The organism is Pedobacter jamesrossensis (genome assembly GCF_042650905.1).
Lineage (GTDB): Bacteria > Bacteroidota > Bacteroidia > Sphingobacteriales > Sphingobacteriaceae > Pedobacter > Pedobacter jamesrossensis.
Genome location: NZ_JBHSBY010000133.1, coordinates 1 through 57,671 on the forward strand (window position 1 = coordinate 1; position 57,671 = coordinate 57,671).

Annotated in this window: 51 protein-coding genes and 1 tRNA gene (1 of these 52 running past the window's edge); 22 read left to right on the forward strand and 30 right to left on the reverse strand. The window is 34.4% G+C overall.

What is annotated here, in order from left to right; all coding sequences use genetic code 11:
- The first annotated feature begins 886 nt into the window (after positions 1 to 886).
- The 3 genes from pta to ACFOUY_RS15105 all read left to right on the forward strand — a co-directional run bounded on the left by pta (position 887) and on the right by ACFOUY_RS15105 (position 6,915).
- The gene (gene pta / locus ACFOUY_RS15095) at positions 887 to 2,977 is read left to right on the forward strand and encodes a phosphate acetyltransferase (RefSeq protein WP_378961774.1); all 2,091 of its coding nucleotides are present in this window, start codon (positions 887 to 889) and stop codon (positions 2,975 to 2,977) included.
- Positions 2,978 to 2,980: 3 nt separating this feature from the next.
- On the forward strand, positions 2,981 to 4,177 hold the full coding sequence (locus ACFOUY_RS15100) for an acetate/propionate family kinase (protein WP_378961776.1): 1,197 nt from the start codon (positions 2,981 to 2,983) through the stop codon (positions 4,175 to 4,177).
- Positions 4,178 to 4,308: 131 nt separating this feature from the next.
- A complete protein-coding gene (locus tag ACFOUY_RS15105) occupies positions 4,309 to 6,915 on the forward strand; it encodes a DUF7133 domain-containing protein (RefSeq protein WP_378961779.1) in 2,607 nt (868 codons plus the stop codon).
- Positions 6,916 to 6,982: 67 nt separating this feature from the next.
- On the opposite strand, the gene ACFOUY_RS15110 is transcribed toward ACFOUY_RS15105, so the two are convergent.
- On the reverse strand, positions 6,983 to 7,375 hold the full coding sequence (locus tag ACFOUY_RS15110; RefSeq protein ID WP_378961781.1) for a response regulator transcription factor: 393 nt from the start codon (positions 7,373 to 7,375) through the stop codon (positions 6,983 to 6,985).
- 40 nt (positions 7,376 to 7,415) lie between these two features.
- On the reverse strand, positions 7,416 to 8,180 hold the full coding sequence (locus ACFOUY_RS15115) for a DeoR/GlpR family DNA-binding transcription regulator (RefSeq protein ID WP_378961783.1): 765 nt from the start codon (positions 8,178 to 8,180) through the stop codon (positions 7,416 to 7,418).
- Between the two features lie 155 nt (positions 8,181 to 8,335).
- Here ACFOUY_RS15115 and ACFOUY_RS15120 point away from each other — a divergent pair, with 155 nt between their 5' ends.
- The 5 genes from ACFOUY_RS15120 to ACFOUY_RS15140 all read left to right on the forward strand — a co-directional run bounded on the left by ACFOUY_RS15120 (position 8,336) and on the right by ACFOUY_RS15140 (position 14,201).
- The gene (locus tag ACFOUY_RS15120) at positions 8,336 to 9,925 is read left to right on the forward strand and encodes a glycerol-3-phosphate dehydrogenase/oxidase (RefSeq protein ID WP_378961784.1); all 1,590 of its coding nucleotides are present in this window, start codon (positions 8,336 to 8,338) and stop codon (positions 9,923 to 9,925) included.
- Positions 9,926 to 9,948: 23 nt separating this feature from the next.
- Positions 9,949 to 11,439, forward strand: coding sequence for a glycerol kinase GlpK (gene glpK, locus ACFOUY_RS15125; RefSeq protein WP_378961786.1), 1,491 nt, complete (start codon positions 9,949 to 9,951; stop codon positions 11,437 to 11,439).
- A 16-nt stretch (positions 11,440 to 11,455) separates the two neighbouring features.
- Positions 11,456 to 12,193, forward strand: a complete 738-nt coding sequence (locus ACFOUY_RS15130) for an MIP/aquaporin family protein (RefSeq protein ID WP_378961787.1) — start codon at positions 11,456 to 11,458, stop codon at positions 12,191 to 12,193.
- A gap of 543 nt (positions 12,194 to 12,736) precedes the next feature.
- Entirely contained in the window at positions 12,737 to 13,387 is a 651-nt protein-coding gene (locus ACFOUY_RS15135; RefSeq protein WP_378961788.1) for a response regulator, read from the forward strand.
- A 610-nt stretch (positions 13,388 to 13,997) separates the two neighbouring features.
- Positions 13,998 to 14,201 carry a hypothetical protein gene (locus tag ACFOUY_RS15140; protein WP_378961790.1) on the forward strand — a complete coding sequence of 68 codons (204 nt, stop codon included), beginning with the start codon at positions 13,998 to 14,000 and terminating at the stop codon, positions 14,199 to 14,201.
- 9 nt (positions 14,202 to 14,210) lie between these two features.
- On the opposite strand, the gene ACFOUY_RS15145 is transcribed toward ACFOUY_RS15140, so the two are convergent.
- From ACFOUY_RS15145 to ACFOUY_RS15165, 5 genes are all read right to left on the reverse strand, one after another.
- Positions 14,211 to 14,570: a hypothetical protein gene (locus ACFOUY_RS15145; RefSeq protein ID WP_378961792.1), complete on the reverse strand. Its 360-nt coding sequence runs from the start codon at positions 14,568 to 14,570 to the stop codon at positions 14,211 to 14,213.
- A 98-nt stretch (positions 14,571 to 14,668) separates the two neighbouring features.
- Positions 14,669 to 16,201 (reverse strand): SulP family inorganic anion transporter, encoded by a 1,533-nt coding sequence (locus tag ACFOUY_RS15150; protein WP_378961794.1) that lies wholly within the window; start codon positions 16,199 to 16,201, stop codon positions 14,669 to 14,671.
- Positions 16,202 to 16,265: 64 nt separating this feature from the next.
- A complete protein-coding gene (locus tag ACFOUY_RS15155; RefSeq protein WP_378961795.1) occupies positions 16,266 to 17,270 on the reverse strand; it encodes an LLM class flavin-dependent oxidoreductase in 1,005 nt (334 codons plus the stop codon).
- 104 nt (positions 17,271 to 17,374) lie between these two features.
- On the reverse strand, positions 17,375 to 17,878 hold the full coding sequence (locus ACFOUY_RS15160; protein ID WP_378961798.1) for a competence protein CoiA family protein: 504 nt from the start codon (positions 17,876 to 17,878) through the stop codon (positions 17,375 to 17,377).
- A gap of 169 nt (positions 17,879 to 18,047) precedes the next feature.
- Entirely contained in the window at positions 18,048 to 18,362 is a 315-nt protein-coding gene (locus ACFOUY_RS15165; protein WP_378961800.1) for a hypothetical protein, read from the reverse strand.
- A gap of 279 nt (positions 18,363 to 18,641) precedes the next feature.
- Here ACFOUY_RS15165 and bla point away from each other — a divergent pair, with 279 nt between their 5' ends.
- Positions 18,642 to 19,508 (forward strand): subclass B3 metallo-beta-lactamase, encoded by an 867-nt coding sequence (gene bla, locus ACFOUY_RS15170; protein ID WP_452431754.1) that lies wholly within the window; start codon positions 18,642 to 18,644, stop codon positions 19,506 to 19,508.
- Between the two features lie 78 nt (positions 19,509 to 19,586).
- Positions 19,587 to 21,422 (forward strand): ABC transporter ATP-binding protein, encoded by a 1,836-nt coding sequence (locus ACFOUY_RS15175; RefSeq protein ID WP_378961804.1) that lies wholly within the window; start codon positions 19,587 to 19,589, stop codon positions 21,420 to 21,422.
- 85 nt (positions 21,423 to 21,507) lie between these two features.
- Here ACFOUY_RS15175 and ACFOUY_RS15180 read toward each other — a convergent pair whose 3' ends face one another.
- The 5 genes from ACFOUY_RS15180 to ACFOUY_RS15200 form a co-directional block, all read right to left on the reverse strand.
- Complete coding sequence (locus tag ACFOUY_RS15180) at positions 21,508 to 22,692, reverse strand: NRAMP family divalent metal transporter (protein WP_378961805.1); 1,185 nt, start codon at positions 22,690 to 22,692, stop codon at positions 21,508 to 21,510.
- Positions 22,693 to 22,701: 9 nt separating this feature from the next.
- On the reverse strand, positions 22,702 to 23,457 hold the full coding sequence (locus ACFOUY_RS15185) for a LamB/YcsF family protein (protein ID WP_378961806.1): 756 nt from the start codon (positions 23,455 to 23,457) through the stop codon (positions 22,702 to 22,704).
- The gene (locus tag ACFOUY_RS15190; protein WP_378961808.1) at positions 23,454 to 24,446 is read right to left on the reverse strand and encodes a 5-oxoprolinase subunit C family protein; all 993 of its coding nucleotides are present in this window, start codon (positions 24,444 to 24,446) and stop codon (positions 23,454 to 23,456) included. The genes ACFOUY_RS15185 and ACFOUY_RS15190 overlap by 4 nt, the downstream gene beginning before the upstream one ends.
- Positions 24,443 to 25,174, reverse strand: coding sequence for a 5-oxoprolinase subunit PxpB (gene pxpB / locus ACFOUY_RS15195; RefSeq protein ID WP_378961810.1), 732 nt, complete (start codon positions 25,172 to 25,174; stop codon positions 24,443 to 24,445). Before pxpB ends, ACFOUY_RS15190 begins: the two co-directional genes overlap by 4 nt.
- A gap of 107 nt (positions 25,175 to 25,281) precedes the next feature.
- Positions 25,282 to 26,280 (reverse strand): LacI family DNA-binding transcriptional regulator, encoded by a 999-nt coding sequence (locus ACFOUY_RS15200; protein ID WP_378961813.1) that lies wholly within the window; start codon positions 26,278 to 26,280, stop codon positions 25,282 to 25,284.
- Positions 26,281 to 26,734: 454 nt separating this feature from the next.
- Here ACFOUY_RS15200 and ACFOUY_RS15205 point away from each other — a divergent pair, with 454 nt between their 5' ends.
- The 6 genes from ACFOUY_RS15205 (at position 26,735) to ACFOUY_RS15230 (ending at position 36,995) form a co-directional block, all read left to right on the forward strand.
- Positions 26,735 to 28,081 carry an MFS transporter gene (locus ACFOUY_RS15205; protein ID WP_378961814.1) on the forward strand — a complete coding sequence of 449 codons (1,347 nt, stop codon included), beginning with the start codon at positions 26,735 to 26,737 and terminating at the stop codon, positions 28,079 to 28,081.
- A complete protein-coding gene (locus ACFOUY_RS15210) occupies positions 28,078 to 29,259 on the forward strand; it encodes a glycoside hydrolase 100 family protein (RefSeq protein WP_378961816.1) in 1,182 nt (393 codons plus the stop codon). The genes ACFOUY_RS15205 and ACFOUY_RS15210 overlap by 4 nt, the downstream gene beginning before the upstream one ends.
- 12 nt (positions 29,260 to 29,271) lie before the next feature.
- Complete coding sequence (locus ACFOUY_RS15215; RefSeq protein ID WP_378961818.1) at positions 29,272 to 30,195, forward strand: carbohydrate kinase family protein; 924 nt, start codon at positions 29,272 to 29,274, stop codon at positions 30,193 to 30,195.
- A 129-nt stretch (positions 30,196 to 30,324) separates the two neighbouring features.
- Positions 30,325 to 33,351: a SusC/RagA family TonB-linked outer membrane protein gene (locus ACFOUY_RS15220; RefSeq protein ID WP_378961821.1), complete on the forward strand. Its 3,027-nt coding sequence runs from the start codon at positions 30,325 to 30,327 to the stop codon at positions 33,349 to 33,351.
- 18 nt (positions 33,352 to 33,369) lie between these two features.
- Positions 33,370 to 34,878: a RagB/SusD family nutrient uptake outer membrane protein gene (locus tag ACFOUY_RS15225; protein ID WP_378961823.1), complete on the forward strand. Its 1,509-nt coding sequence runs from the start codon at positions 33,370 to 33,372 to the stop codon at positions 34,876 to 34,878.
- A gap of 77 nt (positions 34,879 to 34,955) precedes the next feature.
- Positions 34,956 to 36,995, forward strand: a complete 2,040-nt coding sequence (locus tag ACFOUY_RS15230; RefSeq protein WP_378961825.1) for a glycoside hydrolase family 65 protein — start codon at positions 34,956 to 34,958, stop codon at positions 36,993 to 36,995.
- Positions 36,996 to 37,052: 57 nt separating this feature from the next.
- On the opposite strand, the gene treF is transcribed toward ACFOUY_RS15230, so the two are convergent.
- Entirely contained in the window at positions 37,053 to 38,603 is a 1,551-nt protein-coding gene (gene treF, locus ACFOUY_RS15235) for an alpha,alpha-trehalase TreF (RefSeq protein WP_378961826.1), read from the reverse strand.
- A 153-nt stretch (positions 38,604 to 38,756) separates the two neighbouring features.
- On the opposite strand from treF, the gene ACFOUY_RS15240 reads away from it, so the two are divergent.
- Both ACFOUY_RS15240 and ACFOUY_RS15245 read left to right on the forward strand, forming a co-directional pair.
- A complete protein-coding gene (locus tag ACFOUY_RS15240) occupies positions 38,757 to 39,926 on the forward strand; it encodes a DUF3095 domain-containing protein (RefSeq protein ID WP_378961828.1) in 1,170 nt (389 codons plus the stop codon).
- A 267-nt stretch (positions 39,927 to 40,193) separates the two neighbouring features.
- Positions 40,194 to 40,712 carry a protease gene (locus tag ACFOUY_RS15245; RefSeq protein WP_378961831.1) on the forward strand — a complete coding sequence of 173 codons (519 nt, stop codon included), beginning with the start codon at positions 40,194 to 40,196 and terminating at the stop codon, positions 40,710 to 40,712.
- A 42-nt stretch (positions 40,713 to 40,754) separates the two neighbouring features.
- On the opposite strand, the gene ACFOUY_RS15250 is transcribed toward ACFOUY_RS15245, so the two are convergent.
- The 3 genes from ACFOUY_RS15250 to ACFOUY_RS15260 all read right to left on the reverse strand — a co-directional run bounded on the left by ACFOUY_RS15250 (position 40,755) and on the right by ACFOUY_RS15260 (position 42,791).
- Complete coding sequence (locus ACFOUY_RS15250) at positions 40,755 to 41,549, reverse strand: SDR family NAD(P)-dependent oxidoreductase (protein ID WP_378961833.1); 795 nt, start codon at positions 41,547 to 41,549, stop codon at positions 40,755 to 40,757.
- Positions 41,550 to 41,598: 49 nt separating this feature from the next.
- The gene (msrA, locus tag ACFOUY_RS15255) at positions 41,599 to 42,090 is read right to left on the reverse strand and encodes a peptide-methionine (S)-S-oxide reductase MsrA (protein ID WP_378961835.1); all 492 of its coding nucleotides are present in this window, start codon (positions 42,088 to 42,090) and stop codon (positions 41,599 to 41,601) included.
- Between the two features lie 392 nt (positions 42,091 to 42,482).
- Positions 42,483 to 42,791, reverse strand: coding sequence for a hypothetical protein (locus ACFOUY_RS15260; RefSeq protein ID WP_378961837.1), 309 nt, complete (start codon positions 42,789 to 42,791; stop codon positions 42,483 to 42,485).
- A gap of 395 nt (positions 42,792 to 43,186) precedes the next feature.
- On the opposite strand from ACFOUY_RS15260, the gene ACFOUY_RS15265 reads away from it, so the two are divergent.
- Entirely contained in the window at positions 43,187 to 43,900 is a 714-nt protein-coding gene (locus ACFOUY_RS15265; RefSeq protein ID WP_378961839.1) for a LytR/AlgR family response regulator transcription factor, read from the forward strand.
- Between the two features lie 63 nt (positions 43,901 to 43,963).
- Here ACFOUY_RS15265 and ACFOUY_RS15270 read toward each other — a convergent pair.
- The 5 genes from ACFOUY_RS15270 to ACFOUY_RS15290 form a co-directional block, all read right to left on the reverse strand.
- Positions 43,964 to 44,048: transfer RNA gene (locus ACFOUY_RS15270), tRNA-Ser, on the reverse strand.
- A gap of 186 nt (positions 44,049 to 44,234) precedes the next feature.
- The gene (locus ACFOUY_RS15275; protein WP_378961840.1) at positions 44,235 to 44,417 is read right to left on the reverse strand and encodes a hypothetical protein; all 183 of its coding nucleotides are present in this window, start codon (positions 44,415 to 44,417) and stop codon (positions 44,235 to 44,237) included.
- Between the two features lie 177 nt (positions 44,418 to 44,594).
- A complete protein-coding gene (locus ACFOUY_RS15280) occupies positions 44,595 to 44,795 on the reverse strand; it encodes a hypothetical protein (RefSeq protein WP_378961842.1) in 201 nt (66 codons plus the stop codon).
- Positions 44,796 to 45,006: 211 nt separating this feature from the next.
- Positions 45,007 to 45,222 carry a hypothetical protein gene (locus ACFOUY_RS15285; RefSeq protein ID WP_378961844.1) on the reverse strand — a complete coding sequence of 72 codons (216 nt, stop codon included), beginning with the start codon at positions 45,220 to 45,222 and terminating at the stop codon, positions 45,007 to 45,009.
- Positions 45,223 to 45,311: 89 nt separating this feature from the next.
- Positions 45,312 to 45,698 (reverse strand): response regulator, encoded by a 387-nt coding sequence (locus ACFOUY_RS15290; RefSeq protein WP_378961846.1) that lies wholly within the window; start codon positions 45,696 to 45,698, stop codon positions 45,312 to 45,314.
- A 372-nt stretch (positions 45,699 to 46,070) separates the two neighbouring features.
- Between ACFOUY_RS15290 and ACFOUY_RS15295 the strand changes: the two genes are divergently transcribed.
- Both ACFOUY_RS15295 and ACFOUY_RS15300 read left to right on the forward strand, forming a co-directional pair.
- Complete coding sequence (locus tag ACFOUY_RS15295) at positions 46,071 to 47,858, forward strand: PAS domain-containing protein (protein WP_378961847.1); 1,788 nt, start codon at positions 46,071 to 46,073, stop codon at positions 47,856 to 47,858.
- A 104-nt stretch (positions 47,859 to 47,962) separates the two neighbouring features.
- Positions 47,963 to 48,823 (forward strand): hypothetical protein, encoded by an 861-nt coding sequence (locus tag ACFOUY_RS15300; RefSeq protein WP_378961849.1) that lies wholly within the window; start codon positions 47,963 to 47,965, stop codon positions 48,821 to 48,823.
- 30 nt (positions 48,824 to 48,853) lie between these two features.
- Here ACFOUY_RS15300 and ACFOUY_RS15305 read toward each other — a convergent pair whose 3' ends face one another.
- Positions 48,854 to 49,234, reverse strand: coding sequence for a VOC family protein (locus tag ACFOUY_RS15305; protein WP_378961850.1), 381 nt, complete (start codon positions 49,232 to 49,234; stop codon positions 48,854 to 48,856).
- Between the two features lie 24 nt (positions 49,235 to 49,258).
- Positions 49,259 to 49,732, reverse strand: coding sequence for a DinB family protein (locus ACFOUY_RS15310; protein WP_378961852.1), 474 nt, complete (start codon positions 49,730 to 49,732; stop codon positions 49,259 to 49,261).
- 96 nt (positions 49,733 to 49,828) lie between these two features.
- Here ACFOUY_RS15310 and ACFOUY_RS15315 point away from each other — a divergent pair, with 96 nt between their 5' ends.
- Positions 49,829 to 50,899 carry an aminotransferase class V-fold PLP-dependent enzyme gene (locus tag ACFOUY_RS15315; RefSeq protein WP_378961853.1) on the forward strand — a complete coding sequence of 357 codons (1,071 nt, stop codon included), beginning with the start codon at positions 49,829 to 49,831 and terminating at the stop codon, positions 50,897 to 50,899.
- 1 nt (position 50,900) lies between these two features.
- Here the strand turns inward: ACFOUY_RS15315 and ACFOUY_RS15320 are convergent, their stop codons facing one another.
- The 7 genes in view from ACFOUY_RS15320 to ACFOUY_RS15350 are tightly spaced (at most 56 nt apart) and all read right to left on the reverse strand, a layout consistent with a single transcriptional unit that may run on beyond the window.
- Complete coding sequence (locus ACFOUY_RS15320; protein WP_378961854.1) at positions 50,901 to 51,872, reverse strand: L-histidine N(alpha)-methyltransferase; 972 nt, start codon at positions 51,870 to 51,872, stop codon at positions 50,901 to 50,903.
- A gap of 6 nt (positions 51,873 to 51,878) precedes the next feature.
- Entirely contained in the window at positions 51,879 to 53,030 is a 1,152-nt protein-coding gene (gene egtB / locus ACFOUY_RS15325; RefSeq protein ID WP_378961856.1) for an ergothioneine biosynthesis protein EgtB, read from the reverse strand.
- Positions 53,030 to 54,598, reverse strand: a complete 1,569-nt coding sequence (locus ACFOUY_RS15330; RefSeq protein WP_378961858.1) for an ABC transporter permease/substrate-binding protein — start codon at positions 54,596 to 54,598, stop codon at positions 53,030 to 53,032. Before ACFOUY_RS15330 ends, egtB begins: the two co-directional genes overlap by 1 nt.
- Positions 54,591 to 55,550 (reverse strand): ABC transporter ATP-binding protein, encoded by a 960-nt coding sequence (locus tag ACFOUY_RS15335; RefSeq protein ID WP_378961860.1) that lies wholly within the window; start codon positions 55,548 to 55,550, stop codon positions 54,591 to 54,593. Before ACFOUY_RS15335 ends, ACFOUY_RS15330 begins: the two co-directional genes overlap by 8 nt.
- Positions 55,551 to 55,553: 3 nt before the next feature.
- On the reverse strand, positions 55,554 to 56,939 hold the full coding sequence (locus ACFOUY_RS15340; protein WP_378961861.1) for a mercuric reductase: 1,386 nt from the start codon (positions 56,937 to 56,939) through the stop codon (positions 55,554 to 55,556).
- Positions 56,940 to 56,995: 56 nt separating this feature from the next.
- A complete protein-coding gene (locus ACFOUY_RS15345) occupies positions 56,996 to 57,268 on the reverse strand; it encodes a UBP-type zinc finger domain-containing protein (protein ID WP_378961863.1) in 273 nt (90 codons plus the stop codon).
- Between the two features lie 2 nt (positions 57,269 to 57,270).
- Positions 57,271 to 57,671, reverse strand: the final stretch of a protein-coding gene (locus tag ACFOUY_RS15350; protein ID WP_378961866.1) for an FAD-dependent oxidoreductase. The gene runs 844 nt beyond the window's last position; only the last 401 of its 1,245 coding nucleotides appear in the window; its start codon lies off the right edge, out of view; its stop codon occupies positions 57,271 to 57,273.

The following is a 57,671-nucleotide window of genomic DNA, read 5'->3' on the forward strand; positions in this document are numbered from 1 at the left end:
GAAAAAGCAGCTTAATATCCATTTTTTAGCGGAATCTAAAGTAATGCTTCTCAAAAAAAATAATCTGACAATAAAAAAACCTCTAGTATACTATTGCAATTCCAGACTACCCGGGTTTGCAAAACACTTTTCAGAAATTTCTTGGCAGGTATTACGGTCATCCTCATGCATAGTGATATAATAAGGCTGGCCAATAAAGTTTTGATGAATATAAGAGAAGTAATTCGCGTAGTGGGGATTTACGTAGGTGTAGTTTCCATTCATTCCACAAGTAATAATGTAGAAATACTCAGAGGATTCAAGAAGTTTCTTAGTGTTTTCTATCTGTTGCATACGAAATATGGCCGTAAATGACAATTGACACTGAGCAGCCGATAGACCTATATTTGTACAACATTGTTCCTGGCAAATATAAATTTAAAAGAGCTAATGAAATAATTGTCAAAATTAAAAATATTATTTAGAGTTTTACCGATGCCGTAAGACCAAAGTATGTCTTCTGCCTTGTTTATTTAACATATACGACCAGTAATTGTTTAATTTAATTCAAAGAACTTGGATTAAATTAAAAAGATTTGTTTATCAATTTCCATCTTAGGTCGTTAGCAACAAACCCGCTCACACATCCCCAAATTTTGTTTAAACTTCAAATTCCCCCTTCAAACGTTGCCGTATCAAAAAAGATATCCGGGCTGTATTATTGATAACAAATTAGTTGCTTAGTTAACCAGGTTTGGGTTCTAAACAAGGAAAATCTATCAGTGAAATACCTTAAAAGGCGTATTTAGAATAATTACAAATAAAATAAATCTATCATTTTTAATTCAAAATTTTCCAACTATATTGGCCACAATTGTTTTAACAATACAAAATATCAACCCTTCGTATGACTAAGAATATATTTATAGCTTCAGCAGAACCCTACACCGGAAAGTCGGTAATTGCTTTCGGAATGATCAATATGTTACTGACAAAAACAAAAAAAGTTGGTTATTTCAAACCAATTATTGCACAAGACGATCCGAATGAAAAGGATCAACACGTTGAAGCTATGCTCGATTATTTCTCTCTTCCTGTTAAGTATGAAGATGCTTTTGCATTTACAAGGCAAGATATGCTTCATCAAGCAGAAAATAGCGGCGAGATAATTAATACAATTATCAGTAAATACAAAAAACTAGAGGACAACTACGATTTTACAGTTATCGAAGGAAGCGATTTTTTAGGTGAAGGCATGGCGTTTGAATTCGAATCAAACGCTTTAATGGCAAAAAACCTCGGGGCACCTGTTTTAATCGTTGTTTCTGGTAAAAATAAATCAGCAAGTCAGCTTTTTAAAACGGCCATTAATATCTATCGCAACTTTTTATTAAGGGATGTACAGGTTTTAGGTGTTGTGGCCAATATGGTAAATCCTGAAGAGGCAGACCGCATTAAACAAGCTTTAACGAACCAACTCCCACCTGAATTACTGATTTCAGTAATACCGATAGAAAACGGTCTTCAAAGCCCTACAATGAAAGAAATTACTGCGGCACTTGATGCAGAAGTTCTTTTTGGAGCAGACTTAATGGATAACCAGGTAGATAATTTTGTAACCGGAGCTATGATGCTGCCTAATTTTCTACGTCATATTAAAGATAATCTTCTTATTGTTACACCTGGCGACCGTGGCGATATCATAATAGGTTCTCTACAGGCAAATCTCTCTGCAAACTACCCAAAAGTGGCGGGAATTGTGTTAACGGCAGGTAGCTTACCCGACGAACCTATGATTAGGCTTATTGAAGGTCTTCAAACTATTATTCCAATTGTTTCAGTTCAGAAAGGAACTTTCGAAACAACCACTGCAATTGGAGCTATCCATTCAAAAATAACCATTGATAATAAAAAGAAAATTGCATTAGCAATTGAGTTATTTGAAAAGTATGTCGATTTAAAAGCTTTGGATGATAAAATCATCACCTTTAGTTACCAAGGCATAACACCTCACATGTTTCAATATCAATTAGTTAAATGGGCAAAAAGTGAGAAAAAGCATATTGTTTTACCAGAAGGTAACGACGAGCGAATTTTAAAGGCTGTAGAAAAATTAATAACTCAAGATATTGTAAATATCACTTTGCTGGGCGACCCAATCGAAATCGGAACATCAATAAAACGTTTGGGGCTGAATTTAGATGTAAATTCCATAAATATCCATAACCCGGCACTTTCAGAAAAATATGATAATTATGTTGAAACTTTATACGAGTTACGCAAGGCTAAAAATGTAAATATGGAAATGGCAAGAGATATGATGACTGATGTATCTTATTTCGGAACTATGATGGTTTATAAAGGTGATGCAGACGGAATGGTTTCTGGAGCCGTTCATACTACCCAGCATACCATCAGACCTGCTTTACAATTCGTAAAAACCAAACCTGGAGTTTCAGTTGTATCTTCTATATTTTTTATGTGTTTGCCAGAGCGAGTTGCCATATTTGGCGATTGTGCTGTCAATCCAAACCCAACGGCTCAACAACTTGCAGAAATTGCAATTTCATCGGCTGAAAGCAGTTCAAAGTTTGGCATAGAACCTAGAATAGCAATGTTATCTTACTCTTCAGGTACATCGGGCGAGGGTGAAGATGTAGAGCGAGTTAGAGAAGCGACTGCAATTGTAAAAGCCAGGCATCCTGAACTTAAAATCGAAGGTCCAATTCAATATGATGCAGCGGTTGATCCTTTAGTTGGGAAACAAAAACTACCCGGTTCGGAAGTTGCAGGAAGAGCGAGTGTATTAATTTTCCCGGATTTAAACACTGGAAACAATACGTACAAAGCAGTGCAAAGAGAAACTGGTGCACTTGCCATAGGCCCAATGCTTCAAGGGTTAAATAAACCGATTAACGATTTAAGTAGAGGCTGTACTGTCGACGATATTTTCAATACAGTAGTCATAACCGCAATTCAATGTCAAGATATTAAATAATTTATGAATATTTTAGTTATCAATTCAGGAAGCAGTTCAATTAAATATCAACTCTTTAAAATGCCTTTACAGCAACCTGTTTGTAGTGGATTAGTTGAAAGAATAGGTATTGAAGGATCATTTATCAAGCATACAGTATACCCAAATGGAGAAAAATATACTTTAGAAAAAGATGCTTTTATTTCTAATCATGGCGAAGGATTAAAACAAGTTTTAGCGCTTCTTTCTGAAGGCGAACATGCCATTATTGCAAAACCTGAAGATATTGTTGCAGTTGGGCATCGCGTTGTGCATGGAGGCGAACATTTTGCTGGGGCAACTTTGATTAATGATGAAGTTAAACAGCAGATTAAAAAGTTGTTTTCTTTAGCGCCTCTTCATAATCCAGTTAATTATAAATGTATTGAAGTAGCAGAACAAACATTCTTTGCTGCAAAACAAGTCGCGGTTTTTGATACTGCTTTCCATCAATCCATCCCACAGCAAGCCTATAGATATGCAATTCCGGAATGGTATTACAAAGAACACGGAATCAGAGTTTATGGTTTCCACGGAACAAGCCATAAATATGTTAGCGAGCAAGCTATTAAATGGCTCGGCAAATCAGAATCTAAAATAATTAGTGTTCATCTAGGAAATGGTTGCAGTATTACGGCTATAAAAAATGGCAAATCGATAGATACAAGCATGGGTTTTGGTCCTTTAAGTGGTTTAATGATGGGCACACGTTCAGGCGACATAGATCCATCGGTTATTTTTCATTTAATGGAACATTCGGGTTATACTTTAGAGCAGCTTAGCACTTTACTAAACAAACAATCTGGTTTACTTGGCGTTGGTGGTTCAAGCGACATGCGGGATATTAGAAAATTAGTAAATGAAGGCAATGAAGCTGCTAAACTCGCTTTAGAACTTTACGCCTACAGAATTAAAAAATTTATAGGTTCTTACGCTGCAGTTTTAAATGGAATAGATGCTGTTATTTTTACAGCAGGTGTTGGTGAAAACGATTTAGATATGAGGGCTGCTGTTTGCGATGAATTAAGTTACTTAGGAATACAATTAGACCTCAATAAAAACAGAAATTACAAGAGTCAGTTAACAGAAATTAGTCAAACGAATTCTAAAGTCAAGGTATTAGTTGTTCCAACTAATGAAGAATACGAAATTGCAAACCAATGCTTTAACTTACTTAATTAAAATTTTTAGTTTAAGTAATTCTTTTGAGAAAGAAAATGTGTAACATTTAAATGGAAATCCGTGACATATTTTTTTTTTACATATTATTGGGTTAATTAAACCCTCATTTAGAAAAACACTATTAACCTAAAATGCTAAAACTTTCACTAAGCGTTATTTATTCAATCATTATAATTTCAGGCTTAACAAGCCTTTTTAGTAATAAAAAAAGAATTAATCCTCCAGCTTCCGAACTAACAATTTCAACCTTTTCGGGGCCTGATGTTACTCCAAGCCCTGCGTGTTTAGCGGTTGCTCCAACTGGTGAGGTATTTGTCGGCGTAGATATGATAGGCTCATTAGGAAAAGACCCTGGCAAAGGTCGTATCCTTAAGCTTATTGATGAAAACAATGATGGCAAAATGGATAAACATATCGAATTTGCAATGGTCGATAATCCACGAGGCATCATTGTTCAAGAAAATAAAGTATTTGTTCTTCATACAACATTTTCAAAACAAAGCGGTCTTGCAACAGGAATGGATTTAGTTCTTTTTGAAGATAATGATGGTGATGGCAAAGCAGACGGTCCATCAAAACCATTAATAGAAAACTTAAGCAACGCAAAATATATTAGAGAACGTGGAACAGACCACGCAACTAATGGCATAAGAATGGGCATTGATGGTTGGATTTATATATCTGTTGGTGATTTTGGCTTTCATGATGCTGTAGATCGTTCTGGTAAAAAACTAACCATGTTAGGTGGAGGCATATTACGTGTACGCCCTGATGGAACCGAAATGGAAGTGTTTACACACGGAACACGAAATGTTTATGATGTTGCTATCGATCCTTACATGAATGTTTTCACCAGGGAAAATACAAATGATGGGGGTGGCTGGAATGTTCGATTCTCACATCATATTCAAACCGGAGAATACGGCTATCCTGTTTTATTTCAACATTTTACTGATGAAATCATTCCCGCACTTGCAGATTTAGGTGGCGGTTCTGGCACCGGAGCTTTATTTATGAATGAACCAACTTGGCCAGAAAAATACAACAATGTACCAATGATGGCTGATTGGGGAAGAAGTATGCTTTACATTCATAGAGTTAATCCTGATGGTGCAACATTTACTCAAAAAGATGAAGAATTTCTTAAAATAGCTCAAATTACAGATTTAGATGTTGATGGTTCTGGAAGATTATATTTATCTGCCTGGGATGGAGCAGGGTATTCTGGTAGTCCAAATAAAGGCTATGTAATTAGAGCTGTACCCAATAACTGGACATATAAGTCTTTTCCAAATATAAAAAAGGAATCGATTAAGGAATTAGCAATTATGCTAGAATCAAATAGTGCGGTTGCTCGTTTAAGCGCTTCCCAAGAATTATTACTTCGTGGAAGCAGACAGGCTATTTCTACAACACTAAAAATAGCAAACGATACAACTTCACCGCTTTACGCAAGAGTTGCTGCCATATTTACTTATGCACAATTAACCAAAGAGAATGGAATAGCCGAATTAGTAAAACTCACAAAAGATAAAGCTGTTCAGGAATTTGCGTTAAAAGCTTTGGTAGATCGTAAATCACAAATAGATAAAGTTCCATTAGAACCGTTTTTAGAAGGCTTGAACAATGGTGATTCACGAGTTCAATCGGCCGCTATTATTGGTTTAAATAGATTAGAAAGAAGAGAAGCTATTTCTACACTGCTGCGAATTAAGGTATCGTCAAATTTTGCTGAGCCAGCAAAAAACACAGAAGGTGCACATGCTACACCAAACGCTGCAATTATTTTACCACACTTAGCTGTAAAAGCTTTAGTAAGCCTGCAAGCTACTGATGCTTGCCTGGCCGCAATAGAAACAGAAAATTCTGATTTGGCTTTATGGGCATTACGATATATGCATAACGAAAAAGCCGTTAATGGTTTAATGGCGCATTATTCTAAAACGAAAAGTGAGAAACTGAAAAAACAAATATTAACAACTTTAGCTCGTCTTTACAAAAAGGAGGCTGCTTATGATGCTTCTTGGTGGTGGGGAACCAGACCAGATTCTCACGGTCCTTATTTTAAAGCAATTAGCTGGGAATCCTCTCCTATTATTGAGAAATTTTTAGTTTCAGAATCAGTTAAACCTAAAGGATTTGGAAAGCAGTTTTTTGCCGATTTAAGTGAAAGAAACAGATTAGATATTCCCTCATTTGCCATTGAAGAAAAACTTTCAGCTAGCGAAGAACCAAAAATTGATTTGGAAAAAATAAAAAACACCAAAGGTCAGGTTGGAAAATCATCAATAGAAGATGTTCTGCTGGCCATAAATAAATTACCTGGCGATGCTTTGAAGGGAAGAAATATATTTAATAATCAAGGCTGTATTGCTTGTCATAGTTTAAACAGAAGTGAGAAAATGAAAGGTCCGTTTATGGGGCAAATTGGGTCTATTATGAATCGTGAACAAATTGCAGAATCTATCCTTAAACCAGATGCCTCAATTTCTCAAGGATTTGCTTCTGTAATGATAACTGCAAAGGGAGATAAAACTTATATGGGTTTTATAACCGAAGAAACGGCTGTCAAAATAGTTATCAGAAATATTGCAGGTGAAGTATTTACAATTAAAACCAGCGATATTTTGTCTCGAAAAGAAATGGAAAATTCTATGATGCCAGCAGGTTTGGCTAATTCATTATCTTACGAAGAATTGGCTTCACTAGTCACTTTCCTATCTCAACAGAAAAAATAAGTAAAACCCAATTTTAAACAAAAAGGAGGCAATAAATTACCTCCTTTTTGTTTAAAATACTCGAATGTTAAGCATTTTCAGGTTTCCCTGCTCTGCTTTTATCTATCTGAGCATTTATCCTTTTTAGTACATTATCAATATCAAATGGCTTGCTGATATAATCATCTGCGAAGGCATCGATTGCTTTTTGCTCGCTATTATTTTGTGCTGACATTACAATAATTGGAATGTGTTTAGTAAACATATCCGTTTTCAAATCCTGGCAAATTTCAGCACCGTTCCCATCAGGTAGCATTACGTCAAGCAAAAATAAGTCTGGCATTGCATCCTTAATATTTTTTTTTAATTCCGAAAATGATGATGATAATTGAAGCTCAAATCCTTCTTCTTTCAGTAGAATTTCAATCACGTTTCTTATTTCCTGATCGTCTTCTAAAATGTGTATTCGTTTTTTAGACATTTCAAATTATAGTTTTGGTTTAATTATAAAGATATTCTCACTATACAATAGTAACACTAACACCTAAACCTTCTAAATGTTTTACAATTTGCTCAGAAATTCCTTTATCCGTTATAATGTGATCAATTTCTTCTAAACCACATATTTTACCAAAGCCTCGTTTACCGAATTTAGTAGAATCTGCTAGCACGATTATTTTCTGAGAAGCACTAATCATTTTACGATTTAATTGAGCTTCCATAGCATTAGTTGTAGTTAAACCGAAGTCTAAATCAATTCCATCAACACCTAAAAATAACTTGTTAAAATAAAAGTCCTGCAGAACTTGTTCTGCATAATTACCCATAACAGATGAAGAACTTTTTCTTAATAAACCGCCGAGTTGAATAACCTCTATACTCGGCTCCCTCATTAACTCTAACGCTACATTTAAAGCAGATGTTACAACAGTTAAGTTAATTGCAGACTGAATATTTTTAGCAAAATACAACACAGTTGTTCCCGATGCAATTACAATCGAATCGTTATCGTTTAATAATTCTACTGCTGCTGCACCTATTTTATTTTTTTCTGATGATTGAATTTTTTCTTTTTCATTCACAGGCCTATCAACCGTGTAAGGATTATTCATTGTAGCACCACCATGTGTTCTAAAAAGCAGGCTTTTATCTTCGAGCAGTTTTAAATCCTTTCTAATAGTAACAGATGAAACTTTCAATTCCTTACATAGATCAACAACATTTATGTATTGATCCCTTTGTAAACGGCTTAAAATTAACTGGTGTCTTTCGGCTAGATTCATCATAATATGTGCACATGTTTTTGCAGAGCGACAAAATAAGCAATTTGCTAAATCATTTGGAGAAATTAAATAATAATTTTTTAACGCTGATATTATATTATTTCGATTACTATTAACTATACTTGCGTATTGTTTCGTTTTATTGTTTTTTGTTTTAAATGAAGAGAAATCACAACCCTATAATTTCTGAAAATATAATTTGGGATATCATCATTATTGGTGGTGGCGCTACTGGCTTAGGTACAGCGCTAGATGCTGCCAGTCGCGGCTTTAAAACTTTATTGGTAGAACAGTCTGATTTTGCAAAAGGAACATCGAGCAGAAGTACAAAACTAGTTCATGGAGGTGTTCGTTATTTAGCACAAGGTGATATTGGATTGGTTAAACATGCCTTACAAGAACGCGGACTTCTACAGCAAAATGCCGCTCACTTAGTTAATAAAGAAGAATTTATTATACCTTGCTATAGTTGGTTTTCAGTAATTAAATACTTAACAGGTTTAACATTATACGATTGGCTTGCAGGCAAATATAGCTTCGGAAAATCTAAGTTTTTATCAAAAGACGAAACGCTTTCGGTAATACCCGAAATTAAAGCTAAAGGATTAAAAGGTTCGATTAGATATTTTGATGGAAAATTTGATGATGCAAGACTTGCAATTAATATTGCTCAAACTGCTATTGAAAATGGAGCCACGCTACTAAACTATACAAAAGTTATTTCTTTAAAAAAAAATGGGCAAACCATTACAGGAATTGAAACAGAAGATATATTAACAGCTAAAAAATCAATCTTTAAGGGAAAAGTTGTGATTAACGCTACCGGAGTTTTTGTTGATGATATTTTGAAAATGAACAACCCCAACTCTAAGAATATGGTTCGTCCTAGTCAGGGTGTGCATTTAGTTTTAGATAGAAAATTTCTAAATAGTGAATCGGCATTAATGATTCCAAAAACGTCTGACGGAAGGGTTTTATTTGCAGTTCCATGGCATAAACATTTATTAGTTGGTACAACTGATACGCCTTTAAACGAGCATAGTTTAGAACCAAGAGCTTTAAAAGAAGAGGTTGATTTTATTTTAGCAACAGCCTCAGCTTATTTTAATCATAAACCTACCGAGAAAGATATTTTAAGTGTATTTTCTGGATTGAGGCCACTCGCCGCTCCTACCAAAACGGGTAGTAATAGTACGAAAGAAATAAGTCGCGACCATAAATTAATTGTATCGGCAAAAGGGTTAATTACAATTACAGGTGGCAAGTGGACAACTTATCGCCGAATGGCTGAAGAAACAGTTGATTTAGCCATTATTGAAGCAAACCTTCCGAATAAAAACTGTGTAACCAAAAACCTAAAAATACACGGCTGCAGCGATTTCAGAGATGATAATTATTTAGATATCTATGGAACAGACAAAGTTAAAATCGAAGCTTTAATTAAAGAAAATCCTGAATTAAGCAAAAAACTTCACCAAGATTTTCCGTACACCGAAGCTGAAGTTGTTTGGGCAATCAGATACGAAATGGCCGAAACTGTGGAAGATATATTGAGTAGAAGATTACGCATTTTATTTATTGATGCAAGAGCAGCAATGGAAATGAGCGAAAGAGTTGCTTCGATATTAGCAAAAGAGTTACACACAGATAATGAGTGGAAAAATAACCAGGTCGAAATTTTTAATAAATTGGCTTCGGGTTATATATATCAATCTACAAACAATAAAGAAGCGGCTTTAGCCAAATAATACCTAACCAAATTTTTAATATTATGAGCAAGTTTATCCTGTCGCTCGATCAAGGAACCACAAGTTCGAGGGCAATTATATTTAACCACGATGGTGAAATTGTAGCCATTGCGCAGAGAGAATTTACGCAAATTTATCCTCATGCTGGCTGGGTTGAGCATGACCCTATGGAGATATGGACAACACAATTATCTGTTGCTGCAGAAGTTATCGTTAAAGCTGGTTTATCCGCCAGAGATATAAATTCTATCGGTATCACTAATCAACGAGAAACAACTGTTGTTTGGGATAAAGAAACCGGAATACCCGTTTACAATGCAATAGTTTGGCAAGATAGAAGAACATCAGCCTATTGCGATGAAATCAAGGCTAAAGGTTTAGCAAAAAATATCCAGGAAAAGACAGGTTTAATTATCGATTCATATTTCTCGGCAACAAAAGCAAAATGGATTTTAGATAATGTTGATGGAGCAAGAGAAAAGGCAGAAGCTGGTAAATTGGCTTTCGGAACTATTGATAGTTGGTTAATATGGAAATTAACGGCTGGCAAAACTCACGTAACAGATGTTACAAATGCATCGAGAACAATGATTTATAACATCCATACTTTAGAATGGGATAATGAACTGTTGGATTTATTTGGCATTCCAAAACAAATGCTGCCCGAGGTAAAATCGTCGAGCGAGGTTTATGGAGAAACTGCCGGAAATATTTTAGCGGCAAAAATGCCTATTGCAGGCATTGCAGGCGATCAGCAATCTGCGTTATTCGGACAAATGTGTATAGAGCCGGGAATGGTAAAAAACACTTATGGAACCGGCTGTTTTATGTTGATGAACATAGGAAAAGAGCCTAAAATGTCATCAAACAATCTGCTAACAACCATAGCATGGAAAATTAATGGCGAAGTTTGTTATGCACTAGAAGGTAGTATTTTTATTGGTGGTGCAGTTGTGCAATGGTTAAGAGATGAGATGGGCTTCATTTCGAAATCGGCTGATGTAGAAACACTTGCTAAAAAAGTTCCAGATACCCAGGGTGTTTATGTTGTGCCAGCATTTGCAGGTTTAGGCGCTCCTCACTGGGATCAACATGCCCGTGGAACAATTACGGGCTTAACTCGCGGAACAAACAAATCGCATATAGCCAGAGCTGCATTAGAAAGTATAGCTTACCAAACTATGGATGTTTTAAAAGCTATGGAAGCCGATGCAGATGTAAGTATTGCCGAATTACGTGTTGATGGTGGCGCTACTGCAAATAATTTATTAATGCAATTTCAAGCCGATTTACTAAAATGTAAAGTTATAAGACCAGAGGTTACCGAAGTTACAGCCATCGGTGCTGCTTACCTTGCTGGTTTAGCAACTGGGTTTTGGGGTAGTATTGATGAAATTCGTTCTCAATGGAAGATTAACAAAACATTTTCTGCACCAGAGGGAATAGATAACACTGAAAGAATCAAAGGTTGGAATAGAGCTGTACGTGCGGCACGAGTTTGCGCTGAAGATTAACGATAAAAATATTGATATGAATGCATATTTAGCAGAATTTGTAGGCACAGCGCTTATGATTTTATTGGGTAACGGTGTAGTTGCCAATGTGGTATTAAAAGATACAAAAGGTAACAATAGTGGCTGGATAGTTATTACAACGGCTTGGGCACTTGCTGTTTTTGTTGGGGTGGTTGTTGCAGGACCATATAGTGGTGCGCATTTAAACCCAGTTGTAACACTAGGTTTGGCTATAGGAAAAGGATTTGATTGGGCTAAAGTGCCTTTTTACATTATTGCTCAAATTAGTGGTGCAATGTTTGGCGCTTTATTAGTTTGGATAACTTATAAGGACCATTTCGATGCGACTGATGAAAAAGGTTTAAAAGCAGCACCATTTGCCACAGCACCAGCCATAAGAAACAAATTTTCTAATCTCTTCTCCGAAATTATTGGAACTTTCGTTTTAATATTCGTAATCTTTTATTTAACAGATGCCACTTTGGGCACAAAAGAAGTAACACCGATCGGTTTAGGTTCTATTGGTGCAATTCCTGTAGCATTTCTAGTTTGGGTTATTGGTCTTGCTTTAGGTGGAACTACAGGCTATGCGATAAATCCGGCAAGAGATTTAGGTCCAAGAATTATTCATAGTTTAATCCCGATGAAAGGCAAAGGTGATAGCGATTGGTCTTATGCCTGGATTCCCATTGTTGGCCCAATCATTGGTTCTACACTGGCTGCATTGTTATTTATTGCATTAAGCAGCAAATAATCGTCTTTTTTTTGCGATAAAAATGCTTTAATGTCAAGCTAACCTAATTTTTACCATCTAATTTTATAAGTTGAAACCAATAATCAATACCTTTGTTTCTTAAATGATTCATTCATGTTTGAGCGCATGTTTGGGTTTAGATATGGGATAGGCTTTAATTAGTCTATCCCCTTTTTATTTTTCCTGACATCAAATCACAACTTCGTTTTCTATTAGCCCCATGCTAATGCATTTAAAGCTCCATTTAATTATCCGTTTTTTCTGCTAGCGCTGGTGCGTTATTGCTTTCCTTATATGCAATCCCAAATTATCAGCACAGCATCGATAATATTTATTCAAAAATAAAATGTGACCACTTTAGATAATTAAAATCTAAGTTCGCAGATTAAATCCTGTACTTTTTTTTACTAATGTGAAGAATAAATTCAGGCACAATAAATAAAAAAACACTAGTTTTATTAAAACAACCCATTATAAATAAGCGTGCCTCATTGAAAAGAGGCTGGAAAGTGAAAGATTATAACAACATTAAACTCTAAATTAATGGTTAAAATACTTATCGCAGACGATCATTCGATGATGATAAATGGCTTGAAGCTTATTTTAGCTGCTCGACCAGATTTTAACGTATTTGCAACGGCTAATAATGGCTTAGAGGCTATAGAACTGATTAAAAAAGACAAACCTGATGTTGTATTGCTTGACATTAACATGCCTTTATTAAACGGTTATCAAACATTACAAATAATCAAGACTGATTTTCCGGAAATAAAAGTTATCATTTTATCGATGTCTGCAGATAGAAAAACTGTGCTACGTATGCTAGAGGCGGGTGCAAATTCTTATCTATTTAAAAATACTGATGATATAACATTATTTAATGCTATTGATGAGGTTTCTAAAGGAAAATACTACGTAACCAATGAAATACAAGCGGTGCTAGAAGAATTTATAAATGAGCGTAAAGATTACTCAAAAAAAAGCAACCATAAAATACTATCTACCAGAGAAATAGAAATAGTTAAACTTATAACTGAGGGTAATACTAACTCCGAAATTGCCGACATACTATTTCTAAGCATTAGAACAGTTGATACCCATCGGAAAAACATTTTAAATAAACTTGGACTAAATAACACTGCTACATTAGTTAAATACGTAATTGAAAATAAAATCTTTTTAGGAATAGATTAATGAAGTGTTTAAATATTATTTTTTATAAAGAGGCAGTATCAAAATTGATTTTGAAGTACTGTTAGCAGAATAATATTTTGAGCGGTCGTCATTCTCGTGAAAACGAGAATCGTAAAAAGATAGAAAGGTTAAAAATAAACACCAGCTAAAGCATTAAGATGCCCAGTCAAGCTGAGCATGACGCCCCCATACGTCATTCCCGTGAAAAAGGGAATCGTAAAGCAATAGAAAGGTTGTGAAATAAATACCTATTAAAGTCTTAAGACGTCCAGTCAAGCTGAGGGGGTAATTTATTTCATAAAAATCAATATAAGTGACATTAACTGTAAGTAAACTAAGGGAATGAATGATTATGTTCTGTGAAGACACAGAACATGGAGCAACTTAGATTTTCTTAGATGCCTTACATGGTTTACATGGTTTAAAACATCAGTTTATATAACGTCAATAGTAGAATACCAAAAGCCAGAGATAATAATCCTCAATATTATGTTGCCCAGTGGCAACTAAATTTAAAACATATTAACATTGGTGCAAAACTTTTGTAATGTATATGTTGTTCTATTGCTGATTTTTGGAAACAACCAAATATTATTTAGACCTCTTTATTATGAAATCTATTGTAACAGATGCAGAATACAAACAAATTATTCGCCGTATAGCCTCACTTTCTTCTCTTTCGGTTTATAAAAATTCAGATTTTGAAGAATTAAAATCATTAAGCCGTTTAGCTATGGATTATGAAACTCGTCGTTATGATTTTAGTTTATCGTATAATCAGACACCACAAAATTTCTTAGCTAAACAGCTTTAATTTAAGAAATCAGAAAGTAGTTTTTCTACTTAATTTATTGCTCGTTAATACAACAAATAATAAAGCTGTTGATAAGAAAGCGCCCTGAATTATTAGTGCTCTCTGTTTTCTTTTAATTCCTTTATAAAAATTATAAAGTGCAATTCCACCTAGCCCTGCAAGTTCTATATTTTTATTTAAGTTAGATTCAGAATTGTTTTTGTGTGTAAAGCCAGCCCTCATTAAGCTGTTCACAAGACTTAAATTTTTCTCAATTGCTTTCTTGGTTCTGTATTTACTTGCGTTTACACCAGCAGCATTACCTACAAGCTGTATACCTTGTATTATTAATTTATTTTTGATACTTTGATTTGTATTCTTTTTAACCATAATCTTTTCTTTAATGTACTATTTCAACACTAAAAAAAAATTAAGGTTTTTATTAATCGAAAATAGAATGTTTATTTACTTATGAGGCAAATAATTCATCACTTACTAACAACAATGTAATTTGGATCGTCAATTATATTAACTTCAATAACTGCTTCGGCATTTTTTAATAAAGTTCTACAGTCTGCACTTAAACCTCTCAAAAACAATTGCTTTCCAGCTTCTGCATATCTTGTAGTTAATTTATCCAACGCATCAATTCCACTCATATCGGCAACTCTGCTTTCAGAAAAATCGATTACAACTTCATTCGGATCATTCGCTACATCAAATTTATCGTTAAAGGCAGAAACTGATGCGAAAAATAATGGACCAAAAATTTCATAATGTTTTACCCCATTAGCATCAACATATTTTTTAGCTCTTATTCGCTTTGCGCTTTCCCAAGAAAATACTAAGGCAGATATAATAACACCAACTAAGACAGCAAGAGCAAGATTATGAAGAAAAATGGTAATCAAAGCGACTAAAACTCCAATAACGATATCTTGCTTCGGCATTTTATTTATAATTCTAAAACTTACCCATTCAAATGTTCCGATGGCAACCATAATCATAACACCAGTTAATGCAGCCATTGGTACACGCTCAATTATAGGTGCGCCAAAAAGAATAATTAAAAGAATGGTTAGCGACGCAATTATACCCGACAAACGAGCTCTAGAACCAGCAGAAAGATTTACTAGAGTTTGGGCAATCATTGGACAGCCGCCCATTCCAAAGAAAAAGCCATTTGCAATATTTGCAGTTCCTTGCGCAATACATTCCCTGTTACTATTCCCTTTTGTAGCTGTAATTTCGTCAACAAGATTAAGCGTTAATAAACCTTCTGTTAACCCCACCCCTGCCATTATAAGCGCATACGGGAAAATAATTTTTAAAGTTTCAAATTCGAAAGGAATTTTAGGAATATGAAAGGGAGGAAACCCACCACTTACCGAAGCAATATCTTTTACGGTTTTAGTATCGATATTAAAACCTAAAACAAGAAGAAATACCACAATTATGGCCACCAAAGATGGTGGAATGGCTTTAGTTATTTTCGGCAAAAAAGCAACGATTAAGATGGTTAATAAAACCAAGCCACCCATTATATACAATGCACTTCCAGAGAGCCAAACAAGTTGTCCGTTTACAATCGTTTTAAATTGCGATAACTGAGCCATAAATATGATTACAGCAAGGCCGTTAACAAAACCGTACATAACCGGCTGAGGAACCAATCTTATAAACTTTCCTAACTTAAAAAGTCCGACGATGATTTGAATTAATCCAGCTAAAATTACAGCAGCAAAAACATAATCAATGCCGTTCGATTTCATCAAGGAGATTAACACAATTACGGTTGCCCCTGCTCCACCCGAAATTAATCCAGGTCTACCACCAAAAATGGACGTAATTAAACCCATTATAAATGCGGCATACAAGCCAACCAATGGAGGGAAGCCAGCAAGAATAGCAAATGACAAAGATTCTGGCATCATTGTCATCGCTACAGTAAATCCGGCAAGTATCTCGTTTTTATAATTGACCTTTTGCTTAAAGTCGAATAGGTTTAGGTACGATTTCATATTTCGTACAAAGGTAAATTTGATTCTGAGTTTTTAAAATTTTATCCAATTTTACATACAACCACTAACTAAATAAACCTGCGAAAAGCTTGTTTGAATGTAATTTAGCATTGTGATTGTAAATATGCGATGTACTCATAATCTCGTTAACCCCATATTTGGACACAAAAGCTTGTAAATTTCCTTTAATAGTTTCGGCGCTACCAATAAACGAATAATACAACATTTGTTCTACAGCTTCTTTTTCAAGCTGATCCCAATACGAGTTTATATCTTGAACAGGTGGTTTTAACATTTCTCTTCTGCCAGTAATCACACCTAAAAACATTCTTTTAACAGAGCTTGATAATAATTCTGCTTCCTCATCTGTATCTGCAGCCACCACATTTACACAGGCCATAACATAAGGCTCTTTCAAAAATTCTGATGGCTTAAAATTATTCCGATAAATAGAAATGGCTTGCTCAAAATAAGCTGGAGCGAAATGACTTGCAAATGCATAAGGCAAACCCTTTTCGGCGGCTAATCTTGCGCTATCTGTACTCGAACCTAAAATCCAGATTGGAATATCTAGGCCTTCGCCAGGAATGGCACGTATCTTAGCGCCATAATTATCAGCAGAAAATAGCTGATGTAGTTGCTCTACATCTCTGGGAAAACTATGGGCAGAATTAAAATTTTCGCCTCTTATTGCCATAGCTGTTACCTGGTCGGTTCCTGGCGCTCTACCTAATCCCAGATCGATACGATTTGGATAAAGAGACGCCAACGTACCAAATTGCTCTGCAACAATAAGCGGTGCATGGTTTGGCAGCATAATACCGCCAGAGCCTACACGAATTCTTTTTGTACCCCCGGCTACAAAACCAATTAGTATTGCAGTTGCCGAGCTAGCAACACCCGCCATATTGTGATGTTCTGCAAACCAATAACGATTATAGCCCAATTCTTCTGATTGTTGAGCAATTTCTAAACTCGTTTTAAAAGTATCGGCAGCGGTATAACCATCTAAAACGGTTGCAAGATCGAGAACGGAATATGGTATATTTTTTAACGAATTGTTGTTCATATTTTTCAGGAATTTTATCTGATGAACAAAAATATCTTTTAAAAACCCAAAATTAAGGTTGTACAATTACAAATGACCTTGAGAAAACACTTCTTATTTAGGTTTTACCCTAAACAAACATACCGCTCAATAAAACTCTTCCTACTTATCATTTCCAAATACGCGTAATCGCCTGATAGCTGTTTTCTAGTTCTCATTTGATAAAGAAAATGACCACCCAAATCGACGAATATCGGTGCCTTTGTTTCGTACCAAACTGCGTGAGGCTGTTTCCAGCAGAAATGATAGAAATTTGAGGTAATAGCAACACCTTTTATCTCAGGATGAAAAAAGTTTAAAACTGTAGGTTTGATAAAATCACTTAAAACTTCTGATTTCCTAACCATTGATAAATGGTCGCTGTTGCAGAATTCGTAATTGGCTAACTTTGGGTCGTTTGGATGTGGAAGGTTTTTCAAGAGACGGAAACCTTTAAACTTTTTTCCGTTTACTATCCAAACCAATTTCGGGTAAAATGCCTCTCTGCTTCGCATTTCCGCTAAAGTAATTGGCGAATTTTGAAATTCTATTGCTGTGCCACAAGGCGTAAAAACATCAGCTCTGTGCAATTCGCCTGTTGTTTCGCAACAAAAACTTTTTTCTCTATAATTTTCTGGAAAGGCTTTTTTCCAATTGCGGTGCTACGGACTTTCTTTGTAATATTTTTCGGGTACCCAAAGTGGAGGTAAATTTACTACTGCTTCAGCAGAAAAATCAATGATATTTTGTTCTTTACCACTATTCATTTCCTTTAAAAATGTTCACCACATTAGTTTTCCATTTTATGTAACCAAGGTTACCACAAGTATACGCGACAAAATTCTCTACTTCCTCTGGCACATCATTTACCACTCGAAACCGAATGGTGTATTTCGGATTATAACTTATATAAACAACCAAATCATCTTTACGCTGACCAATAGATAACATAGATTGCAAGTGTATATCTTGTAATTCTGCAGCAGCTTGTTTTAATCGCTCGTTCATTATTCTGGCCAACGAAACATCGGGAACAAAATCAGTTTCTGTAATAGCAAGTACGGTAACTGTCATAAAGTATCTTCAATTAATTCTTAATCATTCAACATAAATGATATAATTCCTGTTGAAACAACGGCAAAACTATACTAATATTTTTAGTAAACAAATATTAACGAAAGAATTTTACAAGCCTATGGATAATGTACTGAATTATAGTAAAATAAAATTTAATGTCATTAGTCGAAGATTATGATTTTGTAACACTTAACAAAGTCAAGATATTCTGATTAAGATTTATGCCATTAATAAATCAAAAACTTATCTTAGCATCAATTAATTCCTATGAAAATAATATTCAAAACAGCCTTAATAATAATTGGTTTAACCATTACAAGTTTCCATGTCTTTTCTCAAAAAGTTATCGAACCGAATGATACACCAGCCGAATGGTCGAAAAGTTACAAGCCTTTCTGCATCGCCGGTAATTTATATTATGTGGGCACTTACGATCTTGCCTGTTACCTAATCACTACGAACAAAGGAAATATTTTAATCAATACGGGTTTGGCTAACTCCTTATCTATAATCAATAATAATATTAAAGCACTTGGTTTTAAAGTGAGCGATACAAAAATACTGCTTACCACGCAAGCGCACTACGACCATATGGGCGCTATGGCTGATTTTCAAAAATTAACAAATGCAACTGTAATGATGGATAAAAAAGATGTTAAAGTTGCCGAAGACGGTGGTCGTTCTGATTATGCACTTGGTGGAAATCATAGCAGTTACAAACCTGTAAAAGTAAACCGCTTATTAAACGATGGTGATATGATCACCCTTGGAAATATGAAGTTGAAAATGCTTCATCACCCAGGACACACAAAAGGTTCTTGCAGTTATTTATTTGAAGTAAAAGATAAGAACAAAGTATATAAAGTATTAATAGCCAATTTACCAAGCATAGTTACTGATAAAAAATTCTCTGATATTCCTGAATACCCTCAAATAGAAAATGATTACAGAAATACGCTTAAAAAAATGAAAGCATTGTCGTTTGATATTTGGTTGGCTTCACATGCGAGCCAATTTAATCTTCATACTAAACATAAAGAAAATACGCCCTACAATCCAAAAGCTTTCATAGATAGAAAGGGGTATGATGAATCACTAAATAAATTATCACTTGAGTTTTCTAAGAAAATTCAAGATAAATAGTTGGTTTATCATTTTACAAATAGCTGTTATTCATCAGCAGGAATAGTTTTAAATTTGTTTTTATCCCCAAAATACTAAATGGCTAAAAACAGAAATACAATTCTTATTGAAAACATATCGTTCAGAGACCGATTATCGTCTCTAAAAAATTTACCTAATTTTTTTAAACTGGTTTGGCAAAGTAGCCCAAGTAAAACTTCAATTAGTTTTGCATTAAGAATTGTGCGTTCCGCAATGCCTCTTGCTTTACTTTATGTTGGCAAACTTATTATAGACCAAGTTGTTGCATTAAATAGTGGTGCTTCTAGCGGCGATATGCAACGGTTATGGGAATTAGTAGCTTTAGAATTTGCCCTAGCCATTTTAACTGATGGATTAAACCGAATGATCAACCTAACGGATAGTTTACTAGGCGATTTGTTCTCTAATTATACCTCAATGCGCATTATGAAACATGCTGCAAGCTTGGATTTAGACCAATTTGAGGATTCTGTATTTTACGATAAGCTCGAACGGGCAAGACAGCAAACAATAGGCAGAACTGTGCTGCTTTCGCAAGTTATGAGCCAGGTGCAGGACTTTATATCGATGGCTTTTCTGCTTACGGGATTAATTGCTTTTAATCCATGGCTGATAATTCTTTTGCTACTCGCTATTATTCCTTCTTTTTTAGGCGAATCTTATTTCAACAGTAAAAACTATGCACTTTCGAGAAGCCAGACACCAGAAAGGCGTGAACTGGACTACGTAAGGTATTTGGGGGCAAGCGATGAGACGGCCAAAGAAGTAAAGATTTTTGGATTATCTGATTTTATAATTGGTAGGTTTAAAACCCTATCAGATAAATTTTATGCAGATAACAGTAAACTTGCAGTTCGGCGTTCGGCTTGGGGAACTTTCTTTTCTGTACTCGGAACCTTAGGTTATTATTCTGCTTATGGTTTCATTATTTACAACACGGTTCAAGGTAAAACAACGGTAGGAAGTTTAACTTTCCTGGCGGGTTCTTTTCGGCAGTTAAGTAGTTTAATGGAAACCATGTTATCCAGATTTACAATGGTTTCGCAAGGCGCAATTTATTTGAACGATTTTATTGAGTTTTTCGAAATCCAACCAAAGATTACGAAACCTGAAAATGCCTTACCTTTTCCAAATCCAATAAAAACAGGCTTTGTTTTCGAAAACGTTGGATTTCAATATCATAATACGGAAAGATGGGCAAACAGAAACCTGAGCTTCGAACTTAAACCTGGAGAAAAATTGGCTTTAGTTGGCGAAAACGGTGCAGGAAAAACAACTTTAGTTAAACTTTTAGCCAGATTGTATGACCCAACTGAAGGACGTATTTTGCTTGATGGAAAAGACTTAAAAACTTACGATTTAGATGATCTTAGACATAACCTAGGGATTATTTTTCAAGATTATATTCGCTATCAAATGACCTTTCATCAAAATATAGCCGTTGGAAATATTAAAGAAATTGATAACGAAGCGCTTGTTAAAAAAGCAGCCGAAGAAAGCCTTGCCGACCAGCTTGCATTGAAACTTCCAGGTGCATACCAACAATGGCTGGGCAGAAAATTTAATGATGGTGTTGAGCTTTCTGGTGGAGAATGGCAGAAAGTAGCATTGGCGAGAGCTTACATGAAAGATGCTCAAGTATTAATACTTGATGAGCCAACCGCAGCTTTAGATGCACGAGCAGAATACGAAGTTTTCCAACGTTTTGCTGAATTAACCAAAGGAAAATCGGCAGTTTTAATTTCGCATCGTTTCTCTACAGCACGCCTTGCCGATAGAATTTTAGTTTTAGACAAGGGAACACTTTTGGAATCTGGAACACATTCAGAGTTGCTTAAAGCTGATGGACGATACGCAGAATTATTTAAATTGCAAGCCGCTGGTTATCAGTAATTTTTACATTAAATAACCGTCAATAAATTTACATCATCGAAAGTGAAGCGCCAGTTTTAACGAAAGTTATTTAAAAGGCTCAATTTCACTTCCCGGCGATCATTTGTAGAATAGTCCCATAACTCATCCAAACCATCGTAATAACTACACCTAAACCGGTTAAAGTAAGCCATAAAGGTTGTTTGTAGCTCGATATAATTTTCGAACGATAAGCAGCTACAAGCATTATCCCCAAGGCAATTGGTAAAATGAACCCATTAATTGCACCAACCGTTAATAATATTGAAACAGGTTTACCGATTAGGATAAAAATTACGCAGGAAATAGAGATGAAGGTTATGATAATTTCACGGTTAAATTTTAATATCACAGGGTGAAAACTTTTAATAAATGATACCGACGTATAGGCAGAACCTACAACAGAAGAAATACCAGCGGCCCAAATTACAACGCCAAATATTTTATAACCGAATTCGCCGCTGGCTAATTTAAAAACTGATGCAGCAGGATTTGATGGGTCGAGTGTTACTCCTTTACTTACAACACCTAAAGCCGCAATAAACAGAAGTAATCGCATTAAAGAAGCCAAACCGATTGCACTCAAAGCGCCTTTATTTACGGCACTTAAATTTTCAATACCAGTTTGTCTGGCATCTAATAAACGATGGGCTCCAGAAAATGTAATGTATCCACCAACTGTTCCGCCTACGATAGTTAAAACAGCGGTAAAACTGAACTGAGTCGGATTTACTGATCTAATTGCAGCCTCGGCTAAAGGCGGATCGCTAATCCAGGCAATAAATAATGCCAGCACTATTTTAATTAAACCCATTGTTTTAGCAAAAACATCCATTGCTTTGCCAGCTTCTTTATAAATAAAAATACCTATTGCAATTATGGCGCTTATCACTGCACCCTGACTTACACTTATTCCAAACAAAACATTTAAACCAAGCCCAGCGCCGGCAATGTTGCCAATATTAAAAGCCAATCCTCCTAAAAAAACCAAAAAGGATATAAAGTAACCCAAACCCGGAAATACCTGATTGGCAATATCCTGAGCAGGCTTATCGGCAACGGCAATAATACGCCAGATGTTAAGCTGTGCAACGGCATCTAATACAATTGATAAAAGTATTACAAAGGCAAAACTTGCTCCAAGCTGCTCGGTAAAAACTGCCGTTTGTGTTAAAAACCCCGGACCAATTGCCGAAGAAGCCATTAAGAAAGCGGCACCTAAAAGAACACTCCAATTGTATTTTTTCTTCATTTGAATTTATTAAGGTGTCTTTATCACAATGCCTTTAGCTTTAAATTGCTCAGTTATTAGTTTAGCAAACTCCACTGCGTGATGACCATCGCCATGTAAACAAAGCGTTTCGGCTTTTAACGATATTACCTTGCCGTTTATTGAGGTTACTTTTTGTTGTTCAGCAAAACCTAAAACTTGCTTAATAGATTCTTTTTCATCTTCAATCATAGCGCCAGCCTGCGTTCTTGGTGTTAAAGAACCATCATCCTGATAACTTCGGTCGGCGAAAACTTCTGAAGCGGTAGCAAGTCCTAATCCTTTTGCTGCTTCAATCATTTTACTCCCAGCTAAGCCGTATAAAATTAAGTGTGTATCGAAGTCTTGAACAGCTTGGGCAATCGCTTTTGCCAGTTCAACATCTTTAGCAGACATGTTATAAAGCGCACCGTGAGCTTTTACGTGATGTAATTTTGCACCCGCAGCCTTAACAAAACCGCTTAAAGCGCCAATTTGGTATAGTGTAATCTGATAAGCTTCTCTTGCCGATATTTTTATTTCTCTCCTCCCGAAACCTTGCAAATCTTGCAAACCAGGATGAGCACCAATGGCCACGCCTTTTTGTAAAGCCAAGGCTACGGTCTCCTGCATAACATGAGCATCACCAGCATGAAAACCACATGCAATATTAACAGATGATATGTAATCCATTAAAATAATATCATTCGGCATCGAATAATTACCGAAGGCCTCCCCCATGTCGCAATTAATATCTATATGCTTCATTTGCAATTATATTTAAAATTAATAGAATCTGTAATTATGTCTAATTCCTTTTCCCGTTCAAAATACAAACGTTCGGCTTCATCGGCAGAAATTTCTGAAAAATTTATTATATCTCCTGGCTTTAATTGGGCACAAAGTGAAATATCTACATCAGCAATCCTGGCAATTCGAGGATAACCGCCTGTGGTTTGGCAATCAGCCATTAAAATAATTACATCGCCGCTCCCCGTTACCTGAATTGTTCCGGGTGTTACGGCTGTACTTAAAAGCTCTTTTTTTATTTTTCGATTTAAGGTTTTTCCTTCCAATTGATAGCCCATGCGATTGCTTTTAATTCCAACAGTATAAGGATTGGATAAAAAAGAAAGAATGGAATCTACATCAAACCAGCCAAATTCATTTGAAGGAACAACTCTAATGGTTTTTAAATCCAAAGGAATTAAATCTCTGGTATCAATGCTCCAATTTGTATATGGCTTACTTAAAAGCTGCTTAATGATGGTTGAAGTAAGAAAATTCATTTCATTATTACTATCCAAAACATCTCCTTTCTGCAAAACGCGACCATTAAATCCACCTAATTTTGCGGTTACATAAGTACTTTTGCTTCTCATCAAATCCGGCACATTCCAACCTCCTGCAATAGATACATAGGTTCGAACTCCTTGTTCGTTAACAATTAACTTAATTATTGAACCTTTCGAAAAAAGCAAAGGTCGATTGTGAGGCATAATATTTCCATTATAACTTAGATAAGCGCCTTGTCCGCTATAAGAAATGAGTATATCCGTTTCAGCTTTGAAACTGGCATCTGCGTAAGTAAATTCTATTGTTGCCGCATAATCGTCATTACCAATTGCCCTGTTTGCTAAACGATGCGCTAAACTATCCATCGCACCAGAAACAGGAACTGCCTGTGCAAGAAAATCATTTCTACCTAAATCCTGAATGGTGCTAAATATGCCCGGCTTAATGATACTTATTCTCATAAATTAGCTAAATCATTAAATTCATCAGCATTTATTGATTTAAACACAACTGTATCTCCAGCTTTTAAAAGCGCCGGACTATCTCGATTTGCATCGAACATTTTAAATGGTGTTCTACCAATTATTTGCCAACCGCCAGGTGTTTCCATTGGATAAATACCAGTTTGCTCTCCTGCAATTCCAACCGAACCCGCAGCAATTTTGGGATTTGGAAACAGCTTTCTTGGTGTTGAAATTCTTTTATCCATTCCACCCAAGTAGGCAAAACCCGGAACAAATCCAATCATAAAAACCCTGTATTCTATACTTGTATGCAAAGCGATAACTTCTTCCTCTCTTAAATTATTTTTGCTGGCAACCTGCGAAATATCTTGCCCAAAATCTCCACCATATAAAACAGGAATAATTACTTTATCACTTACAAAACTCGAATCGGTTTTCTCTGTAAGGCTAAGCAGATTAATATAAGATGATACTTTTTCGAAACAGGTTTCGCCAGATAAATTAGATTTTTTAACCAAAACCGGATTATAGAATATACTTAGCGTACTATATCCTGGAACGGTAGATGTTAATCCAGAGAAAGGATTTTGGACAATTATTTTATTAAATTCGGAAATCGTATCTGATAAATCTTCTCTTATACTATCGCCAAATTCTATTGTAACTGATTTTTCACTTAAAGCATAAATACGCATCGGAAAATCAGAAATAAAATTTTTAGTCATAGAATTAGGAGGAAAATCTTTTAAAAATAAATTAATTATCTAAATGGAAATTAAAAATCATCATATAATATTGTAATTGCAAAAGTTTAACCTTTCAATTTACATTATTAAAGCGAGCCGCCTTCTATCAGCATAGATTGGTCGATTATTGTCTGTGCAAAAGAACTTCCGGCAATACATTTCATCATCCTGTTAAAGGCTAATTTCCCTAACTTAAAGCCACTTGTTTCTGCATAAGTAATTTCAGGATAAAAAAGCTGAGGAATCATTCCATCGCTTATGGCTACAATCCCAATATCCTCTGGCGTTTTAAGTCCTTTTCTTTGTATTGCCTTCATGGCTCCGGCTAGTGTCTCATCGCTCATACAAAAAATCACAAAATCGTTCTTTTTATAATTAGATAATGCTTTTAATGTCATCGCCTCTGCCTCAGCAGAACTGGTAGCATGAACTGTTTCTAATATTATTTCTGAGCCATCATTTGAAATTACCTCAGCAAACTTTTGCAATCTTACTTGAGTAATTGACATATTCTTATCTCCAAAAACACCAAACACACGTTTGAAACCTTTTTTTAAAATTTCATTTGCAGCTAAAGTTGCCGCGTGTGCGTCGCCAACACAAATTTTATTGCAAGATTCATACTCCGGAACTTTATCAAAAAATATGACAGGAATACCTTGAGTATCTAATTTAAGAAATGGTTCTATTTCTTTGGTTTCGGAAGTTATGGCGATAAATATTCCACTAACTCTCTTATGCCTGCAACTTTTTAAAATCTCGAGTTCTATTTTCGGGTCGTTCGCAGAGCGATATATAATAACCGAGTAACCATACATACGAGCGTCTTCTTCTATCGAACTGATAAAAGAATGATAAAAGAAATTAGACAGGCTTGGAACAACTATAGCAAACTCCTTACTATTGTGCGTTCTGAGGTTTACCGCATAGGGATTTGGATCATATTCTATCAATTCGGCAAGTTCATTAACCTTTCTCTTTGTTTCTGGTGAAATATCAGGATGGTCTTTCAAAGCTCTAGAAACCGTTGATATACTTACATTTAGCTTTTCAGCTATTTTTTTCAATGTTGGGTTCTGACTCATTTAAGAAAAATTGGTTATTCAAATATAAGTTTTCCACAACAAACATTTTCGCAAATGTTTCCGCAAACGTTTGCGGTTATTATTCGTCATTTTCGCAAGTTTCGAATTGTTAATAGCTTTATCTTCATATTATTATTCGAAACAATAAATAACATCGATGCTAAGTCAGATTTATTTATTGAATCTATAATCTAACCAATACTAACTAAAACTAAACTTTAAAAATGTTTCTAACAAAACTGATTAAAGTGATTATGAGTAAAATCGAAATAGAAGAATACTCCCAATCACATCTCTTTTTAGTACCGATCCTAATTTCAATTTTTAGAGGAAACAAAATGATGAATGATGTTCAAACTCTTGCAAACGTGTTAGGCGTTTCCAATTTAGAAGGCTTAAAGAATTAATTTAATGCTTAATCAATGGTCAGTTACAAACTTAAACAACCTAAAATATGATAATAGCTTCAGAAAAAAAGGTTGAAAGTTTTTCATCCGGTATTAAGTTAAATTTTGGGTCGATTATAGCCATGAACTTTGGATTTTTCGGCATCCAATACAGCTTTGGTTTACAGCAAACCAATATGACTCCTATTTATTCGTATTTAGGAGCAAATGCCGACCAAATTCCACTTCTAAATCTAGCCGGCCCAATGACAGGATTGATTATTCAGCCGATAGTTGGTGCAATGAGTGATAAAACTACAAGTAGATTTGGCCGAAGAAGACCATATTTTTTAATCGGAGCTATTCTTTGTAGCATTTGCTTATTCGCTATGCCTTATAGCAGTTCTATATGGATGGCAGCAAGTATTCTTTGGATTTTAGATGCTGGCAATAATATTACTATGGAGCCCTATCGTGCCTTTGTTAGTGATAAACTGCCATCAGAACAACATGCACTTGGTTTTTTAACACAGAGCTTTTTTACAGGTTTAGGGATTACATTAGCAAACTTAACACCTGGTATTTTAATAGCTGCCGGATTAATCAGTATTCACTCCAGAAGTGCAAATAATATTCCATACACAACTTATGCGGCATTTTTTATTGGCGGAGTTGTTTCTATAGGTTCTATTATGTATAGCTGTTTCACCACTAAAGAAACACCGCTTACCGCAGAAGAAGTAGAAAAAGTAAAGGCAATGCCGGGTGGAATTGGAAGTATTCTTAAAGATATTTTAGAAGCTTTTAAGGTTATGCCGCTAACCATGAAAAAACTTGGTGTGGTTTATCTTTTCAATTGGTATGGCATGTTTATTTACTGGCAATTTATCACTTTGTGTTTAGCAAAAACTATATTCAATACTGTAAATCCATCTTCAGATGGGTTTGCTTCAGCACAATTGCTTACTGGAACCGTAAACGGCGGTTACAATGTGGTTACCTTTTTGGTCGCATTTCCTTTAGCTTATTTTGCAAGGAAAATCACAGCTAAAAGAGTCCATTTTTTTAGCTTGATAATTGGTGGCATGTGCCTCATTACTTTGCCAATGATTAAAAGTGAGGCTTTACTTTTCATCCCGATAATTGGATTAGGTATTGCATGGGCAAGTATGATGGGTACACCTTACGCAATGCTTGCTGGCAGTATCCCTAAAGCACAAACCGGGATTTTCATGGGCATATTAAACATGTTTATTGTAATGCCAATGCTGCTCGAAACCATCACTTTCAAATACATATACAAGTATATTTTAGGCCATAACCCCGAAAATGCCATACTATTTGCCGGAGCATTAATTGCCATTGGTGGAGTAATGGTTCTGTTCATCAAGAACAAAAGCGAAATACAAGCATGATAGATTCTACTGCATATAACCTTTCATTAAACCTTTTACAAGAGGCATCAACTCCGTTTGGATTTGTTGCGGCTGTGCAAGAACACGACAATTACAAACGTGTTTGGACAAGAGATGGGGTTATAACTTCAATTGCAGCATTATTAAGTGGCGATAAAAAATTAATAGAAACTGCCAAATTAACAATAGAAACCCTTCTGAACAACCAACATCCAGTTGGATTTATGCCTTCGAATGTTTCGCCATCTGGCGATGTGGTAAGCTATGGCGGTACATCGGGCAGAGCCGATAATCCATCATGGGCAGTAATAGGTTTATCAGCCTTCACTGTTTTAACTGATGATAAATCACTTTGGGGAAAATACCAGCCAGAAGTTAATAAATGCTTTTCGGTTATGGATGCATGGGAATTTAACGGCAAACATTTAATCTACGTACCACAAAGTGGAGATTGGGCTGATGAATATATACAACATGGCTATATACTTTTCGACCAGTTATTGAGGCTTTGGGCTTTGCGTTTAGCCTCATCAATAAAAGAAAATAAACTTTGGCAAGATAAGGCAGAGAATATCGTAAAATCTATTCAACAGAATTACTGGAAAATGGAAAGTAGTGAATCTGCCTATGCGCCGAATTTGCTTCATCAGATGAAAGATGCATCGGGCAAGTTTTGGTTAATGGGTTTTAATCCGGCAAGAGTTTACAAATACTTTGATTTGCAGGCTAACACTTTCGCATTGCTGCTTGAGATTGGAAATGAAGAACAAAATAATACAGTAATAAGCTGGATTAAAAACCTTTATGAACAGAAAAAATCCATTTTACCGTCCTTCTATCCTACTATTAAAGAGGGTGATGAGGACATGAATGACCTTAAAAACAATTATGCATATTCATTTCGTAATCAGCCAAATTATTTTCACAATGGTGGTTTATGGCCAGTTTGGAATGGATGGTTAGCATCAGCATTAGCAAAACAAGGAGAAACATCGCTGGCAAAAAGGATAACAGCGGATATTCATGCAGCTAATGCTAAAGATGATTTATTTAATGAATGCTTGCATGGTGTAGATAAAAACCCTTGTGGTATCCCAAATTGTACCTGGAGTGCTGCTGGAGCTATAATTGCAGAACAAGCAGTAAATGAATCTTTTATTAAGTTATTTAAATTTTAATTGGCCGAAAAGATGAATGAGAATACAGTACATATTTCGAAAAAGAAAGTTTTGGTAATCGGTGAATTACTAGCTGATTTAATATCAGAAAAAGATATAGAATCGCTTGCCTTTTCTTCGGGCTTTGTAATGAGCCAAGGTGGAAGTTCTGCCAATCTATGTGCAAATCTAAAGTGGATGAATGTTGATGCAGAACTTATTGGCTCAGTTGGTGATGATGGTTTGGGAACTTATCTGATTAATGAAATAAAAGAAGCAGGATTATCTGATAAATATTTAACTCGACTCTCTAACTTTCAAACGAGCCTAGTTCTGGTTGGAAAGAGCAAAAACACACCAGATTTTATTGCCTATCGTAGTGCAGATATTCAAATAAATAAAATTGATGACAGCTTAATTAATGATGCTAAATTACTTCATACTACTGCCTTTGCATTAAGTAAAGACCCGGCAAAAAGCAACATTTTAAATGCTTTTTCAAAGGCTTACAAGTTGGGCAAATATTTATCTGTTGATTGGAATTATGCACCCACTATTTGGAATGATGATAATGGTATTAACGTTTTTAAACAGATTTGCAGATTTAAACCGCTTATAAAAATCAGCCTTGATGATATAGAAAGGTTTACAGGAAGAAAGTTAAGTATTGAAGAATCTATGCAAGAACTTAATAATATAGATGTTAGTGCAATATGTCTTACTTGCGGAAAAGATGGTGTTTGGTTTAAAAAAGAAAATTCACCCTGGATTTATAAAGCTGCATTATCAGTAAAAGAAGTCATTAGCGTTACAGGAGCTGGAGATGCATTTTGGGCAGGCTTTCTAGCCTATTTTATTGAAGAAAAACCTATTGCGGAGTGTATTGACAATGCCCTAATAACGGCTTCTAAAAAAATCGGGAAGCTTGAACCACTCTATAAAAGAAGTCTTATTTAAATGTAAAATTAATCGTATATTAACACATAACTCCCTAACCAATAAATTATGCAAAAACATACCCCACCTTAGCTAAAGGAATATATTTTCCTAAAAAAACAAATTTTCTAACCAATTAATAAATCCATTATGAACATTACTCTACCAAAAAGCAATTGGTCTGTTTTACACTACAAGCAGAAATTGCAATCTTTAGAGAAACTTATAATTTTAAGTTTCTTTATGCTGTTGTTTAGTACAGCAGCTTTTGCACAAACCGTAGTTAAAGGTATCGTTTACGATAACGATAAATCGCCTATACCGGGAGCAACCATTCAAGTAGCTGGCACAAATACAAGAACACAATCTGATGTGGAAGGTAAATACGCTATCACAGCACCAAGTCCAACAGCAAAACTAATTTTCAGTTTTGTGGGCATGGAAACACAAACAGTTAGTATCAATAATCAAACAGTTGTTAACGTTACATTATCATCATCTAATAATTTAGATGCGGTAGTGGTTGTTGGTTATGGTTCTGTAAAGAAAAGCGATTTAACCGGGGCGGCTACAACTGTTTCGGCTAAAGATTTTAACAAAGGGCCTTTAAACGCACCCGATCAGTTAATTCAAGGTAAAGTTGCTGGTGTACAAATGATTAACAACAGTGGCCAGCCAGGTGGCGCATCTACAGTTAGAATTAGAGGTAACTCTGCAATTACAGGTACAGGGCAGCCTTTATATGTAGTTGATGGAGTTGCACTCGATGGTAGGTCAGCAAGACCATCTTCTAGTGCTGGTATCGGTACCGCACCAGATGGCAATCCCTTAAACTTTATCAATCCTGCTGATATAGAATCGATGGAAATATTAAAAGATGCATCTGCAACCGCAATTTATGGTTCGCGTGCAGCTTATGGTGTGGTTTTAATTACCACCAAAAGAGGTAAATCTGGAGATACAAAAATTGATGTCAGTGCATCTGCAGGCGTGAGCAATATCGCTAAAAAAGTAGATGTATTATCTGGTGATGAATACCGTGCCGCATTAGCAAGGTACAACCTGACTACTGGTAATTTCGGTTCTAGTGTAGATGCGCTTGATGCAATTACAAGAACAGCTTACAATCAAAATTACTCTGTTGGTATCAGCGGTGGTGCAAATGGAAATACTTATCGTGCCTCACTGGGTTATCAAGACCAACAAGGTATAATCAGATCAACTGACTTTAAGAAATACAGTGCTGGTTTTAATGGAAACTTTAAGTTTTTAGAAAGCAAAAAATTAGGTCTTGATGTAAACATGATTAGTAACCAATACTTAGAAAGCATCGCACCAATTACTACCGATGCTGGTTTTACTGGAAGTTTAATCAGTCAGGCATTAGCGTGGAATCCGACTCAATCATTTTATAACGCTGATGGAAGTTTATTCATCGATTATGGTACTACAACGATTAATCCAATGGCTGCATTAGCGGCGAATAACGATAAATCGAAAGTATCAACTATTTTAGGAAGTGTTTCTCCTTATTACAAAATAACGCCTTGGTTAGAATATCGTATGCTTGCAAGCGTAAATTACAGCACAGGTATCAGAAGAGCATCAACCAGAAGTTTCTTAAATCTTCAGGGTATTCAACCATCAGGTGCATTTCTTGGAGGTTATGCAAGTTACTCTAACAGTGAATTAATTACGCAGCAATTTACAAATACTTTAAATTTCAATAAAGAGATTGTTAGTAAGTTAAATTTAAACGCAATTATCGGTTATGAGTATTCTAGTTTCATAAACAAAGGAACAACGAATACCGCTACTGGTTTTGGCGAAATTGATGGTGATTATACTGATGCTTTCCAAACAACTGCACCAGCAAACCGCACTTTTTCTGCTTATAATAGCCCAACTACAGAATTGCAATCATACTTCGCAAGAGCAATTTTTAATTATGATAGCAAGTATATTTTAACAGCTACCATCAGAGCAGATGGTTCTACTAAGTTTGGTAAATCTAACCGCTATGGATACTTTCCTTCGTTAGCTGCTGCATGGGATATTAAAAAGGAAAGCTTTATGGTTAACAATGAATGGATTAATCAGTTGAAATTAAGAGTGAGTTATGGAAAAACTGGTAACCAGGATTTTCCATCCGGTTCTGCTCAACAGCGTTATGATTACGGTAACTCAAATGGAGCACCAACTTTAATTGCCATTAACAATGCAAACCCAAATCTTAAATGGCAATCGGATGTACAAACTAACGTAGGTGTAGATTTCGCTGTATTAAAGAACAGACTAACAGGTTCAATTGAGTATTTCCATAAAAAAACTAACGATTTACTGTTTCCGCAGATTTCATTCGTACCGGCAGTGGGTGGTAACGTACCAACATGGGTAAATTTACCTGGTCAAATCATCAATAAAGGTTTAGAGTTAACTTTAAACGGAAACATTATTGAACAAGATAATATCTCTTGGTCTTTAGGTGGAAATGCAACTTTCATTAAAAATGAGGTTCAAAATATCAGCGGTATCATAAAAACAGGTTCGTTAAATGGCCAAGGCTTAAGTGGTGTTACTACAGAAGTTATTCAAAATGGTTTGCCTTTATTTGCTATGGTAACCAGACAATACAATGGTTTGGATGCTAACGGATTTTCACTTTATACTGATGATGGTTTTACCAACTATTATGTAGGTAATCCGAATCCGAAAGTTATAATGGGTTTAAGTACCAATTTCAGATATAAAAAATTGTCTTTTACAGCTAATTTTAATGGTGCATTCGGACAAGACATTTATAATAACACAGCAAACTCTGTATTGGCCATTTCTAACTTAGGTACAAGAAATATTTCTTCTGCGTTGGCAACCTTACCAGTTCCAGAATCGTTAGCAAATCCAATAGCTGCATCATCAAGATATATTGAAAAAGGTGATTATGTGAAATTGGCTAACGCAACGCTTAACTATAATTTTGGAAATATCGGTAAAGCAATAAAATCATTAAACGTTTATGTTAACGGACAAAATCTTTTTGTAATTACCAATTATACTGGTTTTGACCCTGAGGTTAACGTTAATAAAGGTGTAAGTGGCGTTCCATCGGCGGGTATTGATTATACGGCGTACCCAACCGCAAGAACATTCAATTTTGGCGTTAATTTTTCTCTATAATTTTTAATAAATAAAAACATGAAAAATAAATATATTTTCGGTTTTGCTGTGGTTGCCCTAAGTTTTTCAGGTTGCACCAAGCTTGATGAAAACCTGAACGGTCAGGTAGGAAGTGCAGGGGTTTCGGGTGGCAATGTATCCAGTTTACTGGGTGCAACTTATTCTGCTATGATAGGCCCATACCAGGCTCCATGGAATTGGTCTGCTTTGCAAGAAGTAACCTCAGATGAAATAATTGTTCCAACCAGAGCAGGTGACTGGGACGATAACGGCGCCTGGCGTGCTTTACATTTACATAAATGGGCACCAGACAATTCAAGAATTTCTGATGTTTTCAGAGATTTAAACAGTATTTCTTACGTAGCAACAAGTGTTCTTGGCGCAAGTCCAACAGCTGCACAAGCTGCGCAAGCTAGGTTTTTACGTGCTTTTGCTCAGTTTTCTATTTTAGATGGATGGGGACAAGTGCCATATAGAGATTCAGGTGAAGATGTAACTAAACCATCAAGAGTTAGAAATGCAGCTGATGAAATTGCTTATTTGATTAATGAGTTAACAGCAATTATCCCTGATTTACCAGCAGGACCAGCAAATGTTGCAAATAAGAATGCTGCAAAAGTGCTTTTAATGAAAGTTTACTTGAATAAGGGCGCTTTCCTAAACCGAAACGCACCAACTTTCGATGCAGCAGATATGGCAAAAGTGATTACACTTGCTGATGAAATTACTGCTGGTGGATATACTTTAACAGCTAACTATTTTGATAATTTTGCCCCTACAAATGATATTCTTTCAAAAGAAAATATTTTTACAGCACAAAATCTTGGTGGTACTGCTGGTAGCGATTTAGATGGTCAATGGAAGTGTACAACACATTACAACCAAAATCCAAGTGGTTACAATGGTTTCTCTACGCTTTCAAATTTTTATGCAAAGTTTGAAGCCAGCGATACAAGAAGAGGTGGTTCTTACGCTGGTCAAACCAATGTTTCTGGTATTAGAATTGGTTTCTTGGTAGGTCAGCAGTTAAATCAAAATGGCGTTGCTTTAAAAGATAGAAAGGGTAATCCTTTGGCTTTTACTCCAGAGGTTAGCATCATTGAACGTGATCCAAATCACTTAGAGGTTGCCGGTATCCGAGTTATTAAATATCCCATCGATTTTGCAAATTCAGGTTCAAACAAACCAGACAACGATTGGGTTTATTTCCGTTATGCTGATGTATTATTAATGAAAGCTGAAGCGCAATTAAGAACATCATTAGCACCACAAGCATTGGCGATTGTAAATTCAATCAGAACGGTTAGAGGTGCGTCTGCATTAACAAGTTTAACTTTAGATATTTTGCTTGATGAACGTGGTCGTGAACTCTACTGGGAAAGTTTTAGAAGACAAGATTTAATTCGTTTCGGAAAATTCCTTGCTGCATGGCAAGAGAAACCAGCTAGCGAAGCTAAATATTTAGTATTCCCTATCCCAGATAATCAACTTGGAAATCCAAATTTAATTCAAAACCCAGGTTACTAACTAAGCATAAAAATAATTAAGACTAAGCCTGATAACTCAGGCTTAGTCTTTTAGTACAAAAACTATTAAAATCTATCATGATAAAAATCACGCCATTTGTTTTAATGATGCTATTTTTTGGCTTAGCAGTACAGGCGCAAGATCCCTGGAAAATCAAGGCGGATAAAATAGATCCTAATAATTATTATGGTGTTACCGTTGCTAATGGAATTATCGGAATTGTTTCTGCACCACAACCTTTCAAAGTAAAAAATGTTGTTTTAGCTGGCGCTTATGATACTTATGGCCGTGGTCGTGTAAGCAACTTTTTAAATGGTTTTAACTTACTTAATATGTATGTTGAAATTGACGGAAAAAGACTTGATGGGCAAAACGTACAAGAGATGCAGCAAGAGTTGGATATGCAGCATGCTTCTTTTACAACACAGCTAAATTACGGCAGCAAAGCAATCATAAAATATACTTATTATGCTTTAAGGCAATTACCTTATTCTGTACTAATGGATGTTACCATTACTGCAAAAGAAGATTTAAAATTAACCGCTGCCAGTGTAATGGAAACGCCTGATGCACTTCGCGATGTAGAGAATTATTACAATGAAATTGATAGACCTCATGTAACCCTTAGTTTACTAACATCAACGGCAAAAAGTCCGACAGGTAAATTGCAGTTATGCGCATCTAACAGTTTTTTATTTAATGAAGCGCATGGAAGTGAGCCTAAAATTATTCACGAAATGTGGGATAATAACAGCCACCTAATGAAGTTTAATAAAACCTTAAAAACTGGCGAAAGCTACACTTATTCTGTTGTTGGAAGCACAATAAGTTCTGCTCAACATGCCGACCCGCTTAATGAAGCTGAGCGAATGACAATTTTCGCTAAACTTGAAGGGCATGATAGGTTAATTAAATTTCATAATGCTGCCTGGGATGAACTTTGGAAATCAGACATCAAGATAGATGGCGACCCACAAGCGCAACAAGATGTTCACAGTATGCTCTATCATTTAACAGCCTTCTCAAGAGCAGGTACATCCTACTCTTTATCACCAATGGGATTATCTGGTTTAGGTTACAATGGCCATGTTTTTTGGGATACCGATATATGGATGTTTCCTGCATTGCTGGTTTTACATCCTGATATCGCTAAATCTTTAATAGAATATCGTTTCGAGAGATTAGAAGCGGCGAAGAAAAATGCATTCGCTCATGGTTTTAAAGGCGCTATGTACCCATGGGAAAGTGCAGATACAGGTGTTGAGGAAACTCCGGTTTGGGCATTAAGTGGTCCTTTTGAGCATCACATTTCTGCCGATGTAGCATTAGCTGCATGGAATTATTACTGTGTAACGCAAGACAAAACCTGGTTAAAAGAAAAAGGCTGGCCAATTTTATCTCAAACAGCAGATTTTTGGGCGAGCAGAGTAGAAAGAAATGGCCAAAATCAATTTGATATTAAAAATGTGGTAGCAGCCGATGAATGGGCTGAAAATGTAGATAATAATGCTTTTACAAATGCAGCGGCTAAGTTAAATTTGAAAAACGCAAATTTAGCAGCTGCAATTTTAGGTATTCCTTTAAATAAAGACTGGGAATTGGTTGAAAAAAATATTCCTATTTTAAAATTTCCAGATGGCGTTACTAAAGAACATGCAAGCTACAAAGGCGAAGGTATAAAGCAAGCTGATGTTAATTTATTGGCTTATCCCTTAAAAACCATTGTGGATAAAAATCAGATAGAAAAAGACTTAGCTTATTACGAAACCAGAATTCCTGATGAAGGAACACCTGCAATGACACACGCAATTTTCGCATTACTTTATGCAAGAACAGGAAATGGCAATAAGGCTTACACCTATTTTAAAGAAGCTTATCAACCAAATTTGAACCCTCCATTTAGAGTTATTGCAGAAACTAAAGGTGGTACAAATCCATATTTTGCAACTGGAGCTGGTGGTGTATTGCAAAGCGTTTTAATGGGTTTCGGAGGATTAGATATTTCTGCAAAAGGAATTTCACAAATCCCTTCAGTTTTACCTTCAAACTGGAAATCGTTAAAAATTACCGGTGTTGGAATGGATGGAAAAACATTTATAAACACCAATAAAAAATAATAAAAAAGCATCGTTTATTGCTAAAAAAGGCATAAAACGATGCTCTTAAATCAAAATCTATTTCAACAACTTCAGCAAAACACCGTTTGTCCAACCAAAACCATCTTGTAAAGGATATTCTCCTCCTCCACCCCCTTTACTATCGGCATTAACAACATTATATTTTTCCATCAACTTACCTGTTTGTTTAAATACGGCAATGTTTAAATTAACCCATCGGTTTGTTACAGTATCAGCAAGTTTATCATAACCATAATTGCGTAATCCTTGTATACTAACCCATTGCAAAGGCGCCCAGGCATTTGGCGAATCCCATTGTTCTTTAGTTGTTTTAAGTGTTGATACTAAACCACCTGCTTTTAAAAAATCTTTCTCCACTTTTATCGAAACTAACTTAGCCTGTGTAGGGGTTGCCAATTTAAAATACAAAGGAAATAAAGCAGCTAAGGTAAATTGCTTCGAAGAACTTTGCATTTTCCAGTTGTAATCGGTAAAAAAATTCAAATTACTATTCCAGAAATACTTTAAAATAGCAGCTTTGCGTTTGTCAGCTTTAGCTAAAAACAATTTGGCTTTTGCTATATTTCCTGCTTGCTGATTTGCCTCTGCAATCGTCTTTTCCAAATTATACATCAGTGTATTCAAATCTACCGGAAGCAAATCAGTTGTTATAATCTGGTTAAAATTTTCTCCATCGGCAAACCAACGGCTGCTAAAATCCCATCCAGATTCTGCTGCAGAACGCACATTTCTTAAAAATGCTGAAGGAAGCTGTTTAGTCATTTTTGCAGCTTCAAAATCTTCGCGAAAAGATTCCTCTCTAGGTTGATCGCCAGCATCGTAATAACGATTTAACAGACTTCCATCCTTAAGTTTTACCGAATGATTAATTGCTTTACCAATGCCCAATGTAGAAGCTCCTTTCATCCAAAAATTGTATTCTTTTTCTAATACACCTTTATAATCACTCAATTTAACATCTGGATTGTTCTCAGCTAATAGTTTAACCATAGCAGCAAAAAATGGTGGCTGTGAGCGAGTTAAATAGTAACTTCTATTTCCATTTGGAATAAAACCATAGGTATTAATCAGATAGGCGAAATTATCAATCATATCTTTCATAATCTTTATCTTTCCAGCCTTTTTCAAACCAAGCATGGTAAAATAAGAATCCCAATAATATATTTCTCTGAATCTTCCACCAGGAACAATATAAGGTTTAGGTAGTGGCAATAAAGAAGTTCGGATTTCTGAAATCTGATCAGGACTTCTCTCCAACACTGTCCAAAGTGTATCTAAATGTTTTTCAATACCTGCGCCTATATCAGATTTATATAATGCATTATGATTTTCTGGCATACTGAAATACTCCTCAACAAATTTCTTAAGGTCGAATTCTTTTAGATCTTTTTGAGCTGTGTAAGCTTCCATAATTACCTTCGATGTCTTTTTAGGAATGGCATCGGCAAAAGACTTACTATCAGGATAGATGCTTGCTAATTGTACCTTTTCGAATAAACCAGGATACGTTTGCCTCGGACTAAGTTCTTTTTGTGCAACCGATTTTAAGGAAATAAATAGGAAGCAAATGATTAGTATTTTTCTCATAAAATATAATGATGATACTAAAGATAAATAAAATATATGCTAAAACACCTCGAAATTTCATTAGTTTTAAGTGCTAAAAACATATAAAAAAGCATTTAAAACAAATTAATAAAAGTTAAGTTTACCTATATTAGGTATCGACTAATTAATGTTATGGCCGGAAATCAAAACCATTTTTTTTCTAATTTGCCCATCAATAAAATCCCGCTAAGCAGGTTACTTGTAAATAAAAGTGTCTTTAAAGATGTACCAAATGATTGGCATGTTATCATTACAGATATTAAAGGTTCTACTACTGCCGTTTTATCTGGCTTGCATGAAACGGTAAATCTTATCGCAACCGGAAGTATTGTTACAGTTTTAAATATCGCTTTTAAAGCGAAAATTTTAGTTCCCTTTTTCTTTGGTGGTGATGGCGCAACCTTTATAGTTCCTTCTGCTATTGTAAAAGATGTGATGAAATCGTTGCTACTTTACCGAACCAATACGCTTCAAAATTTCAATCTCGATTTAAGAGCTGGAATCATTCCTGTATCAGAAATTTACTTAAATAATTGTTCGCTTAAAATATGCAGATTTAATAGTACCGAAAATTTTTCTATCCCGATTGTATTAGGCGATGGATTGGAATATGCTGAAAAGATTATTAAAGGCGAGGGTTATTTATTGAGCGGTCATGATGAATCGGAAGAGGAGTTAGATTTAAGTGGTATGCAATGTAGATGGGACAAAATTGAACCGCCAGAAAACAGTGAAGAAATTGTAACGCTTTTAGTTCTTGCAAAAGATTATCAAAAACAAGCCGAAGTTTTTAGCAAAGTTATAAGCCACATCGATGCGATTTATGGTAATCAGGAAAAGCGGCAGCCTATTTCAATTCCTAAATTAATCTTCAGAACCAGTTTCAATAATTTGGGTAAAGAAATGAAGCATCGTTTAGGGAAAATCAAATTTCTAGAGCTGATAAAAACCTGGGTTATTAACCTTTATGGCCGATTGTATTTTAAAACCGAAAGCGGCAAAAACTACCTTAAACAATTAGTAGAAATGTCTGATACTCTTGTTATCGACGGTCGAATAAATACCGTAATTACCGGAACAAAAAGCCAAAGACTTAAACTAGAGAAAGTCTTGAATGAAATGGAAAAACAAGATAAAATCCTCTTTGGTTTGTATGTGAGTAACGCATCTGTAATGTCTTGTTATGTAAGAGATTTAGCAGACGACCATATTCATTTCGTTGATGGCTCTGAAGGTGCTTACACTCAGGCTGCGAAGATTTTGAAAGAGAAAATCAAATTTCAACAAAAAAATACTCAATAAAAAAGCACAGATGCCGTAATCCACGGCATCCGTATTTTAAATTGTTTTGTTTAAATGGTGATGAAATATCATATCTGTTACGCATCATTAACTAAAATAAATTCTCTAATAAAAATATCTATTTAATAATTAAGCGAGATTCTTTAGAGCCATAAAGTTATAATACAGATCGAAAACCAAATAATTGATAATCTGAAAAACAATCGAAATCGTATTGATAATGTTTATTTAACCTTGAAATAGAGTTAAAAAGAGTAATTTTGCAGAATGAAAAACACAACAATTATAGCATCTGTATGCCTGCTTTTATCAGCGTGCAGTTCTTCTTCTCGCTTGTCTGAAAATGGCTCAGATAGTGATTCTACTGCAAAGGAGCAGGTTAACACTCAAAAACCAACAACAATTACAGGAAAAATGTTTGCACTACCAACGGCTAAAGTTGGCGATTCGGTTAAAATACGTTTCACTGTTTATAATGAAACGGATAGCACCCGTCAGTTTTGTAAATGGCATACGCCATTTGAGCCATTGCTTAGCAAATATTTAGACATTACAGCTGATGAAGGTACGGAAGCACCTTATAAAGGTCCAATGGCAAAAAGAGTTATGCCGCCTCCTGCAGATAGTTATGTTTCTTTAAAATCAGGAGATAGTCTGGTTTCAGAAATTAATGTTTTAAAAGGTTATGATTTTTCAAAACCAGGTAAATACACTATCAAATACAATGCAGCGAACATGAGTGGTATTGTAGTTAAAGACAGCATCATTTTATCACTTTTAAAATAGTAAAATTGGGTTCGGCTATTATTTGCCGAACCCAATTTTATTCTACAATATAGATCTTATTAACCCTCCATCCACCCGAATAGATGCTCCATTAGTACCAGAAGATAATGGACTACAATAATAAGCAACCGCATTTGCAATCTCCTTTACATCTAAAAATCTTTGTATCAATGATGTAGGTCGCATATTTCTAAAGAAGTCGGTTTCAACATCAGCTGTTGTTAGATTACCCGATTTTGCTAAATCTTCGATAAAAGCACCAACACCTTTAGATTTTGTTGGGCCGGGTAAAATCGAATTAACCGTTACATTAGTTCCTTTGCACAACTCAGCAAGCCCTCTACTTACCGCCAACTGTGCAGTTTTTGTCATTCCGTAGTGAATCATCTCTTCAGGAATAAATACAGCTGATTCGCTGGATATAAAAATAATTCTTCCCCAATTTTTATCAAGCATTTTTGAAAAAAAATAACGAGATAGCCTAATGCCACTCATTACATTAACTTCAAAAAATCTAAACCAATCTTCATCAGATATTTCAGTAAAAGCTTTAGGCTCGAAAATACCGGCATTATTAACTAATATATCGATATGAGGTAACTCTGCAATTAATTTAATGACGTCTCCTGCATTTGAAAAATCGGCCGCAAAACCCAAAACACTTCCCTGTGGATTCAAATCTCTAAGTTCTTTCATTGCTGCATCTACACTTTCATTACTTCTTCCATTTATAATCACATTAGCACCTTCTTTTAATAGGTTTTCAGCAATAGCAAAACCTATTCCGGCGGTAGAGCCACTTATAAATGCAGTTTTATTTTTAAGTTGTAAATCCATTTTTATAAATTATTTCCTAATTCGATTTAAATACAAAGGCCTTAAAATATTAATTCATTTTCCAATCTGGTCTTTCAAAATGACAGGTATATCCATAAGGATTTTTCTGTAGATAATCCTGATGTTCTTCTTCAGCATTCCAGAAATCTGTTGAAGGCACCACCTCGGTTACAATTTTACCTGGCCATACGCCTGATGCATCCATTTCACCAATTAAAGTTAGAGCCGTTTCTTTTTGAATCTCATCTTCAAAGAAAATTGCTGATCTATAAGATGTACCAACATCGTTTCCTTGCCTGTTTCTTGTTGTTGGGTCGTGTATCTGAAAGAAATATTCCAGCAGTTTACGATATGATAAAATTGTAGGGTCAAATATTATCTCAATGCCTTCTGCATGGCTTCCATGGTTACGGTAAGTTGCATTAGGAACATCACCACCAGTATAACCAACAACTGTTGAAATTACACCCGGAAGTTGACGGATAAGTTCCTCTACACCCCAAAAGCAACCTCCAGCCAAAATGGCTTTTTCAGTATTCATATGTTAATTCGTTTTTATAATTAAAGTTACATTACTACACTGTAAACGGCAAGAATTGATAGAAAAATGCCATTTTAAAGACATGTCTTCCTTTAGAATTGTTTTATGAAACAAAAGATTACTATTATATAATTGTTTTTGATTTTATTGCAGGCGCAAAATCTTTCAATTTAACCTCACTAGTTGTTTTAGCATTATTTTCATAAAAAGGAGAAGCTAATAAACTGCTGTGTAAACTTTCATATAATTCAACAACCTGTGTAGTCAAATTTCCCTGTAAGTGGCTTACCGATATTCACTAAAGAACCTGTGATTATAATTTTCATCATTTATGGTTTATTTATAACACGAAGCTAATCAAGTACTGGAGAATGGAAATGTAATCCGTTAAACTAAATTTTTGATTTTTCTAAATCTTCTGGAAAGGCTACTAACTCATTTTCAAAATTAAATACCATAGATTTTACTGAGCTTCCATCGTATTTAAGATAGTGAATTACTAATAACGATTTGAAATCAATAAACATAGCAACTTTAGGCATCAGGTTTTTAACAAAAGCTGTAGGCGATAGACCTTCCTTGAGGTAGATGTGGACTTCAAAAGCAGTTTCCCATACCATATGATCTATACTATCTGGCCATTCCAGTTCAATTTTTTTTACAAAGGTGCCAACTTTTTGTCTTTCGATAATTTCATGCATATAGAGTTAGTTAAGTTTAGGGATTTTTAATAAAAAAATGCTTTTAAAAAGAATTCTTAAAAAATCAGAATGCGAAGTACTGAAAAAAAGTTTCTTAATTTTTCTGTTTTATGCCAAAACCTTTAAATATTATGCCAATTGATTAAGATTACTAAATTTTCCAACTATATCATTAATTGTTAGAAGGCACTATTACGAACCACAACTATAAGGAATAAAAAAGCAAACCTAGACTTTATAATGCGTATTTTATGTAAACAGAGCCAAATATTATGCATCTTTAAGCTGTGTAATTAATTAGTTACATTAAATGTACATACCTTTGCTGCCTTATGTTCTTTTTAAGAAAAAGATATTTTATCCTCTAAATTTTTTTATAGCTTTTAACACTATTAATGACTTTCACTTGCATTATCATTGATGACGATCCCGGAACCATTGAACAGCTTACAGAATACATTTCGCTAATTCCGGAGCTTAGTCTGCTTAAAGGTTTTACCAATCCTATGCTTGCTATAGAAGAAATAAATCGCTCCTCAGAGCCTTTGGACTTTCTTTTTACGGATATAGAAATGCCAGAAATTAGCGGCATAGAAGTAGCAAAACAAGTAGGCAACAAAATTAAAAGCTTAATACTTGTCTCTTCTCATTTAAAATATGCTGTTGAAGGTTATGATTTGGCCGCAAAACAGTTTTTACCGAAACCATTTAATTTTAAAAAGTTTGAGTTGGTGGTTAATAATGTGATTGCAAACATTATTAAGGAAAGACCTTTTTTATGGATTAAGGTTGGTAAAAAGAATGAATTTATAAAAACCGATATTGATCAAATTATTGCATTTGAAGGGGCATCGAACTATATAAAAATTCACAGCATTAATAAAACAGTAATTACTTACGGCAAAATCTATGAGTTTGAAAAATTACTAGAGAAATACACTGGCTTTATTAGAATAAATAAATCTTTTATTATCTCAGAAGCTTATATAGAGAAAATCGAAAATAACATGGTTTATCTATCAAAGAATATTCAGGTAAAAATAGGTTCTACTTTTAAGAAATCTTTCTCACTCCGTTTAGAAGAAATTACAAAGACAAGTGCTGTTTAAATAATAATCAAAACCTAAAAAAGAAAAGGGTCGTAATTTTATAAATTACCACCCTTTTTTATGCGGAAAGCGAGGGATTCGAACCCCCGGACCTATTACAGTCAACAGTTTTCAAGACTGCCGCATTCGACCACTCTGCCAGCTTTCCGCTGCAAAAGTAATCATCTAAATCAAATCTACAAGCCTTAGTATAAATAAAAAGTTTAGACTAATGTTAACCCTATGGTAATCAACGAAAATATTTTTAATTGCATGTATTAATACCATAACATTATTAATAAAATTGATATGCAAAAAAGTAATAACTTGGAATAGTAAACTTGCGAGACTAGAGTTATCTGCTTAAAGATTTTTCAAAATCTTCGAAAAGGACTTCAAGGTCAGTTTTCTTTATAAAAATTGCTCCGTATTCTTGCGGAACATCTTCTATTTCTGTAAGCACAGTAACCGTCTTGATATTTAAATCAACCAGTTTAGATAGTTCTTTAAATTTAGAGGGTGCTAATTTGAAAACCATACATTATGCCTTTAGAGATTCAGCATACTAAAGTAAAAGAAAAAGATCGAAAAAACTTAATTCACTACCTAAAAGAGTAAAATAATTTGTTTTATTTATCAACATATATACTTTGTCCACAATTACTTAAGCAAATGAATACTTATAACGAATATTAAAAGACTTTTTTATGCAAATTTATTTTTCCCTATAAGTTTGTTCAAATTCCTCAAGCTTTACCTCTAATTCTGTTTTTTTAAGAAAAATTGCTCCAATTACTTCAGACATGTTTTTTACTTCTGTTAAAAAAGTTACTGAATTTTTATTAACTAAGAAAATCTGTGTTAATTCGTCAAATTTTTCTGGTCCTATTTTAAATATCATACAATCTTTGTTCATAGTTAGATTATAATCTGCAAACAAAAACTCAACCAAAAATCCTTAAAGTTGTAGAATTAATAATTCAATTAAATAAAATATGTATATTTTTTTATTAAAAAACGATTAGCAATATCTCAATTTAAGATAATTAAGAATTAATTATAAATGATTGATAAAATAATGTTGAGTTAATAATAATCCTTGTTTCGAAATTATATTACTATCTAATCTACTGAATTACTCGACATATCTCGGAGAAAAATTCATTCGAAATTTTGCTTCCGTCGAGTCTGTGCAAAACCCCATCAATTCTTTGAACATAACCATAGAAAAGACCATCAATCATAACTCTGTAAAGCGAAACATCGTCTTTAACAGCTGTAATTATGATTATAGTTCCCTCTAAGTTTATAATTCGGGTATCAGTACCCGGCAAAATATGCATAACGCAAAGTTTGTCAATTATAACTTTGAAAGCAAATATTAAATTAAAAATGAAATTACAAACAAAACGCCACTAATTAAATGTAAAAATCAAATTCCGGCAATCTGTTTTATAGTATCAAAATGTTCAATTTTTAAAGGTTTACTTAAAAAACCTTGAACAAGTTCATAGTTTTTTGCCTTAAGTCTATCAGACTCGTTTTCTGACGATGAAAGCAGAATTACTTTAATTTTAGAAGCATAAGATCTGTGTTTTAAAACATCTAATAAGTCCCAGCCATTCATACCAGGCATATTGATATCTAACAAAAGTAAATATTCTGCATCAGATACCTTAGAATTGTCAAGAAATTCTAGTCCATTTTTAGCATTTAAAAAGAACATAGAATCTTCATAAAATTCTGTTTGCTGAATTAAAGTTTCGTGGATGAATAATACAAGTTCATCATCATCAATATTTAATAGCTTTATCTTCATCTATAACATCTTCCCCAACTATATAATTTACCTATAATAAAAACCAAAAATGATAGTAACCTGTTTTTTTCAGGGAGCAAATATATTAAAATAACTCTTTCACAATTGAAATAATTAGGTGACAATACAAAAAATTGAATATTTTATATTTCAATCACATTTGATGGTATAAACAAGTTGACAAGGTAAAAGTTTTATAATCTTTTAACATACAACACTTTACATAAAAGCACTATTTTTTAACGCCTGCATTTTTTCTTTATATGCCATATAAGTGTCTAATTCATTGAAAAATATTCATATTTGAAGAAATAAGTTAATGAGAGATTGTTAAAATTTTAACGTAACTTATAATAACAAATCATAACTATTATGCCTACACATCCCGGCTATTTTATTTTTGACCTGATTGCCGGACCTGCCATTTTACTAAAACAGGAAGGCAAGAAATTAATCATTATTGCGGTTAATCACGCTTATGAGTTACTAACCCTTACGCAAAGTAAGTTGTTAATTGGTACTGACATAAATAACCCAGAGAATCTGGCAGATGAAAACAAATGCTTCTTTGAGCAAGAATTGATAAAAGCATCTATACAAAAATCAACTATTGAACTCTGTGTAGATAAACTAACTATTAATACCAGTCTATTTCCAACTGCAAAACTTAAAACAAAAAATAACACCGAATTAACGGTAGAACATATTCCGATTTATGACCATAATGAAAATGTTTTTCTCTGGATTCAAAGCATTGGGGTTAGCGAAACAAAAACATTAAATCAGATTGATGAAAGTGAGCAGCGGTTTCGAAGCCTTGTCCAAGATGGCTCTGATTTAATCGCAATATTGAACGAAGAAGGCACTTATAAATATGTTAGTCTAACCTCTGAAGCCGTGCTGGGATTTTCACCAGCATATTTAATTGGCAAAAATGCATTCGATTTTATACATCCAAATGATAAAGATGCTGTATATGAACAATTTCTTGAAATTGAAAGAAACAAAAGGCTAGTTCTTAGACCTTTCAGATTTAAATCAATATCAAATGAGTGGAGATGGATTGAAACTATAATGACGGATTTAAGAAATGATCCTTCTATACAAGGTATTGTTGCAAATTCCAGAGATATAACCGCAAAAATTGAAGCCGAAAAAGCACTTCTACTTAGCAATGAACGTTACAAGTACGTTACAATGGCAACCTCTGATGCTATATGGGATTGGGATGTAGAAGATAACAGTCTGTACTGGGGAGAAGGCTTCACGTCACTTTTTGGGCTTAAAGGGCCTCCTGGCTTTGTTAATATTTCATCCTGGATATCTCGTTTACATCCCGAAGATGTTGAAAGAGTTGAAAAAGGAATTTATGCTGTAATTAACAGTAAAGGCACAAACTGGAAGGATGAATATCGTTATTTAAGAGAAGATGGTAGTTATGCTTATGTAGTAGACAGAGGATTTGTGATTAGAGACAATGATGGGAATGCGATTAGGATGGTCGGTGCAATGCATGATATTACCCAAAGGAAAAAAGAAGAACAGCAATTGCGATTATTAGAATCGATGGTAAAACACACTAAAGATGCTGTAATGATTACGGATGCAAATCCAGAAAACTCAAAATCTAAGATAACCTACGTAAATCATAGTTTCACAGAAATGACGGGTTATTCTATTAAAGAATCTTTAGGCAAATCTCCAGAATTTTTGGCCGGAAAAAATACATCAAAGAAGACGCTTAAAGAATTGAGGGCTACTATGAATAATTTTCAGGCAAACGAGGTTACAATGATTAACTACAGGAAGGATGGCTCGGAATTTTGGATGAATATTGCTATGACTCCTCTTTCTGATGAAAACGGAAATTTTACGCATTGGGTTGCTATACAAAGAGATGTTACCCAGCAAATGAAATATTATAATGCCATAGAACAGCAAAACGAACGCTTAAAAGAAATATCATGGATGCAATCTCATGTTTTGCGTGCTCCACTAGCCAGGCTTTTAGGTCTTACATATATCTTAAAAAATAAAATACCACAACAAAGGATGTCTGATTTGGAAATAACAAATGAGATTGAAAACTCCGCTCAAGAACTTGATTCTATAATAAAAAAGATAGTTCTAAAATCTGATGAGCTGGAAGAGTTGGGATAAAGATTTAAATAAAACATTCTTAGGTTAATTTTTATCCTTTATAAGTACCCAAGTTAAACAAGCTAGATTATTTTCATAATTTTATCAGGTAATTTATAGATACCATGCCGCTTAACCGAATTTCAGAAACAGATTTACAAGCATACAAAAACGACCTTTCTGACACCGAAAAATCGGCTACAGAACTTTTTTCAAACCTAAAAAAATTAAAAAACAGGTTTAAATTAAATGAGGCCGAGTTTATTAGGTTTAAATACATATTAGCGAAAAAACGTTTAGAAAACGATTATCTGTTAAAAAAAGAACACTGGGATTCGGAAATTTCGGAGCTTAAAAAACAGTTTAAGCAATTAGACAATCGCATTATTGCCGCAGAACAAAAATTAAAGCATGGCATTCCAGAAGATCTATTGATTATGGAAAAACTAATAACCGAGCAGGAAGCTATAGTTTCCGACCAGGAAAAGCTTAACCTAGCCGAAGCAGAACTAATTGCACATGTTAGAAATATAGATATTGAATATGGCAAGGAGCAGGAAAAACTAAGTCAGCTTAACACCCAAAAAAGCATTAACAACAATAATGAAATAACGCCTGTAGAATTATCAATTGATAAAGCCGAAAAAGAGATCCGGCTTAAATCTACTTTTGTTGCCGTAATCCCTATTCTTATAATACCATTATTAGCCGATTTTTTAGGCAGCCTAATAGGACTTCAGAAAGCAATTAAACCAGGGCATCAAATTATAATTGGCCATTATTTATTCTTCATTGCATTAATTTTAACTGAAATATTTTTAGCTGATAAAATCCGAATAAGAATATCTAGATTATTTGCAGTTCATTACTTAAAAGATTCATTTTTGAAGCTTCAACAATCTTTTAATGACAACAAAGCTGAAATTTCTAGACTTGAAAAAAGCCAGCAATTTAAAATAAGTGATTTAGAAAATATGATCGATTAATTTTTTACTAAATCTGTGCTTAAACCACGTTTAAGCTTCAATTATAGATAAAATATTTCCGGCAGGGTCTTTAAACCAGGCAATATTTGGCCCACTACTTCCTCTGGAAATACCTTTTTCGTTTGTTTTTATATATTCATTATTATATTGTTCGAAAGTTATTCCTTTTTCTACAAGCTTATCAACTGTAATATCGATATTTCTTACCTTAAAATTAAGAATGGTAAATGTTGCAGGTTCATGGTTTGTTTTTGGATAAATTAGAATATCATTAACACCAGGGATCTTGAGTTCAAGTAAGCCCATGGGATTATCATTAACGATTAAGCCAAGTAAATTTTGGTAAAAAAACTTTGCTTTCTCAATATCGTCTACAGCAAACGAACTAAAAGCTTTTGATTGTTCTAACATAATTTTATATTTTTAATAGTGGGTTTAACTTTTCCATGCACCTAATAATCGGCGAATAACTATTATCTCCCCAATATGATACGCATTGTGATCAGCAATTTGTAAAGCCTCTCTTAAAATATTTTGTCCGCTTCCGTGTTCAATTGGTTTAAGTAAATCATTTAATTGCATTAGCTCAATAAATTCAGTCCTATTAGAATCAATTTGATTTAAACTTTTCCTCCAAGTTTCTTCATCTTTGGGTGCAAGTTCTTTTGGCCAATAATCATCAGGCCACCGTGGCGATGTATGTTTTCCAGCCTTACTAAACTCAAGCATATCCCATTGTGCTATCCTAATATGTTCTATAAGTTGCCAAATTGTATATGGAAGATTTTGCACCTTTAAACCCAATAATTTAAACGGCAAATTATCAATTGCATCTTTTAAACCAGCATGAGCACTTCCTCCATTCAGCAATTTTTTAAGCTCAGATATTAGTATTCCATCATTTTCCATAAATCGTATTAAAAACATTTAATAAACAAATATTTGTCTGTTAGGTTTTTATCAGCATCAAATCGCTTTATGTGTTGATTTATCTTATTTTTGAATATGAACTTCCTGCAAAATTTTCCGATCCTGGAAAACTACATATATTTAAATACCGCGAATTCTGGTTTATTATCAAAAGATATATCCGTATGGCGTAATGAACACGATTCAGATTTTATAGAAAATGGCAGTATATTCAGAATGAACAATTTGGATGTAATGGAGCGTTTAAGAATTAATCTTTCGAATATTTTTTCAGTCGGCAAAGATAATATTTTTCTATCCCCAAACTTCTCAACTGGTTTTAACACAATACTTAATGGACTAGATAATAATCATCGCTTTCTTTTGCTAGAAGAGGATTATCCTTCTGTGAGTTACCCTGTTACTAGCAGAGGGTTTGATTTTTTTGAAGTGCCAATTGATGCTAATCTTGAAGAAAACATTCTAAATGCCATCGAAAAGTTTAAACCTTCTGTTTTTGCATTTAGCATGGTTCAATATATAAGCGGAATTAGAATGCAGAGCGATTTTATTATTAAACTTAAAAGTAATTTTCCTGATTTATTATTAATTGCAGATGGTACACAATTTACTGGTACTACAATTTTTAACTTTGAAACTTCTGGTTTGGATGCTTTAATTGGAAGTGGATATAAATGGCTTCTAGGTGGGTATGGGAACGGTTATCTGTTTTTATCCGAACAAATTAAAAATTTACTATACCCAAACGGAAAAAATGCTAAACTACCTACAGCACCATTTTTAAGTGGTAAAAATTATTTATCACTTTGCCTAGAACCTGGTCATTTAGATAGTTTAACATTTGGCTCTTTAAACCAAAGTTTAGATTATTTAAAAAATATCGGTTTCAATTTTATTGAAGAAAAGTGCGCAGAACTTTCTAACAAAGCGAGAATTGAACTTTATTCTCGAGGATTAATACCCGAATGGATGTTAGCAAGAAAAGAACAATCTACAATAATAAGTATCCCTTTAAAAAATGAAATTGTAAAAAAATTAGAGAATGTAAAAATTCTTTGTTCTGCAAGAGGAAAAGGTATCCGAATTTCTTTCCATTTCTACAATACAGAGAATGATTTAAATCGTTTTCTTGAAGCTTTATATTAGTTTAAGCAACTTTCCAAACCGAATCGACGAAATAATTATTTTGATCTGAAAAATATTGCAACACCTTAAACCCAGATTCTTTTGCTAATTTTTCAATTTCATCTAAAGAATATTTTTGTGAAATTTCCATATTAATGTATTCATCTTTTGCAAAATGAATTGATGTACCACCAATATTTACAATTTGTTTTTTTAAACTGATAAGATAACTTTTGCAGGCGCCAGATTCAGGATCATAGCAAGCATAGTGGTCAAAGCTATTCAAATCGAAATCCCCTTCCAACTCGCGATTTATCCTTTTTAATAAGTTTAAATTGAAAGACTTAGTAATTCCTGCTTTATCATTGTATGCATTTAATATTTTTTGTGGATTTTTTTTTACATCAAATCCAATAATTAAGATATCGTCTACAGATAAAAGTTCTCTAAGCTTAATACAGAATGCGTTTGCGTCCGTTACATTCATATTTCCAATATTTGCCCCCATAAAAAGCACAACTTTCTTTCTATCTGAAATTTGAGTTGCTTTTTTAAGCATATCGAAATAATCGCCATTTAAGCCTTCAAAATCCAAATTTGGAAGGTTTTTTGGAAGATTAAACTCTAAATCTGCGATTACATGTGATGAAAAATCTATAGGAAAATATTTAAAATCTAAATTCTTATCTAAAAGATTTTGCAATAAATGAATAGATTTTGTGGCATCTCCAGCACCAAGTTCAATCAAATCAAAAGCGGCGCCATCATTTGATATTGTATCAGCAATTCCATCTGCCTGATGCTTCATAATCTCCATTTCTGCATCAGTTAGATAGTATTCTTCCATATTCATTATTTGTTGAAAAATATAATCTCCGGTTTCATCATAAAAATATTTGGAGTGCATATACTTCGTATCTGATCTTAGCCCTTCTAAAGTTTCTTTAAGAAACAGAACATTATTAACTGTTGGTTTTTCGGTAGAGATTATCATAAAATTTTATTTAGCAAGGCGAATACCAGTATATTGCCATCTTAAATGTGGATGAAAAAAATTCCTGTAAGTTATACGACTATGACCTTCTGGGGTAGCAATGGAAGCACCACGCAACACTTTTTGATTAACCATAAATTTCCCATTATACTCGCCAATTGCTCCCGGTGCTTTATTAAATCCTGGATATGGTAAATATGCACTTTCTGTCCACTCCCATCTTTCGCCCCAGTTAAAGTTTCTTGCAGCAATTTCCCATTCAAATTCTGTTGGTAAACGCATCCCCTTCCAACTGGCAAATGCATAAGCTTCATAATAACTTATATGTGTTACTGGCTGCTTAGGATTTACTTCATGCAAACCTTTTAATGTATAATTAAACCATTTGCCATCTATTTCAAACCAATACATTGGCGAAATAATTTTATTTGTTTTTACCCAATCCCAACCTTCTGCATGCCAATAATTGAAATCCTGATAACCACCGTCGTTAATAAAAGCAATATAATCTTCATTAGATACCAGAGATAAGCTAATCATAAATTCGCTTAAATAAACTTTGTGGCGATTAAGTTCATTATCGAAGCAAAACTCTTTACCTTCATAACCCACCTCATAAATGCCATCCTTAACGGTCAACATTCCGAGAGCCTCATTCTCTTGACTTTTTATTTCTGATTTTTTGTCAGAATAAACTGGAAATAATGGATTATTACCTAAAATATATTTAATATCAGTTAATAATAGCTCTTGATGCTGCTGTTCATGATTGAAGCCCAGTACAAGTAAATCATTTATTTCTGAACTTATCTCTGCAGATAAAAAATTAACCATTGCTTCATCAACATAGGCTCTATACTGATATACATCATTTACACTTGGCCTGCTAAGATTTCCCCTGTCAGTGCGTATCACCCGGTTGCCTACTGTTTCGTAATAGCTGTTGAAAACGAAATTGTAGTCTTCATTATAAACTTGATAATTTACCAGAAAAGGTTCAAGTATAAAAGTTTCAAAAAACCAGGTTGTATGCCCCAAATGCCACTTAGGTGGGCTTACATCTGCAATAGGTTGCACAACATAATCTTCAGTTTGTAATGGTTCGCATATTTGTTCCGAACATTTTCGAATGCTCAGATATTTTTCCGCAAGATTCATCAATTTTTATCGAGATAGTTTTTAAGGTCTGTTATTGATATAACATTTAGTGCTTTCGATTGTTTTTCCCTCATCATTAAAGCATAAGAATTATTAAAACCAATTGGCTTTAACCACTTGATTTTATAATTCTTAACAAATTCAGAATTTACATAATTATACGTTTCATCTTTGTTGTGTGTAATCCTTTCTACAAGCTTTTTATTAGGCTTTAAAATAGCTAATAACCCTGTTCCGGTATATTCTGGGTAAAAATCGATTTGATTATTAGTTAAAGCATCAAAACAAATTTTCGTTCCACCAAGACCTGTTTTGGTTTCCACGTCGTAATCTGTATTACCTTTAATTAACATGCTGTACATTTCTGCCAAGATATATTGTTCTCCAAATATTTTTGAACCAATTCTAATCGTTCCCAAGTTCCCACCTTTAGCGGGTTTGTACAATCCATTTTTGACAAGAAAATCTTTTGCAACCTGATTAGGAGTTTGATGGAGGTAATCAGTTCTATAATTTAAATCAGTCATTAACGAATCTGTTATCTTTCCAGCCAACAGGTTTAAAGTCTGTTCGAGCAGCGGAAATTTTTCCAGTGATGATTGACGAACAATTGGTGCAGCATAATATGGAGGAAAAATACCTTTATCGTCTTTTAAAATTTTGAGGTTGAATGCTTTTAATCTACCATCAGTAGAATAACCGCTAATTACATCTAATTCTTTGGCAAAAGCAGCTTTATACATTACGGCATCACTAATAACAACTGTATGAATTTTAAGGCCGTAAGCAGATTTTAAGCCCAAATCTCCATCCTGCCTACCCATAAATTCGGGAGTAAAACCAGCAGTTAATCCAGAACCGTAAGCAGATGGTAAAACATAAAATATGCTCAATAGAACGAGAATAAAAGGAAAAACGACGAGAACCTTCCTTAATTTTTTAAAATCCATTTTCTGAATTATTGAAAGGAAACCATCTAGAATTATTGCAAGCAAAGCTGCTGGAATAGCGCCAGCCAATATCATATTTGTGTTGTTGAGCGAAATGCCACCAAAGATAAATTCGCCTAAGCCACCTGCAGCTATATATGATGCTAATGTAGCCACGCCTACATTTATAACTGTTGCAGTGCGAATACCAGCCAATATAACTGGCATTGCCAAAGGTAATTCTACTTTAAATAGTACTTGAATTTTACTCATTCCTAAGGCTTTAGCAGCTTCTATAACATTTTTATCGATTCCAATAATACCTGTGTAAGTATTTCTAATAATAGGTAATAATGCATAAATTAATAAAGCAACAATTGCAGGTTTAGCGCCAATACCTAAAACAGGAATCATGAAACCTAAAAGCGCTATGCTCGGAACGGTTTGTAAAATACCCGCTGCAGCTAACACTGTTCCAGATAGCTTTCGCTTTCTGGCAATTAAAATACCTAGAGGCAGACCGATAGCAATTGCAAAAAGAAGAGAAATAAATGTTAAACCGATATGCTGTAAAGTTTGGCTGAACAATTTATCCGATTCCATGGACATGAATTGCCAGAGTGTTTGCTGCTCATCCATGTTCAGTTGAATCTTTATATAAATTAAATGCCACGGTTAATTGAGTAAAATCGGCAGATTTTACTTCATTTTTAGTGTTTGAGAAAAAAATTTCTTCATTAGCTCCAGACCTAAGCTGTTCCATTGCATTCCAAACGCTTAACTCTGAACTTATAACCTGATTATTGGCTTTTGACGATGGTGCTAAACTATTCCAAATATCATTTATCGAAATTACTTTAAATTCTAGAGCCAAACGCTGTCCATCTAAAAATTTTTTAACAAAATTATTTGCAGGCTTATAAAGCAAATCTTTAGGTGTACCAATTTGCATAATTTTACCCTTATCCATTAGGCAAATACGGTCTGCAAGTTCAAATGCTTCCATAACATCATGAGTAACCATAACAATGGTCTTTCTTTTTAACTCATCTAGTTTTTTAAACTCTAGTTGAATACTTGCTCTGGTTACATTATCAAGCGCACCGAACGGTTCGTCCATTAATAAAATAGGAGGATTTGCCACTAAAGCCCTGGCTAGGCCAACACGTTGTTGCTGACCACCACTTAATTGATGAGGAAATAATTTTAAGCAATTTTCTGGAAGATGGAGTTTTTTTATTAACTCTAGTATTCTACCAATAGTTTTTTTTCTCTCCCATTTCAACAAATTTGGAACAACAGCTATATTTTCTTCAACGGTATAATGCGGAAAAAGACCAACGTTCTGCATTACATATCCAATTTCTCTTCTAAGGGTTTCAGGATTTTGAGCAAGAATATTTTTCCCATTAATTATGATTTCACCTTCATCAGGCTCGATAAGACGGTTAATTATTTTAAGTGTGGTTGTTTTACCACAACCACTAGTTCCTAATAAAATCAGATTTTCCTTTTCATTAACATTAAAAGAAGCTTGATTTACAGCAAGTGTTTCACCAAACTTTTTACTAACGTTCTTAAGTTCAATCATACTTTAGCTTTCAATTTTCATAAAAAGATTATTTAAAGATTCTGAAAAAGTTGGATGTGCAAATACACAATAACGTATTCTATCGTATGTAATTCCACCTTCCATAGCCATTTGTAGTACCGACATAATTTCACCTCCTTCGGAAGCCAAAATAGCAGCTCCTAGAATTTTTTTAGTTTTAACATCAACAACAGCCTTCATTAAACCTTGCGTCTCATTTGTTTCAATACCTCTTGCTACCGATGACATGGGCAATATAGCTACCTTATAATCAAGTTTTTGTTCTTTTGCTTCATTTTCTGATATACCTATTCTACCTAACTGTGGGTCGGTAAACATGCAATAAGGAATAGGTCTGTCTTCAATCGAATAATTAGTACCCTCTATCAAATTTCGGTAAACAATTGTATAATCATTATAGGCAATATGCGTAAATGCTGGTCCACCCTTAACATCACCCAAGGCATAAATCCCTTTTATATTGGTTTCTAATTTTTTATTAGTTAGGATATGTCCTTGCTTATCGATTTTAACGCCACAAATATCCAATCCTAAATCTGCTGTTTGAGGTGCTCTGCCAACGGCTATTAAAACATGGCTGGCATTTATTTTCTTTATGTTTTCAGCTGTTTTAACTTCAACTACTAACTGGTCATTATTTTTTTTAGAAATTTTTCTTACCTCAACATTTGTTAAAATATCTATTTTTTCAGCTTCTAGTATACTTGCAACTGATTCAGCAATATCTTTATCTTCTTTAGCTAATATTGATGATGATCGCTCTAATATAGTTACTTTGCTTCCAAACCGACTAAACATTTGTCCAAATTCTAACCCTATATAATTTCCACCAATAACCACTAAATGCTCAGGAATTTCTTCTAATTCCAAAATGCTTGTTGAAGTTAAATAGTCAATTTCTTTAAGGCCATCTATCTCCGGAATTATTGTTTTTGCACCAGTATTAATAAAAATTAAATCTGCCTGGAGTATATCTTTCGATCCATTCGGATAAGTAATTGTAATTTCCTTTTCACCACTAAATTTAGCTTCACCTAAGAAAAGTTTAAGACCTTTTGTAGATTCTATTCCTTTTTCAGAACCACCTCTAAACTGCTTTACGATTTCATCTTTACGCTGTTTAATTTTTTTTAAATCAACGGTTATCGACCCTATAATAACACCAAGTTCTTCAGATTTTCTAGCTTGATATGCCATACGAGCAGATGCAACCATTGCTTTTGTAGGTGTGCAACCATCATTTATGCAAGTTCCTCCAACAAATCGTTTTTCAACTATGGCAATCTTCATTCCAGTCATGGCCAATTTCTTTGCCAGAGGTGTTCCTGCCTGCCCCGAACCTATAATTATTGCATCGTAGTGTTTCATATTCTTAAATAACCAAAATTTCAATTTAATGTTTCAAACAATTTAATTGATATTAATCAATACTCTGCCATCTGGTCATCAACATAACAATATAACCATCTTTCCCCCAACTCTGAAGATATTACTACTGGATGGGAGGTTGCTTTGCAATGTTTAGACATGTGCTGCTCTGGAGAAGAATCGCAACAGAGTGTTTTACCACAAGTTTGGCAAGTTCTAAGGTGCACCCATTCTGTATTTTGTTTAACACACTCTTCACAAACCAGTTCCTTAGCGAATTTTAGTTCTTTTACTGCGCCGATATGGCTGCAGACGTTATTGCTTCCCATAATTATAGTTTTGATAAATATTGATGAACTTGTGTTACAGCCATTGCACCCTCACCCACAGCCGATGCAACTCGCTTAACCGAATTAAACCTAACATCACCAGCTGCGAATGATCCTGGAACACTCGTTTCTAAATGATAAGGTGTTCGCTCGACATTCCAGCAATTTTTATACTGCTCTAAACTAATTAAGTCGTTTCCAGTATAAAGATAACCATTTCTATCTCTGCATATTGCTGTTTCTGATGCCCAATCTGTATTTGGTTTTCCGCCTATACAAATAAATAATTTAGAGGTATCATGCCATGTTTCTTTACCATCTTCACTATTCACAATCTTAATTCTTTGCAAAAAATCATCTCCCTCAAGTGCGATAACCTGAGAATGATACAGTACAAAAATAT

Coding starts and splice junctions, on each gene's coding strand:
- pta (WP_378961774.1), top strand. CDS start 887: ATGACTAAGAATATATTTATAGCTTCAGCAGAACCCTACACCGGAAAG.
- ACFOUY_RS15100 (WP_378961776.1), top strand. CDS start 2,981: ATGAATATTTTAGTTATCAATTCAGGAAGCAGTTCAATTAAATATCAA.
- ACFOUY_RS15105 (WP_378961779.1), top strand. CDS start 4,309: ATGCTAAAACTTTCACTAAGCGTTATTTATTCAATCATTATAATTTCA.
- ACFOUY_RS15110 (WP_378961781.1), bottom strand. CDS start 7,375: ATGTCTAAAAAACGAATACACATTTTAGAAGACGATCAGGAAATAAGA.
- ACFOUY_RS15115 (WP_378961783.1), bottom strand. CDS start 8,180: ATGATGAATCTAGCCGAAAGACACCAGTTAATTTTAAGCCGTTTACAA.
- ACFOUY_RS15120 (WP_378961784.1), top strand. CDS start 8,336: ATGAAGAGAAATCACAACCCTATAATTTCTGAAAATATAATTTGGGAT.
- glpK (WP_378961786.1), top strand. CDS start 9,949: ATGAGCAAGTTTATCCTGTCGCTCGATCAAGGAACCACAAGTTCGAGG.
- ACFOUY_RS15130 (WP_378961787.1), top strand. CDS start 11,456: ATGAATGCATATTTAGCAGAATTTGTAGGCACAGCGCTTATGATTTTA.
- ACFOUY_RS15135 (WP_378961788.1), top strand. CDS start 12,737: ATGGTTAAAATACTTATCGCAGACGATCATTCGATGATGATAAATGGC.
- ACFOUY_RS15140 (WP_378961790.1), top strand. CDS start 13,998: ATGAAATCTATTGTAACAGATGCAGAATACAAACAAATTATTCGCCGT.
- ACFOUY_RS15145 (WP_378961792.1), bottom strand. CDS start 14,570: ATGGTTAAAAAGAATACAAATCAAAGTATCAAAAATAAATTAATAATA.
- ACFOUY_RS15150 (WP_378961794.1), bottom strand. CDS start 16,201: ATGAAATCGTACCTAAACCTATTCGACTTTAAGCAAAAGGTCAATTAT.
- ACFOUY_RS15155 (WP_378961795.1), bottom strand. CDS start 17,270: ATGAACAACAATTCGTTAAAAAATATACCATATTCCGTTCTCGATCTT.
- ACFOUY_RS15165 (WP_378961800.1), bottom strand. CDS start 18,362: ATGACAGTTACCGTACTTGCTATTACAGAAACTGATTTTGTTCCCGAT.
- ACFOUY_RS15175 (WP_378961804.1), top strand. CDS start 19,587: ATGGCTAAAAACAGAAATACAATTCTTATTGAAAACATATCGTTCAGA.
- ACFOUY_RS15180 (WP_378961805.1), bottom strand. CDS start 22,692: ATGAAGAAAAAATACAATTGGAGTGTTCTTTTAGGTGCCGCTTTCTTA.
- ACFOUY_RS15185 (WP_378961806.1), bottom strand. CDS start 23,457: ATGAAGCATATAGATATTAATTGCGACATGGGGGAGGCCTTCGGTAAT.
- ACFOUY_RS15190 (WP_378961808.1), bottom strand. CDS start 24,446: ATGAGAATAAGTATCATTAAGCCGGGCATATTTAGCACCATTCAGGAT.
- pxpB (WP_378961810.1), bottom strand. CDS start 25,174: ATGACTAAAAATTTTATTTCTGATTTTCCGATGCGTATTTATGCTTTA.
- ACFOUY_RS15200 (WP_378961813.1), bottom strand. CDS start 26,280: ATGAGTCAGAACCCAACATTGAAAAAAATAGCTGAAAAGCTAAATGTA.
- ACFOUY_RS15205 (WP_378961814.1), top strand. CDS start 26,735: ATGATAATAGCTTCAGAAAAAAAGGTTGAAAGTTTTTCATCCGGTATT.
- ACFOUY_RS15210 (WP_378961816.1), top strand. CDS start 28,078: ATGATAGATTCTACTGCATATAACCTTTCATTAAACCTTTTACAAGAG.
- ACFOUY_RS15215 (WP_378961818.1), top strand. CDS start 29,272: ATGAATGAGAATACAGTACATATTTCGAAAAAGAAAGTTTTGGTAATC.
- ACFOUY_RS15220 (WP_378961821.1), top strand. CDS start 30,325: ATGAACATTACTCTACCAAAAAGCAATTGGTCTGTTTTACACTACAAG.
- ACFOUY_RS15225 (WP_378961823.1), top strand. CDS start 33,370: ATGAAAAATAAATATATTTTCGGTTTTGCTGTGGTTGCCCTAAGTTTT.
- ACFOUY_RS15230 (WP_378961825.1), top strand. CDS start 34,956: ATGATAAAAATCACGCCATTTGTTTTAATGATGCTATTTTTTGGCTTA.
- treF (WP_378961826.1), bottom strand. CDS start 38,603: ATGAGAAAAATACTAATCATTTGCTTCCTATTTATTTCCTTAAAATCG.
- ACFOUY_RS15240 (WP_378961828.1), top strand. CDS start 38,757: ATGGCCGGAAATCAAAACCATTTTTTTTCTAATTTGCCCATCAATAAA.
- ACFOUY_RS15245 (WP_378961831.1), top strand. CDS start 40,194: ATGAAAAACACAACAATTATAGCATCTGTATGCCTGCTTTTATCAGCG.
- ACFOUY_RS15250 (WP_378961833.1), bottom strand. CDS start 41,549: ATGGATTTACAACTTAAAAATAAAACTGCATTTATAAGTGGCTCTACC.
- msrA (WP_378961835.1), bottom strand. CDS start 42,090: ATGAATACTGAAAAAGCCATTTTGGCTGGAGGTTGCTTTTGGGGTGTA.
- ACFOUY_RS15260 (WP_378961837.1), bottom strand. CDS start 42,791: ATGCATGAAATTATCGAAAGACAAAAAGTTGGCACCTTTGTAAAAAAA.
- ACFOUY_RS15265 (WP_378961839.1), top strand. CDS start 43,187: ATGACTTTCACTTGCATTATCATTGATGACGATCCCGGAACCATTGAA.
- ACFOUY_RS15275 (WP_378961840.1), bottom strand. CDS start 44,417: ATGGTTTTCAAATTAGCACCCTCTAAATTTAAAGAACTATCTAAACTG.
- ACFOUY_RS15280 (WP_378961842.1), bottom strand. CDS start 44,795: ATGAACAAAGATTGTATGATATTTAAAATAGGACCAGAAAAATTTGAC.
- ACFOUY_RS15285 (WP_378961844.1), bottom strand. CDS start 45,222: ATGCATATTTTGCCGGGTACTGATACCCGAATTATAAACTTAGAGGGA.
- ACFOUY_RS15290 (WP_378961846.1), bottom strand. CDS start 45,698: ATGAAGATAAAGCTATTAAATATTGATGATGATGAACTTGTATTATTC.
- ACFOUY_RS15295 (WP_378961847.1), top strand. CDS start 46,071: ATGCCTACACATCCCGGCTATTTTATTTTTGACCTGATTGCCGGACCT.
- ACFOUY_RS15300 (WP_378961849.1), top strand. CDS start 47,963: ATGCCGCTTAACCGAATTTCAGAAACAGATTTACAAGCATACAAAAAC.
- ACFOUY_RS15305 (WP_378961850.1), bottom strand. CDS start 49,234: ATGTTAGAACAATCAAAAGCTTTTAGTTCGTTTGCTGTAGACGATATT.
- ACFOUY_RS15310 (WP_378961852.1), bottom strand. CDS start 49,732: ATGGAAAATGATGGAATACTAATATCTGAGCTTAAAAAATTGCTGAAT.
- ACFOUY_RS15315 (WP_378961853.1), top strand. CDS start 49,829: ATGAACTTCCTGCAAAATTTTCCGATCCTGGAAAACTACATATATTTA.
- ACFOUY_RS15320 (WP_378961854.1), bottom strand. CDS start 51,872: ATGATAATCTCTACCGAAAAACCAACAGTTAATAATGTTCTGTTTCTT.
- egtB (WP_378961856.1), bottom strand. CDS start 53,030: ATGAATCTTGCGGAAAAATATCTGAGCATTCGAAAATGTTCGGAACAA.
- ACFOUY_RS15330 (WP_378961858.1), bottom strand. CDS start 54,598: ATGGATGAGCAGCAAACACTCTGGCAATTCATGTCCATGGAATCGGAT.
- ACFOUY_RS15335 (WP_378961860.1), bottom strand. CDS start 55,550: ATGATTGAACTTAAGAACGTTAGTAAAAAGTTTGGTGAAACACTTGCT.
- ACFOUY_RS15340 (WP_378961861.1), bottom strand. CDS start 56,939: ATGAAACACTACGATGCAATAATTATAGGTTCGGGGCAGGCAGGAACA.
- ACFOUY_RS15345 (WP_378961863.1), bottom strand. CDS start 57,268: ATGGGAAGCAATAACGTCTGCAGCCATATCGGCGCAGTAAAAGAACTA.